The sequence below is a fragment of the Streptomyces sp. NPDC042364 genome (genome assembly GCF_056437585.1).
Genome location: NZ_JBWKAJ010000018.1, coordinates 115343 through 173013 on the forward strand (window position 1 = coordinate 115343; position 57671 = coordinate 173013).

Consider the following 57671-nt stretch of genomic DNA (forward strand, 5'->3'; position numbering starts at 1 on the left):
GGCCGTACTGACAGAGGCGGCCGCCCAGTTCACGCACACCGCCCCCGCGACGGCCGCCGGCCTCCTCGCGACCGTTCTCCGGCTCATGCCCCACACACCCGACCACGCCCGGCAGCGCGCCGAGTTGACGCTCGCGCGCGCCAGAGCACTCGCCGCGGGCGGCAGTCTCCGCGAGAGCCGAGACCTGCTCCACACCCTGATCGACAGCACCGGACCGCACGGCACGGCACTGCGCGGCGACGCGATAGCGCTGTGCGCCATGATGGAACGGTATCTCGGCCACTCCCCGGAAGCCCTCGCCCTGCTCCAGCGGGAACTGCTCCGCGGCCCCGACCACCGCCAGGCCGTCTCCCTGGGACTCGCGCTGGGCGCCGCCGCCCTCAACACCGTCTCCTACCCCGACGTACGGGACGACATCGAACGGACACTCGCGCTGGCCCGCGCCCACGGCGACCTCACAGGAGAGCTGGGCACCCTGGCACTGGGAGCGCTGGGCGAGGCCTACGAGGGGGAGACGGCGACGGCGCACCGGCTCGCCGACGCCGCCGCCGGACTCGCGGACTCTCTGACCGACCCCGACCTCACGGAACTGTGCGGGGCACTGGTGTGGCTGGCCTGGGCCGAAGCCGTCCTGGAACGCTACGCCGACGCGGAACGCCACGCCGACCGAGGCCTGGACATCGCCCGCCGCGGCGGTCAACTCCCCGTTCTGCCCCACCTGCTGGCCGGCAAGGCCTTCGTCCACCTCAACACCTGCCGACTGCCCTCCGCCCTGGAGTCGGCCGAGGAAGCGGAGTCCGTCGCACGGGCCATCGGCAGCACCGACCTGCTGGCCTTCACCCTGTGCTTCAAGTCGCTGATCCTCCTCCTGCACCGCCCCCTGGGCGACGACACAGCCCTGAGGACGGCCGAAGAGGCCGTGTCGACCGCCGGCCCGAGCCGCCACTGGTGGGCCTCGCTGGCCAAGTGCGTACTCGGACACACCGCCCTCGTGAACGGCGACCCGCACCGAGCCCAGGCCTCCATCCTGGGGGCGGGCGGCCCCGACCTGCTCGGACTGCAGCCCTCCATCCGCCCGGGCCAGTTGGACACCCTCGTCGCCACCGCCCTCGCCGTCGGCGACCTTGAGCAGGCCGCCCGCTGGGCGGACCGGGCCGCGACGGAAGCCGACCGGATCGGGCTGCCCGGCCAGCACGGCGCGGCGCTGCGCGCCGAGGCGGCACTGGCCCAGCACCGCGGCGACCCCCGCGCGGCCGCGGACCTCTTCGAGCAGGCCGCGAAGGCGTACGCCCCCTCCGGCGCGACACTCTGGGAGGCGTACTCCCTCCTGCTGGCATCGGCTCAGGCCACGGTCGCAGGCGACGTCCCACGAGCAGTCACCCTCTGGGAGCGGGGCCACCGCATCGCCGCCGCCGGCGGCGCGCGGCTCCTGACCGACCTCGCCGAACTCGTGCGCCCGCAGACCGAGGAAAGCCCCCGCACGCCCACGGAACTCGACGCACTGACCGCACGCGAGAGGGAGATCGCCGAACTCGTCGCCGAAGGACTGAGCAACCAGGCCATCGCGACGAAGCTGTTCCTCAGCCGCCGCACCGTCGAGACCCACCTGTCCGCCGTCTACCGCAAGACCGCCGTCACTTCCCGCTCGGCGCTGTCCGGCCTCGTGACCCGCGCGGCCCTCGACGGGGGTACGTGACCGGGGAGTTCACTCCGCGTCCCGGTATTCGCCGAGGAAGCGGAAGGCACCGCCGGTCGCCTCGAACAGGTACATCGCGTCCGCGTAGCGGTAGGTGGAAGCGTCGTAGCGGAGCCGTTTGGTGATCCCCCGGTAGTCGGTCTCGCGCAACTGGGCCGCGATCGCGCCCCGTTCGGCACGCGAGGCACCCAGCGTCGTCATGGCACGGGCCACGAACAGCGTCGCGTCGTAGGCCTCGGCCGCGTACCAGGGCGGGGCGGCTGCGAAGCGCGCACGGTAGGCGGTGACGAACGACTTCGCGGTCTTCTCCCGGGTCGCGTCGCAGAAGGTGGTGGCGAACAGCCAGCCCTCGGCGGCCTCGCCGGCCGAGCCGAGGAAGCGGGCGTGGAGGGCGCGCTCGGTGGCCAGCCGCGCACCGGAGTAGCCGGCGGAGCGCAGCGCCCGCGCCAGCCGTGCGGCCCGCGCGTATCCACCGCCGAAGACCACCGCGTCCGCCCTCGTGCCCACCACCGACTCGGCGAGCGAGCGGAACGCCCCGTCGGAGTCGGCCCCGGCGGCGAGGACGCGCCGGACGGTGCTGCCCTCCCCGGAACGCATGCCCTCCTCGACGACCTCGCACAGCCGCCAGCTGACCTCGCCCGCGGCCGCGTCGTCGATGAGGACCGTCCTGCGGGCACCGGCGTTCCGCACGAGGCGGGCGACCAACGGCGCCGCCAGGACCGCGTCACGGGGGCGGGTCGCCGCGTGCACCCGGTAGGAGAGGGGGGACACGTCGTCGAGCCCGACGGACACGGTGACCATGGCGAGGCGCGCCTCCTGGTAGGTCCCGAGGGTGGCCTTCGCACAGGCGTCGGTGCTCGGCCCGAGCACCGCGCGGACCCGCTCGTCGGCGGCCAGCCGCTGCGCGACCTGCCGCGCGCCGGTCGCGGTGCCCCGGTCGTCGTGCACCTGGAGCGCAAGGTCGAAAGCGCGTCCGGGACGGGAGTTGAAGCGGGCCACAGCGAGCCGTACACCGTTCTCCTGAGCCCGTCCGGTCGTACGACCGCTGCCGCTCAGGTCGGCGTGCAGGGCGACGACCAGCCGCGGGCGCTCCTGGACCGGGGCGCCGCCGCCGCGGTCATACCACCAGGAAGCCGTTCCGCCGGCCGCCAGCATCCCACTGACCGAGCCCAGGACCAGCAGACGACGGCGCGTGACACGCCGGCCGGTCTCGGGACTCCTGTCGACCGTCGTCGTGGCCCCGGACGCCTCGGTGGCCTCGACGGCCGGCAGGGCCAGTACGGCCGCCGAGCGGCGGGCGATGAGCCGGGTCACGGGTTCCGGCAGCCAGCCCTCGCCGCCACCGTCCAGGGCCCGCCGTAGCTCGGCCACGGCCGGCCTGGAGCCCGGCTCCTTCTTCAGGCACGCGCGCAACAGCGGCAGCAACGGCCCCGGTACGGTGCCCAGATCCGGCTCGTCGTGGACGGTACGCACCAGCACCTCGGCCGCGGAGCCCCGCCCGAAGGGGCGCTCGCCCGTCACGGCGTATGCCAGCAGGCAACCGAGGGAGAAGACGTCACTGGCCGGCCCGATGTCCCGGCCGCGGCCCTGCGCCTGCTCGGGGGAGAGGAAACCGGGGGAGCCGACCACCATCCCGCTGACGGTGAGAGCGGTGTCCTCCGCTGCCCGGGCGATACCGAAGTCGATCATCCGGGGCCCGTCGACGGCGAGCAGGACATTGCCCGGTTTGACGTCCCGGTGCACCAGCCCCGCCCCGTGCACCGCGTCCAGCGCCTCGGCGAGCCGTGCCCCCAGGACGCGGACGCTGTCGTACGGCAGCGGTCCGCACTCCTCGACCGCCTCCGCGAGGGACGGCCCCGGCACGAAGGGTGTGACGAGCCAGGGGGATTCCGCGTCCGGGTCCGCGTCGAGCAGTGGCACCACCCAGGGGCTCGCGACCCGGCCCGCCGTCTCCACCTCCCGGCGGAAGCGGGCCCGGAACCCCGCGTCGTCCGCGTGCGCCGCCCGGATCACCTTCACCGCGGCGAGCGCGCCACCGGGGGAGCGGGCCAGATACACCACGCCCATGCCGCCCGCGCCCAGCCGCCGCAGCAGCCGGTGGCCCGCGATCCAGGCCGGATCGGTGCCGCGCAACGGCTCCATCAGCCGGACACCTGATAGGGCGCCGGGCCCTGGTAGGCGAACCGGCCGCCGTCGACCTTCCACAGATGGACGCCGCTGCCGTCGACGACAAGGGCTCCGGTCTCCTTGAACGCGAGGTTCCGGGCGATTCCCTTGTACGTCCCCGAGCGCAGCGCCGTCGTCAGCTTCTGTCGGCTGCGGCGCCCCGCCCCCAGTCCGCCGAGCGTCTTCGCGGCGAACCGAGCCACGTCGTACGTCTCGACGGCGTACCGCTCCGGCTCCGCACCGTAACGCCTGCGGTACGCGGCCCTGAACGTCTTCGCCTCGGGCGCCACCGAGGCGTCCATCACCGGGGCGACGATCACCCACCCCTCGGCGGCGTCCCCGGCGGCGGACAGGAACCGGGCGTCCAGCACCCCCTGGGCGGCGATCCGCGCTCCGGGGAAGCCGCGGCCGGTCAGCTCACGGGCCAGCAGCGCGGCCCGGTCGTGATGGCCCGCGAAGACCACCGAGTCCGCGCCCCCGTCCAGCAGGGCGTCCAGCGTCGGCCCGAAGTCCGTGCGCAGGGCGCTGACCACCTTCGGCACGGCCGGCTGCCGGACGTCTCGCAGGATGTTGACGAGGGTGCTGCTGAGCTCCCAGGCGTACGCGTCCGCCGCCCGGTCGTCCACGATCCCGACCGTGCGCGACTTCGCGGTGCCCCGCAGATACGCGTCGAGGTAGAACGGCAGGATCGTGTCCGTCACCCGGGCGTGCAGGAGGGACCGGCTGCCCATCACCGTCAGCGTGGTCGCGCCGGGCGACACGGCGATCAGGGGCAGCGAGGCGGCGTCGTACGCCGCCAGCGAGGCGAGGGCGGTCGCGTCCGTGGTGGGCCCGATCACGGCCAGCACGGAACGGTCGGCGACCAGCTTCTTCGCCGCCTCCGGCGCACGGGCCGGATCGCCGCCGTCGTCCACCGTCTTCACGGCGAGCGTGAAGGGTTTGCCCGCACGGGAGTTGAACTCGCCGACCGCGAGCCGCAGCCCGCGTTCCTGAGCCCGCCCGACCGCTTTCTGATCGCCGGTGAGATCGGCGTGCAGACCGATGGTGTACACGGGGCCCGTGGCCGCACGGGACGAGCCGCCGTCCTCCCCGTCACGGCCCAGCGCCGCCCAGGAGCCCAGTGCGCCCGCGGCCGCGACAACCGCCGCACCCGCCGAGAGGAGAACGACACGACGCCTGCCCACGGCAGCGGAGGGAGACTGCGCGGCCGTGGTGTCCGCGGCCGAGGCGGGCACCTCCGTGTCCTCGGCGACGGGCAACGCGAGCCCGGCCGCCGACCGTTCCGCGATCAGACGGACCAACGGCTCGGGCAGCCATGCCTCGTCGTCACCGGCGGGCTCGGCGCCCTCGCGCGCCGGAGGTACGGCCATCAGGGCCTCCCGGGGATCGGGAGGCGCGGCGGGCGCGGAGGCCGTGAGGACCTCCGCCAGCGACGCGGCGGTGGGTCGCCGCTCCGGATCCTTTTCCAGACAGCCGCCGACCACCCCGGCCAACTCCGCCGGAACACCCTCCAGGTCCGGCGCGTCGTGCACCGTCCGGTAGAGCAGCGCGTCGAGCGACCCGGTACCGAACGGAGGGCGGCCGGTCGCCGCGAAGGCCAGCACACAGCCCAGCGAGAAGACGTCACCGGCCGGGCCGGGGGCCCCCGAGCCCCGGGCCTGCTCCGGGGGCAGGAAGCCGGGTGTGCCGACCACGACTCCGGTCGAGGTCAGCGCCGTGTCCTCGCGGTCGCGGGCGATACCGAAGTCGATCAGCCGGGGGCCGTCGAGCGACAGCAGCACATTGCCGGGCTTGACGTCCCGGTGCACGAGCCCGGCGGCATGGATCTCCCGCAGGGCCTCGGCGAGCCGTGAACCCAGTGCCCGCAGGCTCCGCACGGGCAGCGGCCCGTACTCGGCGACGGCCTCGCCGAGCGAGGGACCGGGAACGAACGCGGTGGTCAGCCACGGCTGCGCCGCCTCGGGATCCGCGTCGACCAGGGCCGCCACCCACGGGCTCGTCACCCGCCGAGCGGCCTCCGCCTCCCGCCGGAACCGCTCCCGGAAACCGGCGTCCTCGGCGTACTCGGCCTGGATCACCTTCAGCGCGACCAGGTGTCCGCCGGCCGACCGGGCCAGATACACCACACCCATGCCGCCCGCGCCGAGCCGTCCGAGCAGCCGGTGACCCGCAAGCCTGGCGGGATCGGCGATACGCAGCGGTTCCATCACTTCCCCTCCAGCCGCTGCTGGGTGCGCGTCAGCATCTGAGCCAGAGCCTCGCTGCCCAGCTGCCGGAGTTCCGCCGGGGTGTGTCCGGCGCCGCCCGTCACGGAGACGGCCACGACCACCGTGCCCAGCCGGGCGACCATCCAGAGGTACTGCTGTGCGGCACCCCTTCCTTGGACGAACTTTCCCACTTCGAGCACGGAGTCGTCGGCGTACACCTGCTCACGGGCGCCGAACGCGGTGCCCAGCGACGCCAGACCTGTGATCCGCTCGTTCGACCGGGGCCGCTGCTCCGGGCAGCGCAGCACCTCCTCGAGCGTCGTGCTCAACTGCTCGTCGGCGCCGAGGACCGAGGCGTGCACGGTGGCCACGGCGGTCACCTTGACCTCGCTCTTGCCGGAGCCGGCCGGCAGCCGGCTGTAGCGCGACGTGCTCGCCAGCACCCCGCGCGGCAGCTTCTCACGCTGCCAACGGCAGCTCTTTTCGAGCACTGCCCACGTTCCCGGGGTGCTCACGGCCGGAGACCGGGCGACGAAGCCCCGGCCCCAGTCGTCCGGCCCGAGCACGACGGACTCGGCCAGACGGGCCCCGTCCGTCGAGGACTCGGGGACGAGGGAGGGATCGGGCGTGAAAACGGACCAACCGGCCGACGAGCCGCTCGACTCCGTCGCCGCACCGCTCGCGCTCGGAGAGGCGCCGGCCGGGGGCGAACCGCTCTGCCGGGAAGTCCGGGTGTCCGCCCCTTGCGCCGAACACCCGGCCAGCAAGACCCCCGCAGCCAACAGCATCACCCAACTACCGCGTCTTCCGCGGGTGTTGTCTGTCACTCGGTCCCCTCGACACCGTTCGTTCCGTCCCACTCGTCGAACCTAGACGGGCGGGACGAACCGGACCTCGGTAGAACTACGTATCCGGACACGTATGCGCCGACAGGGAGCCCGACAGGTTCGGCTGCCCGTTTCCGGCCGGCGAGGTCCGACGCGGACGGTCGCCGGACAGTTCGTCGGATGGGGATCGCTTGACCTGAACCGAGGTCCGACGCCGAGGCTTGCGGAAGGTCCCGAAGACGAGTCGAGCGGCTACGGTGGATCCCGAACGGTTCGCCGCTTCAGCGCAGCCCACACCAACCACCGGAGAGGGCAGGACAGTTGATGGGCGTGTATCGAGCGATGCTCGCCGCGAGGGGCCGTCAGCTGATCTGCTCGGCCAGGGCGAGGACGATGCCCGAGGGGCCGCGGAGGTAACAGAGGCGGTAGAAGTCCTTGTACCGAGCTACCTCACCGATGAGTTCGGCGCCATGGGCGCGCAGGCGGGCGATGGTGTCGTCGATGTCGTCGACGGCGAACATGACCCGGTGCAGGCCCAGCGTGTTCGGCGGCGGGTTGTGCGATCCGTCGCTGATCGCCGCGGGGGTGTGGTAGCGCACAAGCTCCAGCTTGCCGTGGCCGTCCGGGGTCCGCATCATCACGATGTCGCTGCGGACCCCGTCGAGCCCGACGGCCTGATCCGCGAAGAGTCCCTCGATCTGCGCCCCGCCCTCAACCTCCATGCCCAGTTCGGTGAAGAAGGCGACGGCGGCGTCCAGATCGTCGACGACGATGCCGACGTTGTCCATTCGCTGAAGCGTCACCGCGGTGCTCCCTCTGCGTTGCGTGGTCCTGTGAAGCCACCGGTATACCGGGGACGGAGCCGTCGGCCCCTTCTCGACACCCATGCACGGGCTGAGCCCGGTGCTGTGGGTACCGGTGCATCGAAGTGATCGCCGGAGACGTGGAGGAGGGCCTCCTGCGGGATCGGCGCCGGGCCCGCGGTGTCCTGCCGAGTGGCGTCGGGGCTGTCATCGGCGCCGAAAGACCGCTGGAAGCAGCCGTGAGCCGCCGACCGCGGACGGGCTCGGCACGATGTGGGGCGGCGTCAGCTCAGGAAGTCCATCAGCAGGTCGTTCATCTGCTTCGGTGCCGTGAGCGGCAGGGAGTGGTGGGTGGCCCCTGCGAGTACGGCCACCTCGCCTTGCGGGAGACTGCGGCGGGCCCGGTCGGCGGCCTTGGCGGTGTGGTGGGCGCGGCTGCGTTCGGCGAGGAGGACCAGGACGGGCAGGCGGAGGCCGGCTGTTCGGGGCAGGCCGCCGGTGACAAATTTGCGGCCGGGGACGGTAGTGGCCAGCGCATACAGGCGCTGCCAGGTCTCGTCCGGCTGTGTGCCTGCCGTCTCCCAGGCCAGGAAGGCGCGGGCGCGGGCCTCGGTGGGGCGGATCAGGGTCGGCAGGGCGCGCAGCAGATACCCGGGGCGGAACCCGGCGAAGACCTGGGTGGGATCAACGAGGACGAGGCGGTCGACCCGCCGCGGGGCCCGCAGCGCGTATCTGGCGGCCAGCCAGGCGCCGTACGAGTGACCGCACAGGTGTGTGTGGGCGAGACCGAGACCGTCCAGCAGCATGTCCAGCCAGTTCGTCAGATCGTCGGCGTTCTTCAACGGTGTGCCCCGGCGTTCGGTACGGCCCGCGTCGCCCAGCAGATCCACCGCGTGGACTCGGAATCGGCGCCCGAGAACGGCCGCGTTGGCGAACCAGACCAGGCCGGTGGCCGAGCCACCGGGCAGCAGTACGAGGGGGTGGCCGTCCGCTGGGCCGTACACGTGCACCCGGGAGCGCCCGTACGGCGTGACGACGTCGCGTTCCTCGGTGGATTCGGGCCAGCGGGCCAGGAGTTCGTCATAGGCAAGGTCGAAAGCGGACGGGGACGCGGCCACGGGCATTCCTCTCGGTCAGCGATAATCTCGCTCGGCGAGATGTTATCCGGGTGGTCGAGGGAGTGTGCATGGACGATCAGGGTCCTGCGATGGGACTGGTGCACCTGCTGCGCGCGGTGACCGTGGAGTTCGACCTGCTCGGCGCGGAGTTCGCCGGGCGGCACGGGCTGCATCCCACCGATGTGCGCGCGTTGATCCACCTGCTGGACGCGGCACGAGCCGGTACCCGTGCCACACCAGGGTGGCTCGGTGGACAGCTGCGTCTGAACTCGGCAGGGACCACCGCGCTGGTGGACCGGCTCGAGCGGCTCGGTCTGGTCAGGCGCAGCAGGGACACGACCGATCGGCGACGGGTGCTGCTGGAAGTGGAGGAGAAGGCCATGGATCTCGGGTGGGCCTTCTTCGGGCCGGTCATCGGCCAGGTGGTCGCGGCCGCCGGGGATTTCGACGCGGGTGAGCTGGAGACGGTACGACGCTTCCTGACCTCGGTGTTGGAGGCCGCCGGACGGGTGCCTGGAGCCTGAGATCGTTTCCCGACCCGTGCCGGGCGGCGGCGCGGCACCGCTCGGCGCAGCCCCCAACGGTCACCCGCCCGCCCCGGCGCCGGTCACACGACCGGCGCCGGGTGTGATGACCCAATGGACAATTCAGAGTCCCGTTCGCTTTCCGTACCGTGCGCCTCATGAGATTACGACTCATCACAACGGCCACGGCAGCCACCGCCGCGGCGGCCGTCCTGTTCAGCGCCGCCCCTGCCAACGCCTCCATCCACAAGACCAAGCCCAAGTCGTGGAGTTGCGGCTTCGACGACGCGTGCACCAAGAACACCCGGAGCGGGCCGGGATCTGCGAAGGTCTACCGCTGGTACCTCGGGGACTTCGAGGACACCCTGATACGCGTGGGCAACCGCAAGTACGGCCTCGAGCACATCAAGCGAGGCGGCTCCACCGGCAACAAGGCCAACCATCCCTACGACGGCTATGCGATGCGCCTGTGGGACAAGGCCATCAACAACTTCGCCAAGGGCAGCAAGGGCAGCGTCAACCAGGTGTCCACCACCCACACCCACAAGTACGGGCGCGGGAAGAAGAAGCGCACGATGTGCGTGGTCACGATGACACGCAACCTCAAGCTCGACGGCACCGACTACGGCAGGACGGGAATCTGGACCGCCTACTGGGTCAAGGGACACGTAGGCTGGAAGGGCTGCAAGAAGGGGTGACCAGACAGGGGGCGCGGGGTGAATCCTTGGCGCGAAGGGGACCGGGTGGTTGCCACCGTCCCCACCGACAACCCGAGCGACCTCGTGGGCCAGGTCGTCATGATCACCGCTCATGACGACGTGCTGGTCGACTTCGAGGACAGCAGCGGCGGGTACTCGCCCGGTGAGCTCGCCCCCGCCCCCCGTACCGCAGAAGCCCTGGCCTGGCTGAGCACAGCCCTGATCCCCTACCGGCGCCTCGACGAGGGGCGCAAGCAGCCGGTCACCGCCACACCCGAGGAAATCCAGGCCGTCGCCTTCACCGCCCAGAGCGCCGACCAGGTGCACGCCGAAGGCCCTGAGGGGCGGCGCCTGCGTCTGCTCGACATCAGCGAACGGCGAGCCGACTTCGCCCCGCCCGCCCCGCCTGCCCCGCTCGCCGACGACTGGTATGACGCCGCGTGCCCGCCGCCCGCCGCCGCACCCGCGTACGCGCACCTCGCCTGGGCCCTGAGACAGACGTGCCGCTTCGCCGGCGCCCAGGGCGACCTGCCCGTACTCCTGGGCTGCGAGACCTCCCCCGCCTACGACACGGCCGACCTGCTCATGTCCTACCGGGCCCGCAGCTGGCGGGTGCGCCTGCCGCTGGTCTGGCCCGAGCCCGCCGACGGCACGAGCGGCCCCCTCCACGACCTGGCCTTCCACCTCGACGAACTGTTCGCCGACGGCCAGGCCCTCGAAGAACGCCCGCCCCGTCGCCGCCGCCCCGGCATCCCGTACGCGGACGGCAACGTCATCCATCCTTTCGGCGCCCCCATCTCCCACCGGTAGCGCGAGGCGGCACCGCGCACGGCCGACCGCCGAGGTGCCCCCCGGCGTTGTTGCACGCCTGGAGACGAGCGTTGGAGAGCCAAGGGCCGTCCGGTGTCCGCCTCCCGCAACGCCGTCGCCTGTCACCGAGGTTCGGCGGGAAGACCGCGCCTCGATCGAGACAGCTGCCAGGCGGATCACCAACGCTGCCAGGGCCCTGCGGCCCACCCTGAGTCCCGGCCAATCCGAGAGACGTGCCCACGCCGCACCACCGGCGGATCCACGCGGTGATGATCACCCCTGACCTGCTCCGCCAAGACGCATGCCGTCGCCGGCCGCCGTGTGCGGGGAGAGCCATCCCACACGACGCTCGATTCCATCGTCTTCACACTTGAATCGAGCGATCGAGTCGGGCATTGTGCTTGAAACAAGTGCTTGGGCTGCCATTTGTGTAGGGGAGAGGTGCCACATGGACGACATCGACCGGGCCATCCTGCGGGAACTGCAGGTCGACGGCCGGATCCCTTACGCCGAGCTGGGTCCGAAAGTGGGGTTGTCACCCTCGGCCGCGAGACTCCGCCTGCAGCGGTTGATCGACACCAAGGCGGTCCAGGTCGTCGGTGTCACCGACCCGATGACCATGGGCCAGCAGGCGATGGCGCTCCTGGGCCTGCGCGTCGACGGCGACCCCCGCGCGGTCGCCGACGCCCTGTCCCGGCACGACGAAGTCGTGTACACGGTCCTGACGGCAGGCGGCTTCGACCTGTTCGCCGAGGTGGTGTGCCCGCAGCCACGGGATCTTCTGGACTTCATCAACGACGTCGTACGGCCCGTGGAGGGTGTCGTAGCCGTCGAGAACTTCCCCTACTTCGCGATCCACACGCACCGCTTCCTGTGGCACGTCGACTGAGCCGCCCGAGCGTTCGAGCCCTGATCGCCCGCACCAGCCGAGGGACCCCGCATGCTGCCCGACGAGTACCGCACGATCGACTTCTTCACCGAGGACGCCCTTCCCGCACCCCGCCTGGCGTTGGACGAGGCTGAACTCATCGCCGCCGAGCACCTCGGCATCACCGCCCGCGCGCAGGCGCTGGGCAGCCAGCAGGACGCCAACTTCCTGCTGCACACCGAGGACGGGACGCCCACGGCGGTCCTGAAGATCGCCAACCCCGCCTTCGGCACCGTGGAGATCGAAGCACAGGACGCGGCAGCCGACCTGATCGCCTCGGCCCGCCCGGAACTGCGCGTCGCCACGGCTCTGCGCCACCCTGACGGCTCCCCACGACGCACGACGGTGGACACCGACAGCGGTCCGGCCGTCGCGCGCACGCTGCGCTACCTGCCCGGGGGCACGCTCTCGGGCTCCCGGCATCTTTCCCCGGGCACCGTGGCGGGCATGGGCACCGTCGCCGGAAAGGTCAGCACCGCCCTGCGCGACTTCCGGCACCCGGGCCTGGACCGCGTGCTCCAGTGGGACCCGAGGCACGCCGATCGCGTCGTCGCCAAGCTCGCCGGGCACATCGCCGAACCCGACCGGCGCACCGCCGTCCGGGCCGCGACCGCGGAGGCCTGGGCACATGTCCAGAAGCTCACCGACAGGCTGCCGGTACAGGCCGTGCACCTGGACCTCACCGACGACAATCTCATCCGCCGCCCCGCCAGCCGTCCGCCCATGCCGGACGGGATCATCGACTTCGGTGACGTGACCACCAGCTGGGCGGTCGGTGAACTCGCCGTGTCACTGTCCTCGATGCTCCACCACGACGGGATCGAACCCCACCACGTGCTGCCGGCCGTCCGTGCCTTCCACGCCGTTCGGCCGCTCTCCGCCGAGGAGGCCGAGGCGGTGTGGCCGCTCGTGGTCCTGCGCGCCGCCGTCCTGGTGGCCAGCGGGCGGCACCAGGCCGCCGTCGACGAGGACAACCTGTACGCCAAGGCCGCACTCGACCGCGAATGGCGCATATTCGAACAGGCCACGCGGCTGCCCCTGCCGGTGATGGTCCGCCTCGTCAGGGACGCGACCGGCATGGCCGACATGCCGGCCCGGACCGCGCCCGCCGACGCACCGGTGCGTCCTCTCCTGAGGGACCTCTCCGCCGGCGACATCACCCTCCTCGACCTGTCCACCGACGCCGATTCCATGGACCACGGAGCCTGGACGGACGCCGGTGCCGAGGCCCGACTGGTGACCTCCGCCCTCGCCGGCGGAGCGGCCGCCGTCGCCACCCGGTACGCCCGTGCGCGGCTCACTCGGACACCGGCGCTGTCGGCGGTGTCCGCCCCCACGGTGCCCACCGGGATCGACCTCTGGCTGGGCCGGGATGCCGTGGTGCAGGCGCCCGCCGCGGGGAAGGTCATCGCCGCGCTGCCGGGCCACGTGGAACTCACCTGCGGCACGCACGTGCTGTCGCTGTCCTGGCCCGGCGAGGTCCAGCCGGTCGCGTCCACCGGTACCACCGTGCAGGCGGGCGAGGACATCGCCCAGCTCGCCTCCGGTGCCTCGATCCACATCGCGCTGCGCGACGCCGACGGCCCCGCCGCACCACGCCTGGTCCGCCCCGAGTACGCCGCCGGCTGGCTCGCGCTCACCGCCGACCCCGCCCCGCTCCTCGGCCTCCCGACCGACTCCGACCCCACGCGCGAAAGGGATCTGCTCGACCGGCGTGACGCCGTGTTCGCCACCGTACAGGAGCACTACTACGCCAACCCTCCGCGTATCGAACGCGGTTGGCGCCACCACCTGATGTCCACCGACGGCCGGTCGTACCTCGACATCGTCAACAACGTCACCCCGTTGGGTCACGCCCACCCCCGCGTCGAGCAGGCGGTCTCCCGGCAGTTGCGGCGGCTCAACACCAACTCGCGCTTCCACTACGCCTCCGTCGTGGAGTTCACGGAGCGCCTCGCCGGCCTCCTGCCCGACCCTCTGGACACGGTGTTCCTCGTCAACTCCGGCTCGGAAGCGGTGGATCTGGGCCTCCGCCTGGCCATCGGGGCCTCCGGCCGACCCGACGTCGTCGCGCTGCGCGAGGCGTACCACGGCTGGACGTACGCCTCCGACGCGATCTCCACCTCGCTCCAGGACAACCCGAACGCCCTCGCCACCCGGCCGAGCTGGGTACACACCGTGGACTCGCCCAACTCCTACCGCGGCCGCCACCGCGGGGCGGATGCCGTGCGCTACGCGCCCGAGGCCGTCGCGGTGATCGACGAACTGGCCGCCGCAGGCCGCCCGGCGGGAGCGTTCATCGGCGAGACCTTCTACGGCAACGCCGGCGGAGTCGCCCTTCCCGAGGGCTATCTCTCCGAGGTGTACGCGGCGGTACGGCGTCACGGCGGCCTGGCCGTCGCCGACGAGGTCCAGGTCGGATACGGCCGCCTGGGGCACTGGTTCTGGGGCTTCGAGCAGCAGCAGGTCGTCCCCGACATCGTCTGTGTCGCCAAGGCCATGGGCAACGGACACCCCCTCGGCGCCGTCATCACGTCCAAGGCGGTCGCGGACCGGTACCGCGACCAGGGCTACTTCTTCTCCTCCACCGGCGGCAGCCCCGTCTCCAGCGTCGTCGGCCTCACCGTCCTGGACACCCTGCGCGACGAGGACCTCCAGGGCAACGCGGCGCGCGTCGGCGGCCATCTGAAGACCCGGCTGGAGGCACTGGCCGACCGCTACGGCATCATCGGCGCCGTCCACGGCTCGGGCCTCTACCTCGGCCTCGAACTCGTCCGCGACCGCGTCGGCCTGGAGCCCGCCACGGAAGAGACCGCCGAACTCTGCGACCGCATGCTCGACCTCGGCGTGATCGTCCAGCCCACCGGTGACCACCTCAACATCCTCAAGATCAAGCCACCGCTGTGCATCGACACCACCGCTGCCGACTTCTTCGCCGACATGCTCGACCGGGCCCTCGCCGAACTGGGCCACTCCGACTGAAATGTGCATTTCGTACTTTTCTGGAATCCGAAAGAGTTCTACGCTCATGTACAGGTGGCGGGCGGAGGGCCGGCCAGCCGACCCCCGCTGCCTGTAACGAGCGGAGGCGGAGATGAAAGCGTCGATACGGCGGTCCGCGACCTTCGCGAGCGCGGCTGCTCTTGTGATTGCCGTCTGCGGTACGACGGGCACTGCCCGGGCCGAGCCGGGCGATGGCGAGCTCCAGTTCGGCTACGTCCTGCCGGAGACGGGACAGCTGGCCTACCTCGGCCCGCCGCAGATCGAATCGTTGAAGTTCGCGATAGAGAAGATCAATGACGCCGGCGGGGTCCTGGGCGAGCCCGTGCCGACGGTGGTCTCCAGTGACGAGGCGGGCCAGGAGGCCGTCGCCGCGCAGTCGGCGGACCGGGTCCTCGCGGCAGGTGTGGACGCCGTCATCGGCGCCGCGGCTTCCGGCATGTCGCTGTCGTTCATCGACCGGGTGACCGGAGCGGGCGTCGTGCAGTGTTCGGGCTCGAACACCGCTCCCACGTTCACCGACTACGAGGACGACGGCTTCTACTTCCGTACCGTCCCGAGCGACGCGTTGCAGGGGCCCATCCTGGCGGATGTCGTCCGCGAGGACGGCCATGACCGGGTGGCCCTGGTCGCGCGGGCGGACGACTACGGGCGCGGCCTGATGGAGACGACCCGGAAAACGCTGGAGGAGCGCGGTGTGACGGTCACGCTCGCCGAGACCTATGACCCTAAGGCCACCAACTTCGACCAGGTCGTCCAGCAGATGGAGAACTCCCGGCCGGACGCCGCCGTGGTGATCGCCTTCGAGGAAGGCGCCCAGATCCTGCAGGGCATGATCGAGTCCGGCCTCGGACCCGACCGGATCGGCGTCTACGGCGCCGACGGACTGCGCAGCGAGGAACTGCCCTCGCTGGTGTCCCCGGGCCGGCCGGAGAGGCTCTCCGGGATGAAGGGGACCGCGCCGGCGTCGGCGTCGAACGAGCAGTACGTGAAGGAGCTCAAGGAATTCGCGCCGAAACTGAAGGAGCTCCAGTTCGCACCGCAGGTGTTCGACTGCGTGACCACGATCGCGCTCGCCGCAGAGAAGGCGGAGTCCGACGACCCCGGCGAATACGTCAAGGAGATGAACGGGATCACCAAGGACGGAGCGAAGTGCAACTCGTTCGCTGCCTGCAAGGAGCTGCTCGCCGACGGCAAGGACATCGACTACGACGGCGTAAGCGGTCCGCTCGACTTCACCGACAAGGGCGAACCCAGCCAGGCGACGATCGAGGTGTACGGCTACAACGACGACGGACGGCTGCAGACCCTGCGTACCGAGACCAGCAAGGCCCAGGACTGACCACGAGCGGCCGATGCCGAAGAGAGCAGGCGCGACCGAGAGCGGAGAGAACAGGAGCTACCGAGAGCGGCCGCACAGGAGTGTGTGGGCACCGTCGCCGGTGCCCGGACGGGAGTCAACGGACACGGGCGAGCGTGCCGAGGTAGAGCTCGATCACCTTCTCGTCGTGGAGCAGGGCCGTGCCCGTGCCGGTGTACGCGTTGCGGCCCTGGTCGAGGACGTAGCCGCGGTCGCAGAGCTGAAGGCACCTGCGGGCGTTCTGTTCCACCATGAGCACGGCGACGCCCGCACTGTTGATCATTCTGCATCTGTCGAACACGTGGTCCTGATGGAGCGGGGACAGGCCGGCCGACGGTTCGTCGAGCAGCAGCAGCTGCGGCTCCATCATCAGCGCGCGGGCCATCGCGAGCATCTGGCGTTCCCCGCCTGACATCGCACCGGCCTTCTGTCCGCGGCGGTCGGCCAGTACCGGGAAGAGTTCCTCGACCGCCGCGACCCGCCGCGCGTGGTTCTTGGGCCGCAGATAGACCCCCATCCGCAGGTTCTCCTCGACGGTCAGCGTGGGAAACACGTTCTGCAGCTGCGGTACGTAGCCCACGCCCCGCCGGACCAGCTCGTGCGCGGGCAGGCCGGTCACGTCCTCGCCACGCAGCCGCACGGTCCCACCGCGCACCCGCAGGAGCCCGAAAACGGCCTTGACCAGCGTCGACTTGCCGGCACCGTTGGGGCCGATCACACCGACCACCTCGCCCGGCCTGACCTTGACGCTGCATCCGCGCAGCACATCGACACCAGGGATGTATCCGGCGACGAGGTCGTCGGCCGCCAGCACCGGTGCCTGTTCCTCGGCGGACATCACTGCACCTCCTCGCCGTTCTCCTCGGTCGCCTCCGGCTCGTCGTGCCGCTTGCCCAGGTAGGCGTCCACGACGGCGGCGTTCCGGCCGATCGTGTGCGGTGGCCCCTCCGCCACCAGGCGGCCGTCGGCCATGACGGCCACCCAGTCGCTGATGCCCATCACCACGTCCATGTCGTGCTCGACGAAGCACACCGTCAGACCGTCGTCCCGCAGCCGCGTGATGTGTCCGAGCAGCGCCTGGGTCAGCGCGGGGTTCACCCCGGCCATCGGCTCGTCGAGCAGCAGCATGACCGGCCGGGCCATCAGCGCGCGGGCCAGTTCCAGCAGCTTGCGCTGACCGCCGGAGAGTGTGCCGGCGTGGTCGTCGCGCAGGGGCCCGAGCCGGAACCGGTCCAGCAGTTCGTCTGCCCGGCGCTCGAGCTCCCGCTCCTGCCCGCGCCACAGCGGTCGCAGCAGCGCGGGCAGCACTCGCTCGCCGCGTTGCCCGGGCGCGGCGAGCAGCAGGTTCTCCAGCACCGTGAGCCGTGCGAGCGCTCTGGAGAGCTGGAACGTACGGACCAGCCCCCGCCGTGCCACCCGGTGTGCCGGCGAGCCGGTGAGCGGCCGTCCGTCGAACGACCACCGGCCGCCGTCGGCCCGGTCGAACCCGCTCACCACGTTGAACAGCGTGGTCTTGCCGGCGCCGTTCGGGCCGATGAGCGCCGTGATGGCGCCGCGCTGCACCTCCAGGTGCTCGACCCGCACGGCGACCAGACCGCCGAAGGTACGGGTCACCTGGTCCAGTACCAGCAGGGGATCGGGCTTGCGCACCCCCGGCTCGGGATCGATCGCGGAGAGCCGCCCGGGATGGGGCACGACCGGGTCAGCGGCCACTGAGCAGCATCTCCTTCCGGCTGCCGAGGATGCCCTGGGGCCGGAACGCGACCAGCAGGATCAGGGCGACCCCGACCAGGGCGAAGCGCACCGCGCCGACCTCCGATGTGCTGATGAGCCCCGGCGAGATGTACTCGGCGTCGATGGCCTGGCGGAGCGCGCTGTCGAGGAAGCTGAGGACGAACCAGAAGAGGATCGAGCCGACGACCGGCCCGAGGATCCGTCCGGCGCCCCCGAGAACGAGCAGCGTGTAGAGGAAGAAGGTGACGCCCGGATCGTAGTTGTCGGGGTTCACCGACTGCACCTGGATCGCCTGCAGCATGCCCGCCACCGCCCCGATGACGCCACCGAGCACAAGGCTCTGCATCTTGTACCCGTAGACGTTCTTGCCGAGGCTGCGTGCGGCGACCTCGTCCTCACGGATGGACCGGATGACACGGCCCCACGGGCTGTGGATCAGCAGGGCGAGCAGGATTCCGACGACGACCACCAACGCCCATCCGACGATCATCACCCAGAGGTCGCGGGAGCTGAATCTCACGAGCCAAACGCCGTAGGTGCCGGGCTCGATGGGGCTGAGTTCGTAGTAGTCGTTCGCGAACCGCTGCAGCCCGAACACCCCACCGGTGACCGGCTCGGCCCAGCTGGAACGGTAGAACAGCCGTAGTGTCTCTCCCGCCGCGATGGTGGTGATCGCGAGGTAGTCGGCGCGCAGCCGCAGGGTGGGCAGGCCCAGGAGCAGCGCCAGCACGATCGCGCAGGCAATGCCGGCCAGGACCCCGAGCCACATCGGGCCGTCGTACGTCGACACCGTGACGGCGAGCCCGTAGCCGCCGACCAGCATGAAGCCGACCTGGCCGAAGTTCAGCAGCCCCGTGTAACCGAAGTGCAGGTTCAACCCCATCGCGGCGAGCGCGTAGACGGCGGCGATGGGTCCGATCCCCGAGCGCAGGGCGTCGGAGACGATGGCCGAGAAGTCCATGGCACACCCCTCATCCGACGCGTTCGGCCCGGCCGAGAATGCCCTGCGGCCGGACGAGGAGGACGAGGATCAGAACGAGGAGAGCCCAGGCGTACTGCAGGTCGACCGGGAACCACAGGGTGGACATCTGCGCCACGATGCCGATGACGAGGCTGCCGACCATCGCACCGTAGGCGGAGCCGAGCCCACCCAGGATGATCCCCGCGAACATGAGCAGCAGGAGCTTGAAGCCCATGTCCCAGGTGACGATCTCCACCAAACCGAAGAAGACCCCGCCGAGCGCGGCCAGTCCGCCGCCGAGCATCCACACGAACAGCACCACCCTCTGCACGTCGATACCCGACGCCTCCGCGAGGTCACGGTTGGCGGAGACGGCCCGCACGGCCGTGCCGATCCGCGTCTTCTGCAGCAGTGCGGCGACGCCGAGCAGCACCAGTACGGAGAGCAGGGTGACGGTGAGGTCCCGTGGGGTGATGCCGGCCGGCCCCAGGTTGATCACGCTCTGGATGTCGTACTGCGCGTAGGAGGCGGGCCGGGTTCCGTACAGCACGAGTACGACATGGCGCAGCAGCAGCGAGAGCCCGATGGTGACGATGAACATGTTGATCAGCCCGGTGCCCCGAGCCCGGAGCGGACGCCAGATGCCGCGCTCGACCGCCCCGCCCAGCAAAGCGCCGAAGACCACGGCGGCGAGGCCGGCGGGAATCAGGTGCCAGCCCGGACCGGCGGCGGAGGCGTTGAGGAAGAACGCGAAGGTGGCGCCGATCGTGACGAACTCACCGTGCGCGAAGTTGATCAAGTGGATGGTGCCGAAGATCAGTGACAGCCCGACCGACGTGATCGCGATGATCACCCCGAACTGGATACCGTCGATCAGCGCCTGCAGAGTGCGCGCGGCGAACGATGGGCCGCGCAGGACTTCCTCACCCTGTGCCCGTGCGGAGATCGCGGGCATCATCACGACGACCAAGGTGAGGGCCGGTACGAGTATCCGCTGATAACGCACGGCGGTTCCGGTACATCACGAACATCCCCGATGGACTCAGTGTAAGCACAGGCCGGGGCGGTGACACGGGGAGTGGGTCCCGTGCGGGTGCCCACGGCAGGCGGAGGTGCGGGATGTCCGACAGCGGTGACCTTGCGAGCGCGTACAGCGACGACAGCGTGCTTTTCCGGGTGCTTCGGCACCTGGGCTGGGGCGGCCTGGTCGACATCGGCTACTTCACGCTGCCCACCCTTCCCCTCGTGGTTCTGACCGGGCCGGTGCCCTTCCAGCGCCGACTCGCTCGCCGGTCGCCGGCGTTGCTGGACGCCCGGCCCGGGCAACTCGTCCTGGACGCGGGATGCGGTCGCGGTGAGACCACGGCGCGGTTGGGCGCCTCAGGATGCCGAGCACTGGGGGTGGACATCCAGCCCGAGCAGATCGACCGGGCCCGTAGCCGCTTCAGCGGCCGTCCAGACGCGCTTCGCCGTCGCGGACGCCACGGCTCTGCCGCAGCAGGCCGCGGGGATCCGGCTGACGGACGGATCCTTCGACCGAGTGCACTGCCTGGAGGCCGCCCTCCACTTCGGCCATGCGGGCCGAATGTCGTTCCTGAGCGAAAGCTTCCGGCTGCTACGCCCAGGCGGCAGGCTCGTCCTCGTCGACGTCACTTCCCGCACGGATCAGCCGATCGATGCCGTCGCCCCGAACGGCCTTGTACGCGGGACCTGGCGCTTCGACGACATCGAACCGTACGAGCGGTACCCGCTGACGGCTTCCGCCGCCGGCTTCAGCACGCGCCGGATCCTCGACTGGACCACCCCCGTACTCCACAGGGCGGCCCAGCTCTGCGCCCTGTTCGCCGGCGCCGCGTCGACCCGGGCCGGCCGACAGGCCCTGTGTGTGCGGTGGCCGGGCCTGAGAACACTCGACGCGCAGGACTGGGACGCTGTCCTCGCCGTCATCCGCGCTCACCGGGCAATAGGGCGCGTCACTCGCTACACGGCGTACGTGTTCGACAAACCCGCTGACGACACCAGCTCGACCGGGCACGGTCCGCAGCCCGCTTCACGCCCGTCCCGGAGGTCTGGTGGGACGCTGTCGTCATGGCCCATGGCGAGCGGGGCGGAGCCCGAACGCTGACCGAGGTCGGTCCTCTTCATCGATCGGGCATCTGCCGCACGAGCACCCGTTCGCCGGACTGGCCGCCGCTCTCAAGACCGGAGTGCTTGCCGCAGGACGCGGCGGCCGTCGGACTGCGCCGGTCGGTGGGCGGGCCCCATGCTCCGCGCCGACGCGATCGGCCCAGCCGCCACGCGCGGCCGCGCCGCGCCTGACGGATGAACTTGATCAGGGGTATTCGAATGGGAACGAGGGGAACTCGCACGCTATGACGAATTCCAATGACAAAGCCAAGACGCCCCACACACCAGGTTCCCAGCCGAGCGTCCACCCGGGTTCCGATGAACCACAGACGATCTCGGCGCCGACCCCGCCCGTCGCGTGGAGCAGTGACGCTCCCGAACAAGCTGACCTTGCCGACGAAGAGGACGAGTCCGAACGGCCCCGTTCACGCGATGAATCGAAGACGAAGCCCCAGAGCGACTGAGCCCCCGATAGGGGGTCTCGGGGGTGCCCAGGCGCTCAAGCCGCTAGCACCCCGTGCTACCGAACGCCATGAGGTCGCGACACGGGGCCGGTCTTCACCGTGGCCGCCTTCCCGGCGGCCCCCGCGCCCATGAGCCGCGCGGAGGAAGTCGCGCTCGTCAGCGCATCATGGATGCGGGCTGCGCCTCCGATGAAGTCGGTGTTGCGCTTCTTGTACCGCTCTTCGTCGAAGCCGGGTGGCCGTCCACCGCGCGAGCCTTTGCGCAGGCGGGCGGCCTGGCTGTCGGTCTTCTCCGGGATGCCCCGGCGCCGCAGGCACTCGAGGCACGGGCCGTTGCGACAGCCCTTGTCGGCCGCGATGCTGTCGGGCTTCGTGCGGGGCCGGACCGGACCGACCCACGGAACGCGGATCTTCACCAGTACCGCCTGGAACTGAGTCCGCCCGACTGTGTCACGAACTGAACCGGGTTGTGTCTCAAGGACGGCGAAGCCGAACCGGTCCCCCGCTGCCCAGCCCTGCTGCTGAACCTGCTCCCAGCGTGCCCCGTCGGCATCGTCGTCCACGACAGAGCTCGCCCACTGGCGCAGTGCGGGATCCGGGCTCACCTCGACCAATGCGGCAACGTCCGCCATGCGCCAGGGGCGAGGAACGAGAGCGCAGCGCATCCTCCACCACCTGGCCGAGATCGCCGAGGGCGCCAGGGCACGGAATGCGGAGCAGCAGGTGCTGCGTGCGGTGCACGAGGATCAGCGCGCCTCTGGGAGTGCACTCCATGAGCGTGAAGCGCTTAAGCGACTTGTACCGCTTGCCTTCCAGGTCGAGGCGCTGGGCGTGTACTCCCGTGGCTGTCCAGGCGAACAGCTCGTACCAGGTTGATGTGGTGGATCCGCTCGGCTCGCCTACGGGGTCGGCTGCGATCTCGAAGCAGAAGCCGGTGAAGGGGCTGTCGCGGTACGGGTGCGTGGCGCCGAGCCGGCCGACGAACTCGTCCTCGTCGCTGACGAGGACGAAGGCGAACCGCTGGCCCCGGCTGCCGGCCCGGTAGATGTGTCGGTAGACGGGGATGACGATCACCACGCCCCGTGTCGCTCACGAGGCCCCTGAGACAGCCGCTCGGACACGCTCCAACCGCAGCCGGTTCTCCTCCAGCCAGTCCGAGGCAACGTCGACCGGTACACACACCGCGATCTGCGTCGACGGCGAGTCGTGCACAGTCACCTCCACCGGATCATCGGGAGCAATGGCCACCCAGGCACTGCGGTCACCGGCCGGCCACTCGGCCCCTTCCTCAGTCTGGAGGGCATCGAGGCAACGCCCCCACTCGTCCAGATCCTCGTGGGACACCCGAAGGCCGACCCGCCCGCTGACGAAGTCACTCTGCAGAACGATCGCTGCTTGGAAGTACCGCTCTTCGCCCATCATCAGCGGCGCGTCGCATTTCATCTCGACGGTGACGCTCTGGAGTGAGTCTGCAAACCGAAACAGCTCGAGCGTTTGTGCGTCGTCAATCACATGTTCCTCTAGAACACTCGATGGGCCAGGTTGCCCTTGATCCTCCCTCACGCACCGACCAGGACGACAGCCTCGGCCTGGAACGGCGCGCCCTCGCCGGGGCGCGCCGTCTTCGTCTCGGAGTTTGACGGATGTGCTGTTCTGGTCCGAGGAGTGGAGTCCACCGAGCGACCCGCTGAAGGCGCCCTTGAGGGGCCGGACGGGGCTGTGGGAGCTGACCCGTACGGCGCAAGGGGAGGGGAGTGCGGGCGGGGGCCTGCAACGCGGATCCGGCGAATCCCGGCCGAGTGTGCACTGTGGGGCAAGAGCCGGGGCGCCGACAGTCAACTCGGGAGGTGCGCCCGGAAGCAGCGTCGAGGAGACCCGCCCCGTCAGGGGTTCGCCCTTTCGTGTCCGCCGGTGTCCGCCGACGAACACGGAGAACGTGAAGGAATCCCCCCATGTTCCAGATGAAGATCCTCATACGCGCGGGCCGGCGTGCTGTCGGCGCCCTCTTGGCGCTGGCCTTACCGGTCGGCTTGCTGGGCCTCGCGTCGCCTGCGGCATCCGCCGATCCCGACCGGTCTCTCACCGTGCACGACTGGGTCATCGACGACCTGCTCAACGGGGGCCAAGACCCCCACCAGGAATACTGGAACATGATCGCGGTGATGCATCGCGTCACCGGCCACGACTTCTTCCGCGACACGCTGGACGAAACCACCACCAACGGCAACGCGCTTTTCCAGGTCAGCATCCATCGATACGGCACCTACGTGGGTGCCCTGTACTTCTGGACCAACGACCTGTACCTGGCCGGCTTCTACCAAGCCGGTGCGGGCGGCGGCCACTACGCCTTCAACGAGTCCCGGCGCGCCAGGTTCGACCAGGTCCTGGGCGTCCACTCCACAGCGCTGCCGTGGAACGGCAGCTACACCAACTTCTCCGACTGGGCGGGGGACCAAGGCCGCCGCCGCCACATCAGGAACAACATCCGGGTCCACGGCAGCGGCGGCGCCCAGATGGGTGAGGAGAACGTCGACCTGCAGCAGAACTGGGGCTCCATTTCCAACTGGACCTACCGAGTGCTGCAGAACCCCGGAGTACGGCCGCTCCAGATCGGCACAGGCGCCTTCCTGCGCACCTTCGCCACACTGCAGCAGCTCATCGCTTACGTGCTCTACATGGAGCTGGCCAGCGGCTCACGCCCGCGCTGACCCGACGCCATGACGCGCCGACGCCGCCCCTGCACGACCGGACGCGGGCGGCGTCAGCGCGGTGCCTCTGCACCTACCGGATGTCGCGAGAACCCAAGCCACGGTGATCCGCACCAGCGGCATCCGTCGAGCCAGGGGTGTTGACCGCGGCCGTGAGGCAGGCGGCCGGCCGGGCCGACCCGTCGGTCTTCCCCCAAGGCAGCGCCGGCGACGCCCTCGATGCCCAGAGCGAGATCACGGGTCATCCGGGCGCCGCAGGCAGGCAGGGTGGCAGGCCGGCCCACGGCAACATCCGCACCACTCCCGACGGCGACAACCGCTGTGCCCATGCCCGCCTCGGTGGTTGCTGCAAGAACCGACGTGTCCTCAAAGGTGACGGCTACTACGTCCGTATCAAGCAAGGCGCGCACAACGCGCCAGCCGCGGCGCCCGTCTACCCTTCCGAGACGTAAACGGCGGGCACAGCCCGATGGGGGTTGACCATGCGACGTTCCAACTGGCCGCTCCTCAAAGGTCGTACGCGGCCGTTGAGGATGAAGGAGTGGGGCGACCTGGCCGTCATGGACCCCGACGCCGGCAAGCCGCCGCGCGGCCACGGGTTCCTGGCAGCCGAGAAGGACTGGCTGCACATCGACGCCGGAAGCACCCTGGAGAACCCCGTCGTCACCCTCTGTGCCGGAGCGGATCCTGGGACGGAGAGCGGCTGGGACGAGGTCGAGGAGATCACCGTGATCTCCACGACCGGCTTCCTCACCCTGTGCGACAGCGGATACGAGCCTGTGCGCAAGAAAAACCTCGCAACTGCAGGAGCCGGCCCGTATCTCATCCGTGTCCATGCCCGTGACCGGTCGACGGACGGCAGGCAACCCCGCTTCCTCATCCAGGTCATTCCCGGCGAGCGTACGGGAGCCGATCCGGCGCCTCCGTCCTCTTCCACGATCGAGGAAGCCGCCGGTCCGCTCCTGGTACGCACGTCATTCGAGCAGCCAGACGAGTGGACACGCCTGCTGCAGACACTGGAAGGAGGCCCAGCGCACTACGAGTCGATCACCGTCGTCGACAGCCGTGCCTATGCGGGCTTCACCGCAGACCAGATCCAGGCGCAGATCGTTCACGATGGCGAGGGCTGGCCCGACAGTACGCTCATCCTCATCGCCGACGAGACGGCGCTGACCTCAGCGGAGTTCCCGCTGCTGGCCGTGAACAACCTGCCCGGTGAAGAGGACGGTCCGTTCAGGATCACCCTCGCAGCGGCCGGTTCCCTCGTCGTCAACATGGAGCTGGCGAACACCGGCTTCGGTGAGTGGGGGAGTGGCGTCGACGCAGACGGTGTCTACCGTGAAAATCGCTACTGACGTTGTCCAGACGAGCAAGTCCCCAGGATGAGCTCTGGTGCCGCGCGATAGATTGCGGGCGACACGAGAGAAGAGCTCGCATGGACTGCCGTATCCCGCGGTTGCGACGCAAGCTGGCACGCATCCCCTACGCGCCCGACCGAAGTCATTCCTTCGGGGAGGAGCGGCACGAATTCCGTCTCGGCCCGCGCCTCACCACCGGTGAGGCAGATGCCTTTCAGGCCGAGCATGACGTGGAACTCCCGCAGCCCTATCGAGACTTCCTCACCCACATGGGCGGCAGTGGTGCGTCTCCGTACTACGGACTGATCCCGTTGGGGGACTGCACGCCCTTCACGATGAACCCCACAGACGCCAGCACGGGCTCAAGAGGATTCAGCCGGGCCTACCGCCCCACCCGCCGTGGTGACGTGTTCCTACACGTCATCGAACGCGGCTGCAGCGATCTCGTCCTCATAGGCATTACCGGGCCTCTCACCGGGCGCATGCTCATCGGCAACGCAGACGGCTTCTGGGGCCCGAATGTTTCCTCGGCCCCGGACTTCCTCGCCTGGTATGAACGATGGCTCGACCACATGGCTGCCGGACAGGACAACCGGGCTCTGGAGCTCACCTCACCCCGGCTCCGAGCGCGTCTGATTCGGCAGCGGCTCGCTCACTCGCCGTGACCACTCCACTGCACCTGAGCCAGAACCCGAGCTTGGACAGCCGATGTCGACCGCTTCGCGAGGGACGAGAATCTGACGGTGCTCGATTGCCGGGCAGCGAGTAGATTGTCGCGACTAAGTGTCTTTCTGGTTGGTGGAGTTGGGGCGGGCAGGCTTCGCTTGAGCCTGCGTTCGGCCGGGCAGGGGTGCCGTGTCCTCGCAGATGAAGTATCCGGTTGTCTTGAGTGCCGAAGACCGTCGTGCGTTGGAGCGTGTGACGACGACGGGGGTCCGCAGCGCGTCGATGATCAGGCGGGCGCGGGTGCTGCTCGCGTTGGACACCTCGGTCGGCGAGGTCGCTGCGCGGGCGGTGATCGCGGAGCGGGTCGGGGTCTCGTGCGATTCGGTCCGCCTGATCTCGAAGCGGTTCGCGGAGACCGGCGGCGATGTGTGGGCCACGGTCGGTCGGAAGGAACGCGCACTGCCGCCGGTGCCCTCGCCGGTGACCGGCGAGGTCGAGGCAAGGCTGATTGCGCTGGCCTGCTCGAAGCCGCCCCAAGGACACGCCCGCTGGTCGCTGCGCCTGCTGGAGAAGCACGTCGCGCTGGCCGAGGACATATCGGTTGCCAGCTGGATGTGCCGTCCGGCAGACCAAGATCGACATCAACTAGAGCTTCCCACCGGATGGATCTACAGTAATCGTCTACAAGGTACTTCGCCGTTGGGTGGGAATGTCCAACTCGGGGTCAGAGCACCGTCAGGTCGGAGAACCCTGGTATACCGGCGAGATCAGAGGTCGTCACAGATGCGGCGGGCCTTGGTCAATTCCGCCTTGACCTCGCCGCCGACATCAAGCGTTTCGGCGAAATAGTTGCGTGAATTGGCCAGGGCCGTCGAGAGCGGCTTGTACGTCGGGTCGCCCGCGGCAGCTGATTCGGCCAGCAACTGCGCGGCCGACCATTGACGGATCGATATGTCACCTGCCGCGCCTTCGGCCGCGCTGTTCGACTCGTCGAGCCGGTCGAGTGCCCCGCAGGCGGCGATCGCGTCGGCCGCAGCGTCAGACCCGGAGCCACCGTCGCTCCCGGAGAGTATCCATGCGGTACCCACGCCACCGCCCCCGAACACGACGCCGACGGCCAGCGCGGCGATCAAAGGGGCCCGACGCCGGGGCGACGGTGCAGCGCCCATCGGGGCGGGCGTGGCGTACGGCTGTGAAGGATGCATGGGCGCAGAGACTAGTGCTCTGACCGCGAAGGATTGCCGGTTGGGTTGCGAGTTACGTGTTTCCCGCCATGGCCGTACGGCGGTGACTACGTGTGCGAGTACGTAGTTCCTCGGTACCGCAGGGGAAGGCGCGCGGGTTCCTGGATGGTGTCCCTCGTCGGACATCGTTGTCGAATTCGGCGGTTGTCTATGCGGGGCGGAGCCGGGTGAAGCGGGAGGTTCTGGTGAGGGCGAGTGGTTGGCCGGTCTGCCAGGCGTCGGCGCGCACCAGGTCGAGTGCGGCGGCACCGTCAGGGCGCCACTGGCGAGCCAGGCCGACTGGGCCATGGCCGGGTCCAGCAGCGTGTCGGCGACGGTCACCACCTCGGGGAAGACGACCGCGTCCCGCCCCACGATCCGCCCCCCGGTGGCCCGGCCAAGAATCATCTGCTCCGCGCAGCCGACGCGATATGGGCGGCCAGGTGCTGCTGCCGGCCGGTGTCAGGTTCGGGCAGCACAGCGTGGCTGACGAGTGCCAGGGTGCCGTCCTGCGTCCAGAGCTGGTGGCGGCGGAGGCAGGCATGGAAGGGCCCAGGGCCCAGGGCCTGGGGGAGGTGGGTCCACGGCTGGCCGGTGCAGGCGATGTGGACGATGGCCTCCAGGATCTGGCGGTCGCTGCGGCGGCGGCCGCCGTGGTGGGGGAGCGGAGTCGGCAGCGCGGACAGGATCTGCAGGCCTCATCGGAGATCCGTGGCCGCCAGCCGGGCACGTAACCGGCCAGGTTGATGAGTTCGTCGACGAGGTCCCGTTGCGCGGGCTGGAGCAGGGCCGGCGGGCGGCCTGCTGGGTGAGCCAGGCGCCGGCCCGGTCGGCGCCCGGGCCACCACACCACGCCGTCAGGCAGGCCGGCCAGGTGGTGGCGGCAAACCCGGGCCTCGATGCGCCATGAAAAGAAGGGACCAATCAACCCTCAGTGTTTCTGGCGCATCACACTAGAAGAAGTCTGCCGATCTGCCCTGTGTGAGCGTATCGAGGATTGTGCGCAGCCACGGACTACGCACGGCTGGTAGCCGGACCAAGGTGTGCTGGAACGTTCCCCAGTCGACCCGGAACAGGCAATGGGGAAGCAGCGGGAGCGGGTAGTCGCGGAGGACGTCTCGGGGTATGCGGCCCGATGCGGGAACCGGCAAGTAGTGCTGGGGAGAGACCAGCCACAGCCATACACCCAGGGGCAGGGGCACCAGGTATGTCGACGCCGTCGGGCTGGCGGGGATCCAGGTCCGACCTGTCTGGGGATGGACCGGTACGAGGAGGATGTCGACGCCCGCGGCCGGGGAAGGCTGTCCCGGTCCAGCCAGGACGGCGCGCCGCTTCGGGGGGCCTGCGGGCAGCAGGGCGTCGAGCGTGCGTTGGAAGATGTCCGAGGTCAGACCGCCCGGGACCTTCACCGGCCGTCCTTGGGAGGCGACCAGCAGGTGGGCGAGCGCCTGGCCGGCTGCTGCCTCCCACTGCGGGCTCCACGACCAGTAGTGGCTCGATCCCAACCGGCCTCCCCACGTGGCAATCGGCTCGAACGGGGGAGTTTTCTCGCTCTTCCCCACCAGCTCGGCCCAGGAGACAGGCGCAGCGTGGATACCGTCAACAGGGACGCGGCGCACGGCCTCCGCGCTGAGCCGCACTGCCTGCCAGAGCGAGCAGTCGTCGACCCTGGTCGCCACGGGGAGGGCGCATGCCTCACAGGCCATGTTGGGCCCGTCGGCTCCGTCGAGGCCACAGCAGGCACCGCCGCGCTTCTCCGGAATCAGCCGGGTTCCACGGATGTCACCGGGCGCGATGACGATCGCTCCGGGCGTACTGTCGGAGAGGGCGTATACCGGTGCGTAGATGCCGCGTGCCTCGGCTTCGCCCGGATCGATCTCGTCCCACGTGCGCCACGGCCCTCCCCAGGGGTCCGGGTCCACGGCAAACGCCCCTGACTGCATGAGCACCGGAAGCTGAGTCCCGTTCCCGTACTTCTGACGGGCGTGGACCGGCAGTGAGACCTGGGACAGCGGGGTGGTCAACTCGGCGCCGCATCCCGCACACACGAAGACGAACAAATATCCTCCGGTCAGAAACAGAGGACGCATCTTCGCAGTTCACCGGCAGGCGGCCAACACGATTTCTCATCCGTTGCCGGAACGGCACCTGACACCGGCTCGGAGCATCAACGAGGTGTCGGACAAGCGCCGGCCGCCGCCATGCACAGCAGACCGGGTCGGTGGGCGAGCATCGTTCCACACGCGTGGCTGCCGCGACTGGAGTGCGGCGGAGCTCGGGCTCACCTTCCACAAGGATGCGCCGTACCTGTCGACGAGCGACGACCGCACGGGGACGACCGAGCGGTTCTACGCCTCGGATCTGCCGGAGCGTCTGGTCAAGCTCACCGGGCCGGCGGTTTCGGTGACGAAGGACGCGGTGTGCCTGCTGGAGTTCCCGTTCGGCATCGAGCGGGCCGTCCGCCGGAGGTTGTCTACCACCGCTGCCCGGCGCGGTGGCCATGGACAGGCTGCTGGGGGGACTGGCGGGGATGCCTCCGGACCTCGTTGCGCTCGCCGGGGATGGTGCTCCTGAGCGCTGAACGTCCTCACGGAGTCTGCGCCGGGCCTTGGCAGACAGGGCAGAGCTGGAACCGTCCATGGTTGACGACGCTTCCCCAGCCGCGACAGTTGTCGCAGTCGCGGGCGCGGGCGATGTTCACGTTGCGGGCAGTGGCAGGAGCGTTTGGGTGGGCTCCGTGGATCATGCGGCTGTGCTCCTCGGGTAGAGGTCTTGCGCGGCATAACTATTACATTTTTCGCAAGAATATTCAAATCCGGTGATAGTGGACCCTGGGCCTGTCGGGCCGATCGCGTGTCTGTACAGCGCCGAGGCTGTTGATGTGGACATGGGGTGGGGGTGAGAGGAACTACCACGTGGGGTACTGCTGCGATCGTCCCTACCGGGTGGGTAAGGGGCGTTTCGTGATGCGCGGGCCTCCGGAGGCACCCCCTTTAAGGAAATAGCCGAGGTATGGCGCGGTCGGCGAGGATGGCAACGCCCTGGCGTTCGCAGATCCGGATCCCGATGATCCGATGTGCCCAGGTGCCTGGTCCTCGCCGGCCGGGACGGCGCTGTGCTGTCACGGGCCTCGCGGTGGGACAAGGCCTTCAGCCGATGTCGAAGACATTCGGCAGTCGGAGGAGGTGTCGGGTACGGTCGTGCCGCTTGAGCGCCTCCAACTCGGGGGCCCGGTACAGGGGCGTCACGGTGCACCGCTCGGCGGTCGAGCCGATCCGTTCCAGTAGGGCGTTGACGGCTTGCCGGGCCGAGGAGTTGGCGCCCTCCATGGTGGCGAGATCGATGGGTACGGCGACATAGTCGCCGGCCAGGAAGAGGTTGGGGATCTTCGTGGCCGACCGCGGGCGGTGGTGATAGGTCCCCACCGGGTGGATGAGCAGTTGTTCCTCGTTGACAGGGTGCGGCGTGCCGAGTCCGTCCACCGCCGGATCGAGAAACCAGGAGTGCAGCACGGAATCCTTGAGGACCGTACGGCCGCTGTCGTTGAGAGCCGCCTTCAACTGCGCCCACACCTCGCGGGCGACTTCGGCGCGGGTGCACTGCTTGGCTGTCTTGCCGTACAGGATGCCCGGGCGGTCCCACTCGGAGACGTCCACGGACAGGCAGTCCTCGACCGCGCCGTCGCCGAAGTCGGCGGGGAAGTCGTGGCCCGGCCAGTGCTGGGCTTGGGCGATCGCGGTCAGCGACCAGGGGGAGTCGATGAGGTTGAGATGGCCGTGCAGGATCGGCGTACGTTCGGTCAGATAGAACTGTATGCCGGTCATCCAGTCCGTCTCGAGCCGGTCGCACTCGGCCAGTTGGGGGTCGGCGGCGCGTACGGCGGCGTTCCATGTGCGGCGGGCGTGCTCGACAGGCATCGCCGAGATGTAATGGTCGGCGATAACGGTCCGCCGAGAGCCTCCCGGGTCCTCCACGACAGCTCCGGTGATCACGCCCGCGCCCAGGGTCAGATCCCGTACGGTCCAGCCGAGGTGGAACTCGACCCCGAGGGTCCTCAGATACGTCACCCAGGGGTCGATCCAGGCCTCGTTGGTGGGCGCGTTGAGGACCCGGTCCAGTGGTCCGTCCGCGCCCCGCCCGAGGAGGTTGAAGACGAAGGCCTCCATCAGGGTGGCTACCGTACGGGTGCTGGCCTCCTCCGCCTTGGTGGCCACGATGTTGCGGGTGATGCCGACAGCGAGGATCCGCTGGTAGTCGTCGGACATCTGTCCGGCCCGTACGAACTCCCACCATGGCGTCCGCTCCCACACCTCGTCGCGGCGCTCGTCGCAGCTGGTGAGGAAGACCAGAAAGCGGTTGGCGAAGTAGAGGGCCTCGTGGAGGGGGAGGTTGAAGGCAGTGTCCAGCAGTGAGGTGAGGGCGCGGCGGAGTTCGTCGGGGGTGAGTTCGACCGGGGTGCTGCCGGGTGAGGGCAGCGGGATCCTGATGTCCTCGCGACCGCCCGACCGGGCGAACATCATCTCCTTCGGAGCGACGAGGTTGTCGTGCACACCGTTGGGGTTGCCGGGGAACGGGATGCGCCGCATGGTGTCGGGCAGATTGTGGTAAATGCCGGGGATGAAGCGGAAGCCGTGCTCCCCTGGCAGCGGGCGGCGACCGCCCGTTCCGCTGCCCGGTACGTCGATGCTTCTGGCCTTGCCGCCCAGAGCCTTGCGTTCGTAGACCGTGACCCGGAAGCCCCGCTCGGCGAGTTCGTGCGCGGCCGTGAGCCCGGCGACGCCCCCGCCCAGTACGGCCACGGACTGTGCTCTGGCGCCGTTCTCGGCCGAGGCCGACTGGGGCGTGCCGAGGGCGGCCCCGCCGCCGGCGGCTGCGGCCGTACCCAGGAACCTTCTGCGCGTCGTGCCGCTCACAGCCAACCCCTTACCGTCGGTAACGTCGGCGCATGAGGATATGGGCGAAGCCCCCGCACCGGAAGGCGGACGAGGGGACTTCGCCAACTTTGACTTGATGCGGCATCACTTGGCGTCGGACCAAGGGTGCTTGGGTCCCGATACTCTTCGCTCGGTGTCCTGCCCGGCGGGCTGCCGTCTTCCGTGGACGAAGCCAGACGCTCCATCTCGGCCGAAACATCTGCGGGAGAAGGGCCGGACCGGTCACGCCGGCCAGGAAGGCACCGGATTGTGGTGGACAAGGTAGGTCGTGACCACTCCCAGCACGATCTTTCGACCGCTATGTGGCCTGCTCACCTCAGGAGTCGTGGCCGCCACGGCATCCACCGCCATGGTTCGCGCCGCCCCGCCGGCATGTCCCTGAGTCGGTTCGGCGAGGACCGCCCGGCGTCCGCTGGGCGGGCGCTCTCTGTCCGGTGCGGCCCGATCAGGGAGCCGGGCCGACCTCCCTGGCACATCACTAGCCGACCCGCTGCATCGCCTTCCGGTGCCGTTCCGCCATCGCGGCCCCGGACTCGCGGCGGGCCATCCTGCGCAGGACGGACGGCGCGAGGAGGAGCCCCGCGACCGACCAGGCGCCCAGCACCCCGACCGTCTCCACATACCGCCAGGACTGGCCGATCTCGGCGGCGACCGCTTCGGCCGGCAGCAGCGCGGCCCGGAGGCCGAGGCCGAGCCAGTACACGGGGAAGATCTGCCCGACGGTCTGCAACCACCCGGGCAGCTCCGACAGGGGGAAGTAGATCCCCGAAATCACGACGAGTCCCATCACCGGAAGCATCAGCAACCCGACGGTGCGCGGACTGCCGACGAGTGAGCCGATGACGGCGCCCATCGGAAGGGTTGCCAGGAGACCCAGCGGCACCACCCACACGAGCGTCAGCAACGCGCTGCCCTGTCGGGCCACCTCGTCCACCAGGAACACCCCCACGGCAAAAGGGAGCGCCATGGAGACGAGAGCCGTCCCCGACACCATGACGATCTTGCCGACCAGGTGGCCGACCATGCCATGGGGCACGGCCTTGGCCCGCAGCAGGGTGCCGTCCTCGCGCTCGGTCGTCAGGAGCTGCGCCGTGGTCATCACCCCGGTGAACGCAAGTGTCATCCCCACCATGCTCGGCAGCATGAAAGCGCCGGCCGAGATGCCTGCGCCCTTCAGCGGATCGTCCCTGAGCAAGAACAGCGGAACGATGAGCAGGACCGTCCAGAGCACGTACCCGAACACGTCCTGGCCGGTGGTGAAGGTCTGCCGCAGTTCCGTCCAGCCTCGCCGCAGCCCTATTCCCGCCGCGTACCACACCGGACTCATCGCGACCCCTCCCCGAAAGTCTGCGCCGCCCGCCCACCGGGAACGCTCCCCGCCTCCAGCTCCCGCACCATCGTCAGGTAGGTGTCCTCCAGGCTCGCCCGGCGCACCTCCAGCCCGCCGATCGCCTCGCCGTGCTCCTCGAACAGCCGACGGACGAACCGGGTGGGCTCGGTCGTCGCCTGCTCGAAGGGCCGCCCGTCCCGCGTCCAGCGGACGGTGGCCTCGGCCGATGCCTGCCGGGACAGCTCCAGGGCCGAGCCGTCGGCCACGATCCGGCCGCCGGCCAGAATGAGGATCCGGTCGGCGAGCTTCTCCGCCTCGGCCAGGTCGTGCGTGGTCAGCAGAACGGTGGTGTTCTCGTCCGCGAGCCCGCGTACCAGGCCGTGGAACTCGTTCCTGGCCTCCGGGTCCAGCCCGGCCGTCGGCTCGTCCAGGAACAGCACCTCGGGTCTGCCCACGATGCCGACGGCCACGTCGAAACGCCTGCGCTGCCCACCGGACAGGGTCCCGACCCGCTTGTCCGCCTGCTCGGTCAGCCCCACTGCGGCGAGGAGCTCGTCAACGTCCCAAGGGCGTCGTACGAGGGTGGTGGAGTACGGCGCGTAGTACGAGCCCAGATGGGACAGCAACTCCCGTACCCGCCACTTGCCGTGGTCGCGCCAGGACTGCAACACGATGCCGAGGCGTGCACGCCACCGCTCGTCCCCGCGAGCCGGATCGGTGCCGAGGACGGTCACGTCACCCGCCGAGCGCAGCCGGAAGCCTTCCAGGACCTCGATCGTGGTCGTCTTGTCCGCGCCGTTCGGGCCGAGCAGCACGACGACTTCACCTCGCCGGGCCGTGAAGCCTACGCCCTTCAGTACGTCCTGGCTGCGGTAGCGCATCCGCAGCTCACGTACGGCGATGACCCTGTCGCTCTCCGGCGGTGGGCCGCTCCCACCCCCGGACAAGGCATGTGCGGTCGTCATCGGTGTTCCCCCTCGCCAGACGGCATCGGCCTTCATGCCCTTGGTGCGGGGATCCCGCCGATCCGCTCCCGCCACGGACCGCGCCGTCGGCGGCCCACCAAGCTGCACGCGGGCAAGTAGTCGGTGGGTGAGCAGGAGGACATCGCCTTCGTTCTCGGGTTCGGGCACGTCTTCATCGTGGACGGATGCAGTGCCGGCGACCGTGCAGGCGGGGTCGGCGGGTGCGAGGCAGACGGTGATCGCGGCGGTCGTTCGCTGCTCCTTGATATCGAGGACGACCACGTCGGCTCGGGTGTTCTGCGACGGGAACGGGCCCACGCGGTACCAGCTGATCCTCGCCTGCACCCAGGGGCAGGGCGGCACCAGGCCGGCGAGCCGGGCTCCGTCGCCCGCCAGGCGCGGAACCGCTTTCACACCGTCCGCAGCGATGCCCCTGATTCGCACGACCGTCTCCGGTCCGCACCTCCGACATCAGGGCCGCCGCCGCTGCTCTGGCGGCCGGGCCTGGCCCGGCCGGCCCCGGGGTTCGGTCGGGCTGTCCGGAGCGGGCGGGGCCAGCCGGACCGCTGCTCCGGACGCCTGGCTCCGGGTTCGGCAACCGGGCGGGCCCCGTCGGCGTTGCCGGGGCGACCGTGTGGACTGCTCCCGCGGAGTTCACCGCCGCTGATTGCCGCCGAGCGCCACCGTGCGGACCCACGGGACCGGCACCGCGGTCGTGCTCCGCCCGAGCGCCATCGCGGGCGACCCCAAGGGACGGAGTGGATCGCGAGGACCGGCCGTGGGCGAACGCCCGGGACGAGCCCGGGCGCGTGCCGGGCGTCGGCCTCCCCCGACGGCCGTCCGGAGGCCGTCAGCCGTGCGCCGCGGCCTTCTTGATCGCCTCGCGGATCCTGGAGTACGTACCGCAGCGGCAGACGTTCTCGATGCGGTCGATGTCCGCGTCGGTCGGATGGGGCGTCTTCTTCAGCAGCGCCACCGCCGCCATGATCTGCCCCGGCTGGCAGAAGCCGCACTGCGCGACGTCGCACTCGAGCCACGCCTGTTGCACGGGGTGCAGCCGCTCACCGTCGGCCAGTCCCTCGATCGTGGTGACCTCACGGTCCGCGCAGTCCGCGACCGGAACGACACACGGCTGTATGTCCGCGCCGTCGAGGTGGCTAGTGCAGGAGCGGCAGACGCCCACGCCACAGCCGTACTTGGGGCCGGTGACGTCCAGCAGGTCCCGCAGGACCCACAGCAGCGGCATGTCGGCAGGTGCCTCGACGGTGACCTGCTTCCCGTTGAGGACGAAGGAGTAGGAGGGCATGGACACCTTCTCGGAGTCGGGTCAGAAGTCGAGGGGAAAGCGGCGGGGCTTGGTGCCGGTCGCCCGGGCGTAGGCGTTGGCGACGGCGCCCGCCGCGGCGGGGACGCCGAGTTCGCCCGCCCCGCCCGGCTCCCGCCGCGAGGGCATGATGTACGCCTCGAAGCGCAGCGGGGCGTGCCGCTGGCGGGCGTATCGGAAGTCGGCGTAACTGCTCTCGCGGACGGCGCCCCGGTCGATGTGCAGGCCGGCGCGGAGAATGGTGGAGATGCCGTCGATCGCTGTGCCCATGAGCTGCGCCTCAAGTCCGCGCGGGTTGACGGCCGTTCCGACGTCGGCCGCCATCACCACCCTGGTCACCCGGGGTTCGTTCGGGTCGGTGGCGTCGATCTCCACCAGGCACGCCACACAGGAGCCGTACTCCTCGTGCACGGCGACGCCCTGTGCCTGGCCGGCCGGCAGAGCCCGGCCCCAGTGGCCGGCGTCCGCGACCTTGTCGAGCACGGCTTTGACGGCCTTGTTCCTGAGTGTGCTGCGCCGGAAGGCGACCGGGTCCCTGCCCAGGCTCCTCGCGACCTCGTCGACCACGATCTCCTCCGCGGTCCGCATCGTCCCCGAGTCCACCGACCGCCAGGCGCCGAGAGGCATCGCCAGCTCGACCGAACCCGAGTCCCCGGACACGCGGCCGAAGTTGTACAGACCGCTGTCACTGGGCAACGGCCCGGCGGCGTGCGCGGCGGCCGGTGTCACCCGGCCCTGGGCGGGCCCCCACGCGGCCCCCTGGACGGACAGCCCCTGCCCCTCGTACGCCTCGCTCACCGAGGCCACGGCGTGAGTGAACGCCACCACCCGGCCCCGTGCGTGGCTGGCCCGGATCCGGTGGTGGCTGGCCGGGCGCATCCGGCCGTGCCGGATGTCGTCGGCGCGGCTCCACATCAGCTTGACCGGCCGGCGCGCAGCCTTCGAGATGAGGGCCGCCTCGATCGCGGCGTCGTGGTTCAGCCGTCGGCCGAAGGAACCGCCGCCCCGTATGACGTGGACCTTCACCTTCGACGCGGGCAGCCCGACCACGGAGGCGATGTCCTCCCTCGCACCCATCGGCGTCTGGGAGGAGAACCAGATCTCCGCCCGGTTCGCACGAACGTCCGCCACCGCGGTCAGCACCTCCATCGGGGCGTGGCTGACGAAGGCGAACTCGAACTCGGCCTCCGTCTGCGCCGAACCGCGCGGAGGCTTGCCGAGCCGGGGGACGGCGGCCCGCAGCCGCGAACGGATCGCGGTGTCGGAGAGCGATGCGAGCGGCCCGGGCGCCCAGGTGATCCGCAGCGCGTCCCTCGCCTCGAAGGCGTGGTGGAACGTCTCCGCCACCACGGCGACCCCACCGGCGATCGTGACCACGGCATGGACGCCCGGCATGGCCTTCGCGGCCCGGGAGTCGACCGAGACGAGCTTCCCGCCGAGCGTCGGCGGCCGGGCCACCACGGTCGGCTTCGCTCCGGCCACCGTCAGGTCCCCGGCGAACTCGGCCTTCCCGGTGACGATGTCCCGGGCGTCGATCCGGGTCGTCGCCTTCCCGATCACCCGGTGCCGGGACGCCGGCTTGGGCTTGCTCGACACGGCAGGCCGCCGAATCCGGGCGGCGCTCGCGGTCAGCGATCCGAAGGTGGCCGAACGCCCGTCCGGTGCGATCACCTTCGTGTCCCGGGTGCGCAGGGAGCGCGCGGGCAGATCCCACCGCTTGGCCGCCGCGGTCACCAGCTTGGCACGCGCCAGGGCGGCCAGCTCGCGGGCCGGACCGTACAGCGAACTCACCGAACTCGAACCGCCGGTGAACTGGTTGCCCCTCGTGCGGGCGCCGGCGAGCGGGATGTCGACATCGACGAGCCGGGCGTCCAGTTCCTCGGCGATCATCATGGCCACGGCGGTCGTGACTCCCTGGCCCACCTCGACACGCGGCAGTCGTACGACGACCTTGTTGGCTTCGGTGACCTGGAGGACCAGCATCTCCTCGTCGGTGCCGGTCACCAGGACATCGGACGGCCGACGGGTCGTGGCCGCGGTGGGCTCGCTGCCTTCCGCGGTGGCCTCGTCGCAGCCCAGCGACGCGGCGACGGTGAGCGTCGATGCCGCGAGCGAGTAGACCACGAACTTTCGGCGGGACAACTGACCGGCCAACGGATGCTCCTCTCCGAGTATCCCGGTGGTTCGACTGGTATGAGGGGGCAGCGCTCCGCGGGGTTGCCTGGGGGAGCCGAACCGTCAGGAGGCTTGCCGCGGCGCACCGCTGGTGCGTCGGTGAGGGGGCCGTGGCCCGGCGGCAGATGTTCGGGTGCGGAACAGGCGACCTGCGCCGCGATCCGTGCGGCCCGATCGAGCCGAGGGTCCGCAGGAAGCGGCAGAGGAGGCTGTCCGGCGGGGCACAGGCACCGCGGCGCCGCACGCACCAGACCGGCAAGGGGCGGTCGACGGGCGGGAAGCCGCAGCGCGTCAGGGCGGTTCCACGTCACAAGGGGGTGATCGAGGCCGTACTGAGCCCGTTTGCCGCGCCCGGCGGGGCCCCCGGCGGCAGGACCCTGTCGGGAATGAACTGACGCACCCCGAACCGGAGGCACTCGCCGGTCACGTCCGTTCTTCGCCCCCATGCTCACCCCGTCGCAAGGCGCCACCGACTGCCGGCGTGGAGCGCAGCGGCGATCACACTGCCCCACTCGCTGCCACTGATGAACCGCAGGACAGCGACCGAAGCCTCGGCCAAGCCACGAGGCACGCACGGATACGAGGAGTGCACCAGAGACCGAGAACGGACACCGCTCCGGTGTTGACCGTTCCACGACGCTGTGAGCGTGGAGTTCTCTTCAGGTGTGGGAGGTTGCTGATCGCACGACGGTCAGTCCGCACCGGTATGGCTCGTCGAGCTCGCCGTCGGGGAAGACGCGTGCCAGCGCGGTGCGGTTCATGCCGAGGAGTTCGGCCCGCTCGACGGGGTCCATGACCGCGAAGTACGAGTGGGTCCCGAGGTTGCGGATGTGCTCCTCGACGGTGATCCGGCGCGACCACGGGATCTCGCGGGTAGCGACGTGGACCGGGAACGGGGCGAACAACTCTGCCACGGTTGCCGGGTAGTTGCGGGTGAAGGGCGCGAGTCGGGCATCCTCCTCCGCGACCCATGGGATGCGGATGTCGGCTTGGTTCCACCACAGGGCCAGCACGCCGTGCGGGCGTAACACGCGTAGCGCCTCGGGGACGGAATGGACCGGGTCGGTCCAGTGCCAGGCTTGGGCGTAGGTGATCACGTCGAAGCTGCGGGCGGCGAAGGGCAGACGGTTCCCTTCGCCCCGGACCAACGGGATCTCCGGCTCGGCCGTGTGCAGCTCGGCTGCCATACCGGCGCCCGGCTCCAGGGCGACGACGCGGGCGCCGCGGTCGCGCATCAGCCGGGTGGCGATGCCGGTGCCCGCTCCGCAGTCCAGCACGTCCGAGCCGGCCAGCGGCCGGCCGGCAAGCTCCTCAACGGCGTCGAAGAGGGCCGGCGGATAGTCCGGGCGGGCCGCAGCGTACTGCGTGGCAACGGAGTCGAAGGAAAGTGCGCGGGCTTGGTTCGCGTGAAGTGCCATGCCCGAGATCTTTCCGTCCGTCGGCATCAAGAGACGGCGCCACCCATGACTGCTGCCAACTCGTCAGCCGACTCGGAGGTCAGACGGTAGAACCCCTGAAGGCTGACCGAGCGCTCGAGACGGCCATCGACCACGTACTTCAAACCACGGGTCTGACCACGGCGGTTACGCCAGGTGAGCCGCGCAAGCAGTTCGCCGGGCAGGGGCACGTCGAAGCGTACGGGCGTCGCGTCCACGTGCACCGCCATGGCACCGCAGCCGTCGGCACCGAGCATCGACCAGCCGCCGTGCCCGGGATACGCACGGTCCTCCCAGGTTGCGGGAGCCGTGCCGCAGCAGTCGCGCCGCTCCATGTCGATCACCCGCATACGGCTCACCACGAACACCTCGCAGCGGTTGACGTGAAGCGCGTACACCTCGTCTCCAGCACGAGCACCCGCCCACGCCGGCAGGGAGGAATGAACGCCGCTGAAGGCGACGGGCGGCCGCTCGCCCACGCGGCCCGCTTTGCGCAGGGCACGGCACGTGTCATGGGTCCACAAGACGGTGAAGGCGTCAGACATGCCGCGATCCTATGAGCGGGGACTGACAGAGCACCGCCGCCGTGACCGCAGCACCCACCCGTGGCACGTACAGGCGCGCGCCCGCACGAAGCGGCAGCCGGCCCTGCCTGAGGCCGAGTGCGCCGCCGTACCGACGCGCTCAGCTGCCCCCGCCGTCGCGCCGGTGGCCAAGCACACCGACATCGGGATCAGCAGTGGTGTCAGGTTCGGCTTCGGCGGGGCGGAAGCACGCCGTCACCGTCTTGCCCCGCCGCTGGCACCTGATTCCCCACTCGTCGGCAAGCTTCCGCACGATGGCCACTCCGCGGCCGGAGACCTCACCCGGCTGTGGTTCGCGATGGCGCGGCAGCGTCGGATCCTCGTCGTGGACACTCACATGGAGGCAGTCGCCGTCCCACGTGAGGACCAAGTATGCGTCGCTGTGCGCGTGGATGTGCGCATTGGTGATCAGCTCGGACACCGCCAGCACGATGGAATCCACCGTGTCCGGCTCGGCGGCGGCCCAGGGCAGGGACTCGAGTCGCCTTCGTGTCCACTGCCGCCCCGCACGCACTCCCTTCGACATGGGGAAAGAGTGCGCCCATCCCATTGCCTTCACCGCCACTGCCCCGACTCCCTCTCCCTTGTCCTCCCCAGCGCGTGCATGCACCGGGTACCCGGCACCGGACTCGACAGGCATGCAGGCGTCCTGGTGGCACGACGACACGCGCTCGTGTCCGTTCCACCTCGTGATCGTTAGGCCATTCGGGCAAGGTCGGGTCAGATCTACGGGCGGGAGACGCTGTGGAGGTCAGGGATGTGCATCACGCCTATCATCGGCGCTCAGTCCTGCGGGGTGTTGACCTGCGGCTTCGGGCCGGGACGGTGTGCGGGATCGTGGGGGAGAACGGCGCGGGCAAGTCCACGCTGTTGAAGGTCCTTTCCGGCGAGCTGCGGCCCATGCGCGGCACGGTCCGCCACAGCGGCCGGTTGGGCTATTGCCCTCAACACGTGGTGCTCAACGACGCGCTCACCGTGCGGCAGCACCTGACCTTCTTCCAGACGGCCTACCGCCTGGCCGATGTGTGCCATGCCGAGGAGATCATGGAAGTGCTGGGCTTCACCGGCTACGCCGACGAGCGGGCCGGGGTGCTCAGTGGCGGCACCCGGCAGAAGCTGAACGTGACGCTGGCGCTCATGCACGACCCGCAGGTGCTGTTGCTCGACGAGCCCTATCAGGGTTTCGACTGGGACACCTACCAGCGGTTCTGGGACCTGGTCGTGCGGCTGCGGGATGCAGGACGTTCGGTCCTGGTCGTCTCTCACCTGGCGTACGACACCGAACGCCTGGACGAGCTGTGGCGGCTGGACGGCGGGACGCTCCGCCCGGACGAGGCGGAGACCGCCGCATGAGGTTCCACCTGGCCGGCTTCGCCGTCGCCACCCGGTTCACGCTGGTCGAGCATGGCCGCAACCGGTTCGCCATGGTCCTGGTGGGCCTGTTCGTCCCGGTGTGGACGACCCTGGCGTACCTGGCGATGCCCGACACCCCGGCCCGGATGCGGCTTCGCGCCACCGGAGAGACGCTCGCGCCGCACGGCAATGAACTGACCGAGATCAGCGGCGCGCTCAACGCCGTCACGCTGATCACCGGCTTCATGATGTTCGCCGCCACGTTCTCCGGCAGCGGCTTCGACCGCAGGCTGGCCATGGCCGGCTACCCCCGCACGCACCTCGTCCTGGCCAAGGTCACCGCCTTGGCTCTGGTCTCGGCGGCGGTCGCCGTCTATGCCACCGCCGTCACCTGCCTTGCCTGGACACCCCGTCAGCCCTGCCTGCTCGCCGCCGCGCTGTTCTGCGCCGGTCTCACCTACGGTGCGCTCGGCGTCGGCTTCGGCTCCCTGCTGCGCCGGGAAGTCGAGGGCATGTTCGCCATCGTGATGACCAGCATCATCGACCTCGCGCTGCAAAACCCCATCACCAGTTCCGGCGCCGACAACCCGGTCATGCGCTACCTGCCCTCCTACGGGGCCATGCAGGTCAGCACAGCGGCCGGATTCTCCACCAGCCCGGTACCCGGCCACCTTGCCATCCAGCTCGCCTGGTTCGCGGCAGCCTCCCTGATCGCGCTGGTGGGCTTCCGCCGTAGCACCCGCAACCGTCTGCCGCTGACCGCCCGGACTCCGTTGCCCGGGCCAGGACGCGACAAGGTCGGCCTTCCCGCGCCCCGCCAGGCCCCCTCACCAGCCGCATCCGACACAGAAGCACACTGAGGCCCCACTCCCGCACATGCGCGCCACACCACAGTCCACGACGGCAGACCACGATGCGGCCCCGCGAGCACGGCGGGGGCGACCCACCGCCCGGTCGCTCACCGGTGACGACCCGGCCCTGCGGGCGGCGTACCGGCTGTGCCGACGCACCACACGAGTGCACGATCCCGCGATCCACACCCTTATCCAGCTGATGCCGGCCGTGCTGCGCCCGGCCGGGTGGGCCCTGTGGGCGGCAGCGAGCGTCCTGGACGACCTGGCCGACCAGCAGGATGCCGCCCCGGCCGAGCGCGCGGCCCGGGTCGAAGCGTGGACAGCAGCACTACAACGCGACCTGGCGGCCGGCACCGGCTCGGATCCGGTCCGGCACGCCCTGGTGGACACCGCCCTGCGATGGCGTCTTGACCTGTCCGGCCTGCAAGGTGCCATGACCAGCGCACGGGACGACACCCGCAGCCGGCACCTACCCGACTGGGCCGCGTGGCGGGCCTGGTGCGACGAGCAAATCGCACCCTGGGTCGACCAGGTACGGCACCTGCTCGAACAGGCCGGAGCACCGATGACGCTGAGGCTGGACCGGCAGGGGGACTACGAGCAGTTCATCGACGGTGCCCAGCTCACCGACATCCTCACCGACCTGGGATCCGACCTTGTCCAGGGCCACCTGCTCCTGCCGCAGGAGACCCTGGACGCCCACCCCGGCGCGGAAGACGATCTGCGGCAGCGGCGCTGGAGCCCCGCAACAGCGGCTCTGATCGGAGAACTGACCGCTCTGGCTCGCCGATGGGTGACCAGGCCCGCCATGACAAGAGGCATGCACCCGGGCGCCGCTACGTTGCTCGACACGGCGGCGCGCCTGCTGCGAGCCCAACTCGATGCCGTCGACGCAGCCGGCGCCGACCTGCTCAGAGGCGCTCCGCGCCCTTCTCTCATGTCCCGCGCCCGCATCCTCGCCCCCGCCCGCATCCGCTCGCATCTGGCCTGGAGCCTGACGCCCCTGACCATGCCGGGACCCCGACGGCCCGCGGCGGTCGCCCGGGATCCGATCCCGGCGGCCGAAGACACCGCCCTGAGGCTCCCGCCACCGCATCCCGACGGCGCCCGGCCACCGCAGATCGCCACCGACCAGATGCCCTCGCACGTGGCGATCATCATGGATGGCAACGGCCGCTGGGCCCAGCAGCGGGGCATGCCCCGCCCGGAAGGCCACCGCGCCGGCACCGCCGCCGCCCACGAGATGGTCTACGGCGCCCTGGAGATCGGCCTGCGCCACCTGACCCTCTACGCGTTCTCCACCGAGAACTGGAAACGCGACACCGAGGAAATCGCCACCATTCTGGAAACGATCCGACACGACCTCGATGAAGGCCCCATCCGTGACCTCGACGTACGACAGCGCTGGTCGGGCCGCCCCGACAAACTGCCCGAAGAGCTCGTCCAAGCCCTCCTGCGCGAGGAGCGCCGCACCCGCGCCCGCACCGGACTGACCCTCACCGTGTGCATCAACTACGGGGGCCGCGACGAGATCACCAGGACCGCCGCAGCCCTCGCCCAGGCCGCCAGAGCAGGCGAGGTCGACCCTCACCTCATCAACGAAGTCGACTTCGCCCGCCATCTGCCTCACCCCGACATGCCGGATGTCGACCTGCTTTGGCGCACCGGCAACGAACAGCGGACCTCCAACTTCCTCCCCTGGCAAGCGACCTACGCCGAGCTGCACTTCACCCCCGACTACTGGCCCGACGTAGACCGGCGTGACCTGTGGCGGGCCATCACCGAATACAGCCAACGCCAACGCCGCCGCGGCGCTGCCCCTCTCGTCTCTCCTCGCACACCCCCGGCCGTGCCACCACGTCCGCTCTGAGGTCGAGGCTAAAGAGCCCGGCCCGGCCGAGTCCACACCAGCGGGGACCCCAAAGATCCGGCAATGCCGTGTCGGCGCCGCCGCGCCAATGCCGAGGGCCTGGGATCCTTAAAGCGCATCCCTGTCCGCTGCTGACCGTCCGGAGGGACGGACCGCCTTCGTCCCCTCTCTCCGCCCCCACGGCTCTGTCGATCGGACGGCGGTGAACTTATCCCCTTCGGCCACGGCGTCTGCCTTGCCGCAGGTGTCCCACCGGGCCCGACAGCGGCTCGCCGGGCAGGGGAGGCGGGGGCGGCGCGGAGGTCACGACGCCCACCGGATCGGCTCCAGGTCCCGGACCATCGCCGAGGACTTCGCAGACCGACACGAGTTCCACCTGGTGTCGCCCGGCGAGCGTGTCGGCAAGCGTCATGGTCGTCCGTACGGTGCCGCCCATCGCGTAGGCATTGTGCAGCAGGAAGGCGATGCGCATGTGCGGTGCGTCCCCCGGTTCTTCTGTGTGATCAGGCGCCTGGACCGCGGTTGCTGTTCGAGCCGGCTTGTGGGAAGTCGATGTGCTTCGTGCCGGCGGCGGTCTCGGTGCCGGCCGTCGTATGGTCCGCCGCCGTGGAGTCCGGCCCGTGGCTGTCCACCCAGTGCAAGATGATCACCAGGAATCCGAGGAGGACGGACAGGGCGACCACGGCCAGGACGCTGGTGGGCAAGGTGTGCTCCGGAACTGTTCGACGTGCGGCGATGTCACGACCGACGCTCACAGCCGGGAAGTTGTTTGGCACCCCCCTCCTGCCGTCGCAGACAATCCCGCAGGGTCGCGTTCCGCATTCCGTGTCCGTATATGGGGTTGTTGTGCTTCCCGCGCCCACCTCGTCGGCGTTCACCCCCCGAGGCCACGGCGGTGGACGCGGGCGGTGCGCGCAAGCGACGGGTCGCGGAACTCGCCGCGCAGCCCGGCATCAACGCCTGTCAGGAACACTCGCCGGCTGACGCTCGGAAGGAGCCTGTTGGTGTACGGAGTGGCGGCAGGCCTGGTGTGTTTCCGCTGACTGCCCTGGAATGTGGGCGGCCCCGCGTCGTCATCACGACGGCGCCGTCCGGACTTTCCTGCCCGCACCGACGCGAGGCCCTCGCCTCCTGGACGCCGGAACCCGAGAACTGGCAGCGCATGCTCGCCCAGCTCCCGGTTCTCACAAGCCATCGAAAACCCATCAGCGACGACGGCAGGCGCCTGGCCGTCAGCTCCCGCATCTGCACCCGGTCACCGAAGGCGAGCCTGACTTCGCCTCCTGCCCACCGCACCTCGCATCCGAACCGGCACTACGCGCTGTCTGGACCCGGGAGCGACCCAACGTGCTCCACCGGCTCCGCAAAGCCGACAACCAGCCCCGCTACGGAGCCCTCGAGCCACTGTTCGCAGACCACGCCAGGCACCTGCCCAAGCCAATCGACAACGGCTCCCGGCGAGTAGCTGAGCGCTGACCACCCGAGGGTGGACGCTGCCTTCGTCACCCCCGCGCCCCGCCCCCACCCGGATGCCCGGGTGCTCCGGCACCACCTTGCCGGTCGCGGGGCTGATGATGTGGTGGCAGCGGACGATCACCCGTGCAGCCTCACGGCATCGCACCCTGTGACTGAGCACTGAACCTGTCGGGCCGTGCGGCGAAATCGGGAACTGCGAGTTCGGCCCGGGACCTACGCTGGCGTTACCTTCCCCCCTGCCTAGGAGTAGCGTGCCGCCTGCCTTCGTTCACCGGATCACGAAGTACGACCCCGCCGACCGTGACGAACACGGCAGCTACCAGGGCGCCGAGGAGGCGATCAGCGACCACGGGCCGGTCGAGGCCGCCTATCTGGAGGCGGTCTCCGCGTTCGCGGAAGCCGCGGGCATCGACCGGCTGGAGATCCGTGAGCCCTCTGTCGCCGGCCTCGTCCACCTCGGTGCCCGGCCGGCGATCGAGGGGCACGGTCTCAGCGGGCTCTTCCCGGCTGACCTCACCGGCTACCACGACGGGGCCGAGTCTCCCTGGCGGTGGCCCTGGAGCTGATCCGCGTCATGCTCCGTGAGCAGGGCGCCTGGTGCCGGCTGGAGGCGGGAGACGTTTTCGCCGTGCACGTCGGATGGGACCAGTACGTGTACGTGGGCAGCGACCAGCCCTGCACGGACGCCGTGGCCCGTACGCGGGAACTCGGCCTCTTCGCGGAACCGGTAGGGACTTCCCCCTACGCCGCGGAACCAGAGGTGACAGAGGCCGCGGACGAAGGCTTCTGGGCGCGGGTGCGCACCGAGCTGGCAGCGCGACAAGGCCTGCTCCTGGAGGAGACCGCCGTTGTCAACGCCACACGCTGGCACCGTCTCACCACGGAAAACCTCAACGCGGTGCGCGCCGGTCTCGGCCCGCGCGCCCTGCTGACCGTCTGGCCAGACCTGCAACCCGACGTCGGTGCGGTCCTGACCGCGCTGCCGTCCGAATGGCACATTGAGTTCGTCTGGGAGACGAAGGACGGAACGATCAGGGACGTGGTCGTCGATGAGACCGAGTACCAGGAGCTCGCCGCTCTGGCGGCCGACGCGCGAGCGGCCCATGCCCTGCCCCTCTACACCGACGAACGCAGTCCACTGCTCCAAGCCGTTCTACCTGACAGCGACGGCGTGCTGCGCGCACGATGGTGACCCGATTCATGAAAGCCGGCCCGGCGAAACCCGCACGTCAGCATGCTGACCGCCAACTCGGCCGCCCAGTGTCGGTGGTGCTGACGGGTGCGGTGTGCCCGATCCGGGCCCCAGTCTCCACCGTGATGTCCGTGCTGGTGGCGGCTTGCGGCGGCGTCTGCGGACCTGAGGCTGCCAACGTGTTGTCTTGCGCTGAAGCGTCCATGATCTTTCGCATCCGGATGCCACTCGGAAGGGGCTGTTGCGTTGGTGTGTTGGCCGGGCCGGCCGGCGCGCCGCCGGCTGCGACACGGGTGCCGGCTTGCTGGTCGGCGGGGTGAAGACGCCGGTGTCGATCATGCTGTGTGTGCATCGTGAGTTTGATGACAATGCCGCCGCCACCTACAGATGCTGGTAGCGTCGAAAGGTGGGAAATGTCTTCATTTGAAGAGTTGGAGGATTTGCTCGGGGCTCCTCCGGGGCGGGCTGGTGCTTCCTTCAATGCTGTGGAGAGGGATTTGGGTGTACCCCTCCCGGATGAACTCAAGCAGGTGTGCTCCCGATATGGCGACGCGTTGATCTCGGATTACATATTCCTTTTCGGGAAGCAGTCCCTGGTGGACAAGAATGTCTGGATGAGTGATTTCGTCCGAGATGGGCATCCCGTAATTCCTCGAAAGGTCCTGCCTGATCCGGGAGGAATGCTTCACTGGGGGCACTCCGTCGAAGGCGATAAGTTCTTCCTTGAAGATCGCGGAGACGGGGAGTGGGTAGTCTCCGCATTTCGGCGGTCCTGGGGGGACTGGTACGAGTTCGAGGAGTCTGTTATCGACTGGTTGGTCGGGGTGTTCTCGGGGAATTTCGCTACGGATTGGATGCCGGAGTGGCCGAAGCCCCACTGGTTTGAAACCTCGTGACGTGCGGAAGCCCGTGGTGCGGGAGCGCTGGTGGCTCTGGCGAGATAGTCGAGTGCGGTGGCCGGACAGAGCGAGCCCTCCTCCAACTCCTGACTGACCGTCGGCGCAGGTCGATCCCGCGCTCGGCGGCCAGGGCCAGCAGGGGGTGACCGTCGTGCCCTCGCGCAGCCGACGGCGAACCGGCCGACCGTCCAGGATGACGTCGAGGGCGGCGGGGCCGATGCCGTAGGCCCGGCATGCCCCTGCGGCTGCGGCGCCGTCCATGCCCAGGGCCCTCATCCAGGTCGCCGGCTCGGGGGCTGCCAGTTCGAGCGCGTCCCAGGCGGTTGTGCGTTCGCGGACCTGGTGGTGGCGAAGCCTGGGCGCGAGCTGGGCGATGAGCCGCATCACGCGGGAGCGTTCCATGGCGCGGGAGGCGGCGGGGCCTCGCTGCTGCGTGGTGGTGCCGGGCGCCGCGCCCGTCGGCGAGGCGGGTCGCGACTTCGTAGTCGCCGACTGGGGGCGTCGGCGCACCCTGCTCAGGGGCGTCTCCACACCTGCTCGCGATTCCCCGGTTGTGGAATGACCTCCTGGGGCAGGGGCCCGTTTGTCCTCGGCCGATGATCAGGTCTGGTTCGCGATCTGCGGCCGAACTACCCGAGGAACCTCTGCAAGTCGGACGCGGTGACCTCGAAGCCGTCAAACCAGGAGGCCGTGGTGGACTTCCAGACCTGTCCGCTGGCTCCGATGGCGAACAGATGGCCCCGCCGTCGCTGGCGAAGACCAGCGCGATCGGTTCGCCGTCGATCGGAGAGGGGCCGTACTCACGGAAGTGCTTCGCTGCCGTCGCAGGTGAGTGGATGAGGTACCCGCTGTCGACGTCGGGCAGCGGCGGGGGCTGAGCCGGGGCTTTGACAGTACGCAAACCGCCGTTCTCAATCGCGTGGAGATCATCACCCGACTGCGTGCATAGTGCAACCATGTGGGCCTCCGGCGCTCCGAAGCAGTGCCGCTCCGCCGACCTGATCGGCTGCAGAGTCATGGGTTTTCTCGTCACTTCACGGCGCGGCCGATGAGTTTGTGGCTCCCGGCCGGTCCAAGCTCGTGACACCCCAGGAAAGGACACCGTCATGTCGGAGCTTCTCGTCGACTTCATCACTTCCCTCGACGGCTACGCATCGGGAGAGGGGTGGCCCGGGTTCTGGGGCCTCGAGGGCCCGGAGTACCTCGCGTGGCTCGGTGAGCAGCCTGAGGTTACCTACCTGATGGGAGCGAACACCTACCGCCTGATGTCGGGCTTCGCCGCAGGCGAGGTCCCGAGTGGCCAAGCCGAGTTCAGGCCCGAGGAAGAGGCGTCCGTCGACGAGCTCACGCAAGCGTCCAAGGTGGTGTTCTCCTCCTCACTGGAGGAGCCACTGACGTGGGCCAACTGCACGCTCGTCCGCGACGACGCCGTCGAGGTGGTCCGCGCCATGAAGTCGAGCGGCACGGGGCTCCTCAGCACGATCGGCAGCCTCAGCCTGTGCCGGTCCCTGCTACGAGCCGGACTCGTCGACCGCTTCCGGGTCGTGATGTTCCCGGTGATCACCGGGGCCACGGGCGAGGAGCGCATCTACGACGGCTACCCGGACGTTGCCCTCGAGATGCTCGAGCACCGCACCTTCGACGGCCGCATCCAGCTGGTCGAGTACAAACCCCGCGTACTCGAGCACCCGCCGCTCGGCGTCCCCGCGTGACGTCGCCCCGTCCGCCGGCTGGACGGCCGCCAGGCCGGCGCCGGCGGGCGCGGAGCCGTCCGCAACTGCCCGCACTGCGAACGGCCGGTCACCATCGTCGCCCTGCTGACCACCCCGGAAGCGGCCCGTCCCACCATCGCCGGCAGAGTTCGCGAGATACCTTCCTGGTGGCGGACTTCGTGAGCACCGCGGGTAACGATTCGCCTGACCGTCACCGATCAACAGGGCCCGGCGACCCTGGGTCGCTGATCCCTCACACGCGCTCTTCACGCCCCACATTCCCCACACGCTTCAAGACGCAACGAGGTGGAGGGAGAGCGTCCCTGGCCGATTTCACAGATCCTCAGGGGCCGCCGTCTCGTCGACGGCGCCCGGCGGGCGCGCCGCCGTGATCCGAAGTCGCGTCTGTTCTCGAATGGCCCTGCGAAACCGCAAACAGGCACTCATGGGCGTCGGCCCAGGAATCGGCACGATCGCTCAGGACCGGGCTGTCTTCACCGGTCTCGATGTCGTGGTGAATGCAGGGAAGCCGGGGCGGGGTGGGCACCGGATTCCTTCTGCAGTTCCACCGTGCCCTGCAGCACCTGGCGCAGGCTCCTGACCGCGTGCTCCAGGCGGGCGGCCGTGGTCCTTACCGTCGCGCGCGATGCCTGTGTCTGAAGCTGTTCCGTCAGGTCGTGCGCCTGCCTCTCGGCGTCGGACACGAGGGCGGATAGCTGCGCCAGCAGATCGGTCGCGGGCCCGGTGCCCAACCAGGCCGCCTGTTTACGCAGTTGCATGTTCGTAAGGTGCAGCTGGACGTAGACGGCCACCTTGGCACGCAGCACCCAGGGATCGAATGGCCGCTCCAAGTGGTCCACGGCACCAGCCGCATAGCCTTGAAAGGTCTGGTGGGGGCCCATTGCGTGGCTGCTGACGAAGATGATCGGGATGTCGCGAGTCCGCAGGCGGGCCTTGATATGTGCGGCGGTCTCGTAGCCGTCCATTCCTGACATCCGGGTGGCCAGTAGAACGAGGGCGAATTCGTCGTCGTTCAGCGCCTTGAGTGCTTGCTCCCCCGACGAGGCGCGGACGAGTGTCTGGTCGAGCCCGGACAGGACGGCCTCCAGGGCCAGCAGGTTCTCCGGCTGGCCGTCGACCAGAAGGATCCTGGCCTTCGTGTCCGGCGCGGAGGACGGTGTGGGGGGCCTGGTGTCCGTCCGCTGAGCCGCAGAAGGCCGTGGCCGGACCCGTTCTGTGGGTTCGGGGGGTTGCGGAGCCGGAGGAGGCTGGTCGGCGGGTGGGGCGCCGATGTGCGTTGCGACGCCGAGGCGTTTCAGCAGCCGCTCTTCCAGTTGGGCGAAGGACCGTTCGGGTGCGCCGACGGCGGCGGCGCCTCCGGGGTGTGCCACCCAGGCGGTGAAGCTCGGTGAGTGCCGGACACACGCTGCCAGGCGGTCGGCGATCAGTCGTGTGGTGCGCAGCAACTCGCGGGCGGGGAGCGTGCCGAGGAGGATGCGCCGTGCGTCGTCGGAGAAGTCGAAGAATTCCGGCTGCGGCGACCGGCCGGTGGTGTCTGCGGCGTTGTGCATGAGGCCGCCGAGAAAGACCTCCACGAGGTGCCCGGTGTCCGTCGGAGGGCCGAGGGCCTCCTGAACCATGCGCATGACGGGCGGAGTGACGGGCGCCACGGCCGCGAGATGGGCGGCGAGCCGATACGCTTCCGGGCTGGCCGCGCTGCGGAAGCGCAGGACGGCTTCGGCGTCCGGACCCTGCCGGGTCTCGGTGCTCCGGGGCTGGCTGAGGGACTGTTCGACGTCCCACAGCGGCAGCACCGCGGTGGCGCTCGGCGAGGCGACCAGCCGGGCCCAGTCGCCGACGGCGGCCAGCGTGGGTTCGAGCACCGGGACGGGGACGGAGTCGAAGCCGACCAGATCCGCCGGCAGTTTCGGGTCGGTGACCTGCCAGCGGGTGGTGGGACCGCCCCTGCAGACACTGGTGACATGCCATGGCCGAGTCGTGATGCCCGAGTTCGCCCATAGCCGGGCGGGCAGCGCGTGCAGGATGGCGGTGGGCTGCCGTCGGGCCCACAGGGCCGCTGCCTCGCTCATCCGGCCGTCCCGCCAGGCTTCGCCGACGCCGTCGCTGACCACCAGGACAAGGGTGCCGCCGGTGGGATCGCACAGCGCGGTCGTCGGAAGACAGGGACCTTGCTGCACGTAGGGACGATTGCTCAGCAACGGGGCGTGGGAACCACGGGTGTTCAGTCCGAGGACACGGACGTCACGGAAAGCCCCGGCCCGTTCCATCAGTGTGCGGATCTCGGAGGCCAGTCGCTTCCACAAGACCATGGACACGCCGTCGTCGATCAGCAGGGCGAGGGAGAGCCACCGGTTGCGGGCGGGACTCGTCACGGTCTCGGGCAGCCCCGTCTCGGCCATGGCGTCCACTGTCCGTGCCACGTCCAGTTCTTGCCGGCGCCGATCGGGGAGCCGCTGCCGCAGCGGCCGTAATGCCTTGCCGAGCGTGAGATGGCCGCTGGGCAAGCCATGAGGGCCCGGGGTGCGTACGGCGTGCGCCCGGTATGGGGTCAGCTCCGGCCTGCCGGTTGCCTTCCCCCGCGGGGCCGCGTGCAGAGGGAACGTGCGGCGCGGGGCGAGCTCCGGCGACGGGTGCGGGCCCCGCCGCGCGGGATCGTCCGCGCCGGGGGCCCGGGGCTCATCCTGCTCGGCGGCCTGCCGTGAGGGTGCGGTCGGGATCGGACGTCGCGCCAGCGGAGCGACGTCGCCCGGCAGATTCCTGGCCAGCCACAGGACGTCGAGGAGTTCCTCGTCCGCGAGGTCGACACCGCTCCCGGCCAGGATCTCTCTCAGACGTCCGAACACGACCTCATACCGCCCCGCCGAGTTGGTGCAGCACGGCGTCGAGTAGTCGGCCGGCGTCCAGATCGATGCCGCCCTTGCGCAGGAAGACCGCGTTGAGGAGCTGATCGGTCGCGAGTTCTCCGGGCGCGCGGCGGCCGAGGAACTCCTCCAGCAGATCGTCGATGTCGTCGAGCGCCTCGCGGCCGAGGTGCGCGGCGACGATGTCCCGCAGCCGCTCCTCGTCGGGCTCGGGCAGGTCGAGACGGACGCACCGTCGGAGGAAGGCAGGTGGGAACTCGCGTTCACCGTTGCTGGTGATGACCACGACGGGGAACTCACGGCAGCGGACGCGGCCGCGGATCACCGGGGCCGGCGCGTCCGGGTCGTCGGTCCGGACGTGGACCGTGGAGTGTTCCTCGGGGAGGCGGCTGAGCTCCGGAATCTCGAACTCGCCCTCCTCGAACACGGTGAGCAGGTCGTTGGGCAGGTCGACATCCCCCTTGTCCAGCTCGTCGATGAGCAGGACCCTGGGCCGCTCCCGGGCCAGCAGCGCGTTGCCCAGGGGGCCGAGCCGGACGTACTGGCCGATGCCGGGTTCCAGGCCGTCCGTGTCCTGGCGGAGGTTCGCTTCCCGCAGCCGGCCGATCGCGTCGTAGTGGTAGAGGGCGTCCTGCAGGGTCGAGCGGCTGTTGACCGGCCAGTGCAGGACGCGGCCGAGGGCCAGTTCGTGGGCGATCGCGTGGGCCAGGGAGGACTTTCCGGTGCCGGGGTGTCCCGTGACCAGCAGAGGCCGGCGCAGGTGGAGGGCGGCGTTGACGATGTCCGCGTCGTCGGGGTCGATCAGGTACGGGCGGGGGCGTGCGGTCCGCGAGCCGTCGGGCTCATCCGGGTGGAGCCGGCGCCACGGCGGGGCGGGCGGGAAGGCGACCGCACGGGGCGCTCCATCGCCGCGGAAGAGCCGCCAGTCCCCGTCGCCGGACGGAGTGAGGTGGTCGGTGGCAGCGGATTCGGCGGCGGTCATGACGCGTGCGCTCCTTCTGAGGGGTCCTGCAGGGTCAGCGATTCAGGCCGCGGCCACCGGCCGTGCTCCTCCCATACGAGTGCGGGGCGCGCCGGGAGCGTCTCCGGCTCGTCGAACGCGGATCCGCGGAAGACGCGGACCCGCTCGGGCAGATCGCCGAGGGGGCCTGTGGGGTCCAGCTCCTGCAACTCGGCCGCGTCCGCGGGGCAGTCGGCCCGCCGGTCCCAGAGGACGACCGGGACGCCGAGTGCCAGGCACAGTTCGAGCAGCGCCTCCCGCTGTTCCGGGGAACCGTAGAGCACGACCTGGGTGGCGTCACGGTGAGTGGTCTGTAACAGCCGCCTGAGCCTTGGCCGAGTGACACGTTCGTCGTCGACCACCAGGGGGGCCGCGTGTCCGCTCTCCCAGCGTCGCCGGTGCTCACGTTCTCTGCCTCGCACCAGGTCGCTCATCTCCGGGCAGCTCAGGGTGATGCAGAACTCGGCGCCGATCGGCTGGTCGGGCACGAACTCGTTGGGTGCCCCGGGGTTCCATTCGTCGATGGGCAGATGCAGGCTGTCGCGGGCCACCAGAACCGTCGCGTGGGGCGCGGCCGTCGGGCCGAGTTCGTCCGCGACGACCTCGACGGCGTCGCGTACCCGCCGGGCCACTTCCTCGGGTGTCCTCGGCGCGCTCTCCGCCTCGTGTAGTGGGGTGTGCGTGCCGTCGGCGCGAGCGAGCAGGATGCGGCAGTAGTAGCTCTCGCGCGGTTCGGTCCGCGCGCGGGAGACTTCGACGACGACACGGGAGAAGGGAGGCGACTGCCGGGCGGCCCAGCGGCCGGCGTCCGTGCGGCGCTCGGCAAGCGCCGCTGGGTGGATGCCGGTCCGGGCGGCCACCTGATCGGACCAGCTGCGCAGCTCCGCGCCGGCTTCCCTTCCCAGAGCGGCGGCCACGCATTCGACCAGGCGGAGCAGGGCCGGTACGGGCGGTGTGCCGTCCGGTACGCGTTCGCTGTCGGAGACGGACTCCAGGTGCTCGACGACGTGTTCGAGGTCGTCGGGGTGAAGATGCGTGCGGTTCAGCGGGTCGGGCAGCCAAACGTAGCGCAGGGCCTCGCGGGCGGCGCGAGGTATCAGCGTGGGCTGCTCCTTGCAGATGCCGCGGAACAGTTCCAGTAAGTGCTCGCACTCATCCAAGGACAGGAGCAGGCACAGTCCGCCGGCACGGGCGCGAGTGAGGACGTCCGTCAGGCGGGTGCGCCCGTCCTCGCCGGTGAGCGCCGGGGCCAGGGTGCCGCTCAGGGAGGGCAGGGCGCGGGGGTGGGCCGCCACGAGTGCCGCGAGGTCGGGCATGGTCGGTTCGTAACTGTCGGGGATGGTGTATCCGAGCCGCCGTGTGAGGGCGCGGGCGTGTGCCTGGTAGGTGATCGGGCCGCCGAGCAGCGACCACAGGAGCCGCTCGGTCTCCTGCTCGGCCGGGCTGCGTTGCGCCGCGGGCAGGGCCGTAGGGAAGGCGGCACCGATCTCGGCAGGGCGTGCCGGACCGTCGGCGTACCGCCGCAGGAGTGCATCGAAGCCGTCGTCCTGGACGAAGCGATGTGCCGGGAGAGCCCGCAGGCGGCGGTTGCCGTAGGACCGGTCGTCGTGAATCACCACGCCCACCAGGTGGTCGTCGCAGAACACCGCGGTTCCCGAAGCGCCTCCCCAGGCCTTGCGGCCGTCGTCACGGAGGTCGGGTGCGGGCTCCTGGTCCAGCACGTAGAGCCCGCGAGCCCCGGAGGACAGCGGAGGCAGGACGCCCCGGAGGTGTTCGGCGTCACGACCTTCTTCCGCGGATGCAAGCGGAAAGCCCAGCCCCTCGTAGCGCAGCGGGGCCGTGCCCACGGGGTGGCCCCACCGAACCGAACCCGGTACGTCGATCTCGGCGTGTGTGAGCAGCAGGGCGACGTCCAGGTCCTGCGGATGGCTCCAGATCAGCTTTGCCCCGGTGCGTAGCGTCTCACCGCGGCCCGGGTGTCCCACTCTGACCTGGATCTCCTCCCAGCAGGTGCCGCTGTCGCCGTCCCTGAGGACGTGTGCGGCCGTGAGCACCAGGCGAGGGGCGACGAGATAGCCGGAGCCGACGCGGTGGCGCATTCGCGTGGTCCCGCTGTGGATCAGCACCAGTCTGTGCGGGTCCATCACTCCTCGTCCCAGGACCCGGTTTCGGTGTCGCTGATCTCGGGACTGGAACCACCGCGGGCCCGGTCCCGGACGGAGAGTTTCAGCGTCAGTCTGTGGGTGCGAACGGTGGAGTGCTCACCGCCTGCGCCGACGGTCGCCACACCGAAGCTGACCTTGCCGTCCCCCTTGCCGCTGTTGTGTAGCTGCAGATGCAGCTCAAGTTCGGCATCCTCGATTCCGAACGCGAATTGCTGGTCCGCCCCCAGGTCCTGCGCCCTATAGAGCTCCTGCCGTAATTCCTCGATCGCCGCAGCAAGACCGATCCCCGCCATCCGCACCCCCAACGTGCACTGTGCCTGCGAAGTAGTCTGCAAGGTTTTGGGGTCGGGTGCCCGGGCTTCGGGGGAACGGGCGCGTCGGAAATGCGTGTCCGGCTTGTTCTCGACAAGACCATCGGCTCCGAAGGCGCCGCCAACGTCTTCAGCAGCATCTGGATCGAACCCGCCGAGTGCCCCGGCGAGTTCGAACCACGCCTCGTCGTCATCATCCGCGTCCGAGGAGGACGTGGGAACCCCCACCAGCTGTGGCCTGCGCCCGTCTCGAACCTCCCCTCGTAGCGTGGAGACCTTGATCGGAGGGATAGTTGAGGGTCGTGGGAGCCAGGAAGCGCAGGTAGAACGCGGAGTTCCGCGAGGGGGTCGTGACGGAGACCGGGAAGCCGATCCCGGAGGTGGCCGAGGAGCTCGCGGTGCGTACGGGGACGCCGCACAGCCGGGTGTCGCGGGCCAAGCACAATGGCTCGCCATCGTCGGACACGCCCGTCCAGGCGTCGGCGGGGGCAGAGTCGGGAGGCCGGTTGCGGGAGGGTGAGCGGGCCGAGTTGGAGCGGCTGCGGGCCGAGGCCCGGGGGAAGGACAAACGCATCGGCGAGCTGGTTCCACACGTGGCGCGATCGTGAGCCGACCGCGCGCCAGGTGCGCCGGCAGCACCGGGCGGAGGGGATCGAGGAGATCTTCCAGCGGTCCGGGGGCTCCTACGGCTCGCCGAAGGTGTTCATCGAGCTGGTCCGGCGCGGCCGGCAGGTGGCAGTGAACACGTTCGCCAAGGTCATGGCCGGGGTCGGGCTGGCCGGACGGAAGGTCCGGCGGCGCCGGTCGCCGACCAGGCGGGCGAGCGGCCGGTGGCCCCGGACTTCGTGCGCCGGGACTTCACGCCCGAGGAGCCCGATTCCTCTGGCGCGGCGATCTCACGGAGATCGACACGAGCGAGGGCAAGCCGTACTTGGCGACGGCCATCGATCTTTTCTCCCGCCGTCTGCTGGGCTACGCGATGGGCGAGCGGCATGATGCAGAGCTGTGGTGGCGTCGCTCAACATGGCCACGGCCACTCGCGGCGGCGACGTACGCGGCGTGATCATGCACACGGACAGGGGCAGCGAGTACACGAGAGCTCCGCCTTGCTTGGTTGCCGTAGGTCGCTTCTGGCGGTGTGGTGCTGGCTGCGGGATGTGGGCGGTGTGGGGGTCGGGTTCGGCGGGAGTCTTCCGGGCGGCGGTTTTCTTCGTTGCTTTCCGGCCGTCTTTCGTGCTGTTTCGCGGGCCGGGGCCGCCGAGCCGTTGGGGCGCCGGGTCCTGTCCAGGACAAGGGGGGCCTCCTGGTCCTCCTGTTCAACCACTTCATCGATCAGCTTGGGCGCCGGGACCTGGCGAGTGATCCGCGGGAGCGCATCGTCACGGCCGTCACGGCGATGCACGAAGCCCTCGAGGGCTGGGCGCGGGGGTCGGGATCGTTCCATTTGGCGGTTTTGTCGGCTTCCTCGACGAATCCGCGCTGTGGACGGTCGTAGCCGTCCTGTCCGGAGCCGGCGGCCGCGGAGCACGCCCGAGCAGGCCGTGGTGGTCTTTCGCGGCGTCTGGTACTACTCCGTCGCAGTGATCGTCGTCCGCGTCCACTCCGACCGTCGGCAGGCCGGCGACGGGCGGGTTCTCACTCGCGAGACCTCCGTCGGCAGCCTCGACGCGTCCCAGGTGCCGTGCCTGTCCGCCATCGGTAGCCGATGGGCCGCACGGGCCGCGCGGGACACTTGCCGCCGAGGACTCCGCGGTGTCGTCGGCGGTCTGCGCGCTGAGGCGTGGATGTCAGGCCCACATCAGCTTGTCGCCGATGACATGAGGTGGCCTGA

At 70.1% G+C, this 57671-nt stretch carries 48 protein-coding genes and 6 pseudogenes (1 of these 54 cut by a window edge); 24 read left to right on the forward strand and 30 right to left on the reverse strand.

Annotated features, from left to right (window positions below; genetic code table 11):
• A protein-coding gene (locus AC067N_RS29450; protein ID WP_478681923.1) for an ATP-binding protein crosses the window boundary here: on the forward strand, positions 1-1696 show its 3' portion. The gene continues 1169 nt to the left of window position 1, outside the view; 1696 of the gene's 2865 nt are visible here — the last part of the coding sequence; the start codon falls outside the window, past its left edge; the stop codon is at positions 1694-1696.
• Between the two features lie 9 nt (positions 1697-1705).
• Here AC067N_RS29450 and AC067N_RS29455 read toward each other — a convergent pair whose 3' ends face one another.
• The 5 genes from AC067N_RS29455 to AC067N_RS29475 form a co-directional block, all read right to left on the reverse strand.
• A complete protein-coding gene (locus AC067N_RS29455) occupies positions 1706-3838 on the reverse strand; it encodes a bifunctional serine/threonine-protein kinase/ABC transporter substrate-binding protein (protein WP_478681924.1) in 2133 nt (710 codons plus the stop codon).
• A complete protein-coding gene (locus tag AC067N_RS29460) occupies positions 3838-6069 on the reverse strand; it encodes a bifunctional serine/threonine-protein kinase/ABC transporter substrate-binding protein (RefSeq protein WP_478681925.1) in 2232 nt (743 codons plus the stop codon). The genes AC067N_RS29455 and AC067N_RS29460 overlap by 1 nt, the downstream gene beginning before the upstream one ends.
• Positions 6069-6560, reverse strand: coding sequence for a hypothetical protein (locus AC067N_RS29465; protein ID WP_478681926.1), 492 nt, complete (start codon positions 6558-6560; stop codon positions 6069-6071). Before AC067N_RS29465 ends, AC067N_RS29460 begins: the two co-directional genes overlap by 1 nt.
• Positions 6561-7258: 698 nt before the next feature.
• Positions 7259-7699 (reverse strand): VOC family protein, encoded by a 441-nt coding sequence (locus tag AC067N_RS29470; RefSeq protein WP_478681927.1) that lies wholly within the window; start codon positions 7697-7699, stop codon positions 7259-7261.
• Between the two features lie 284 nt (positions 7700-7983).
• A complete protein-coding gene (locus tag AC067N_RS29475; protein ID WP_478681928.1) occupies positions 7984-8823 on the reverse strand; it encodes an alpha/beta fold hydrolase in 840 nt (279 codons plus the stop codon).
• A gap of 62 nt (positions 8824-8885) precedes the next feature.
• On the opposite strand from AC067N_RS29475, the gene AC067N_RS29480 reads away from it, so the two are divergent.
• The 6 genes from AC067N_RS29480 (at position 8886) to AC067N_RS29505 (ending at position 16119) form a co-directional block, all read left to right on the forward strand.
• Entirely contained in the window at positions 8886-9341 is a 456-nt protein-coding gene (locus AC067N_RS29480) for a MarR family transcriptional regulator (RefSeq protein ID WP_478681929.1), read from the forward strand.
• A 158-nt stretch (positions 9342-9499) separates the two neighbouring features.
• Positions 9500-10039, forward strand: coding sequence for a hypothetical protein (locus AC067N_RS29485; protein WP_478681930.1), 540 nt, complete (start codon positions 9500-9502; stop codon positions 10037-10039).
• A 45-nt stretch (positions 10040-10084) separates the two neighbouring features.
• Positions 10085-10849, forward strand: a complete 765-nt coding sequence (locus AC067N_RS29490) for a hypothetical protein (protein ID WP_478681931.1) — start codon at positions 10085-10087, stop codon at positions 10847-10849.
• Positions 10850-11297: 448 nt separating this feature from the next.
• Positions 11298-11738 (forward strand): Lrp/AsnC family transcriptional regulator, encoded by a 441-nt coding sequence (locus AC067N_RS29495; protein ID WP_478681932.1) that lies wholly within the window; start codon positions 11298-11300, stop codon positions 11736-11738.
• A gap of 51 nt (positions 11739-11789) precedes the next feature.
• The gene (locus tag AC067N_RS29500) at positions 11790-14759 is read left to right on the forward strand and encodes an aminotransferase (RefSeq protein WP_478681933.1); all 2970 of its coding nucleotides are present in this window, start codon (positions 11790-11792) and stop codon (positions 14757-14759) included.
• Positions 14760-14871: 112 nt separating this feature from the next.
• The gene (locus tag AC067N_RS29505) at positions 14872-16119 is read left to right on the forward strand and encodes an ABC transporter substrate-binding protein (protein ID WP_478681934.1); all 1248 of its coding nucleotides are present in this window, start codon (positions 14872-14874) and stop codon (positions 16117-16119) included.
• Between the two features lie 115 nt (positions 16120-16234).
• Here AC067N_RS29505 and AC067N_RS29510 read toward each other — a convergent pair whose 3' ends face one another.
• The 4 genes from AC067N_RS29510 to AC067N_RS29525 are packed head-to-tail and all read right to left on the reverse strand — an operon-like array spanning position 16235 to position 19838.
• Positions 16235-16975, reverse strand: coding sequence for an ABC transporter ATP-binding protein (locus AC067N_RS29510; RefSeq protein ID WP_478681935.1), 741 nt, complete (start codon positions 16973-16975; stop codon positions 16235-16237).
• The gene (locus AC067N_RS29515) at positions 16975-17850 is read right to left on the reverse strand and encodes an ABC transporter ATP-binding protein (protein WP_478681936.1); all 876 of its coding nucleotides are present in this window, start codon (positions 17848-17850) and stop codon (positions 16975-16977) included. Before AC067N_RS29515 ends, AC067N_RS29510 begins: the two co-directional genes overlap by 1 nt.
• A complete protein-coding gene (locus tag AC067N_RS29520; RefSeq protein ID WP_478681937.1) occupies positions 17840-18832 on the reverse strand; it encodes a branched-chain amino acid ABC transporter permease in 993 nt (330 codons plus the stop codon). The genes AC067N_RS29515 and AC067N_RS29520 overlap by 11 nt, the downstream gene beginning before the upstream one ends.
• A gap of 10 nt (positions 18833-18842) precedes the next feature.
• On the reverse strand, positions 18843-19838 hold the full coding sequence (locus AC067N_RS29525) for a branched-chain amino acid ABC transporter permease (protein ID WP_478681938.1): 996 nt from the start codon (positions 19836-19838) through the stop codon (positions 18843-18845).
• Positions 19839-19951: 113 nt separating this feature from the next.
• Between AC067N_RS29525 and AC067N_RS29530 the strand changes: the two are divergent.
• The 3 genes and pseudogenes from AC067N_RS29530 to AC067N_RS29540 form a co-directional block, all read left to right on the forward strand.
• A pseudogene (locus AC067N_RS29530) lies at positions 19952-20230 on the forward strand (hypothetical protein); the annotation flags it as partial.
• Positions 20187-20414: pseudogene (locus AC067N_RS29535) on the forward strand (hypothetical protein); the annotation flags it as partial. The pseudogenes AC067N_RS29530 and AC067N_RS29535, both read left to right, overlap by 44 nt.
• A gap of 3 nt (positions 20415-20417) precedes the next feature.
• A complete protein-coding gene (locus tag AC067N_RS29540) occupies positions 20418-20957 on the forward strand; it encodes a hypothetical protein (protein ID WP_478681978.1) in 540 nt (179 codons plus the stop codon).
• A 522-nt stretch (positions 20958-21479) separates the two neighbouring features.
• Here the strand turns inward: AC067N_RS29540 and AC067N_RS29545 are convergent.
• From AC067N_RS29545 to AC067N_RS29555, 3 genes are read right to left on the reverse strand one after another with little or no spacing between them, the layout of a single operon-like run.
• Entirely contained in the window at positions 21480-21839 is a 360-nt protein-coding gene (locus tag AC067N_RS29545) for a hypothetical protein (RefSeq protein WP_478681939.1), read from the reverse strand.
• 58 nt (positions 21840-21897) lie between these two features.
• Positions 21898-22500, reverse strand: a complete 603-nt coding sequence (locus tag AC067N_RS29550) for a hypothetical protein (RefSeq protein WP_478681940.1) — start codon at positions 22498-22500, stop codon at positions 21898-21900.
• Between the two features lie 12 nt (positions 22501-22512).
• Complete coding sequence (locus AC067N_RS29555; protein WP_478681941.1) at positions 22513-22935, reverse strand: DUF5959 family protein; 423 nt, start codon at positions 22933-22935, stop codon at positions 22513-22515.
• A 440-nt stretch (positions 22936-23375) separates the two neighbouring features.
• Between AC067N_RS29555 and AC067N_RS29560 the strand changes: the two genes are divergently transcribed.
• The 4 genes and pseudogenes from AC067N_RS29560 to AC067N_RS29575 all read left to right on the forward strand — a co-directional run.
• Complete coding sequence (locus AC067N_RS29560) at positions 23376-24131, forward strand: hypothetical protein (protein WP_478681942.1); 756 nt, start codon at positions 23376-23378, stop codon at positions 24129-24131.
• A 560-nt stretch (positions 24132-24691) separates the two neighbouring features.
• The gene (locus AC067N_RS29565; protein WP_478681943.1) at positions 24692-25486 is read left to right on the forward strand and encodes a DUF6924 domain-containing protein; all 795 of its coding nucleotides are present in this window, start codon (positions 24692-24694) and stop codon (positions 25484-25486) included.
• 80 nt (positions 25487-25566) lie between these two features.
• Complete coding sequence (locus AC067N_RS29570; protein ID WP_478681944.1) at positions 25567-26154, forward strand: SMI1/KNR4 family protein; 588 nt, start codon at positions 25567-25569, stop codon at positions 26152-26154.
• A gap of 481 nt (positions 26155-26635) precedes the next feature.
• Positions 26636-26734 (forward strand): annotated as a pseudogene (locus AC067N_RS29575) (helix-turn-helix domain-containing protein); the annotation flags it as partial.
• A 188-nt stretch (positions 26735-26922) separates the two neighbouring features.
• On the opposite strand, the gene AC067N_RS29580 reads toward AC067N_RS29575, so the two are convergent.
• The 11 genes from AC067N_RS29580 to AC067N_RS29630 form a co-directional block, all read right to left on the reverse strand.
• Positions 26923-27360 carry a hypothetical protein gene (locus tag AC067N_RS29580; protein ID WP_478681945.1) on the reverse strand — a complete coding sequence of 146 codons (438 nt, stop codon included), beginning with the start codon at positions 27358-27360 and terminating at the stop codon, positions 26923-26925.
• Positions 27361-27782: 422 nt separating this feature from the next.
• The gene (locus AC067N_RS29585) at positions 27783-28073 is read right to left on the reverse strand and encodes a transposase (RefSeq protein ID WP_478681972.1); all 291 of its coding nucleotides are present in this window, start codon (positions 28071-28073) and stop codon (positions 27783-27785) included.
• Positions 28074-28331: 258 nt separating this feature from the next.
• Positions 28332-29438, reverse strand: coding sequence for a hypothetical protein (locus AC067N_RS29590; RefSeq protein ID WP_478681973.1), 1107 nt, complete (start codon positions 29436-29438; stop codon positions 28332-28334).
• Between the two features lie 1089 nt (positions 29439-30527).
• Positions 30528-32291 carry a hydroxysqualene dehydroxylase gene (locus AC067N_RS29595; protein WP_478681946.1) on the reverse strand — a complete coding sequence of 588 codons (1764 nt, stop codon included), beginning with the start codon at positions 32289-32291 and terminating at the stop codon, positions 30528-30530.
• Positions 32292-32790: 499 nt separating this feature from the next.
• Positions 32791-33639: an ABC transporter permease gene (locus AC067N_RS29600; protein WP_478681947.1), complete on the reverse strand. Its 849-nt coding sequence runs from the start codon at positions 33637-33639 to the stop codon at positions 32791-32793.
• Positions 33636-34607, reverse strand: coding sequence for an ABC transporter ATP-binding protein (locus AC067N_RS29605; RefSeq protein ID WP_478681974.1), 972 nt, complete (start codon positions 34605-34607; stop codon positions 33636-33638). The genes AC067N_RS29600 and AC067N_RS29605 overlap by 4 nt, the downstream gene beginning before the upstream one ends.
• An 850-nt stretch (positions 34608-35457) precedes the next feature.
• The gene (locus AC067N_RS29610; protein ID WP_478681948.1) at positions 35458-35913 is read right to left on the reverse strand and encodes a (2Fe-2S)-binding protein; all 456 of its coding nucleotides are present in this window, start codon (positions 35911-35913) and stop codon (positions 35458-35460) included.
• 21 nt (positions 35914-35934) lie between these two features.
• The gene (locus AC067N_RS29615) at positions 35935-38055 is read right to left on the reverse strand and encodes a xanthine dehydrogenase family protein molybdopterin-binding subunit (protein ID WP_478681975.1); all 2121 of its coding nucleotides are present in this window, start codon (positions 38053-38055) and stop codon (positions 35935-35937) included.
• 710 nt (positions 38056-38765) lie between these two features.
• Positions 38766-39524, reverse strand: a complete 759-nt coding sequence (locus AC067N_RS29620) for a class I SAM-dependent methyltransferase (RefSeq protein ID WP_478681949.1) — start codon at positions 39522-39524, stop codon at positions 38766-38768.
• Between the two features lie 26 nt (positions 39525-39550).
• A complete protein-coding gene (locus tag AC067N_RS29625; RefSeq protein WP_478681950.1) occupies positions 39551-40087 on the reverse strand; it encodes a hypothetical protein in 537 nt (178 codons plus the stop codon).
• A 139-nt stretch (positions 40088-40226) separates the two neighbouring features.
• Positions 40227-40691 carry an ATP-binding protein gene (locus tag AC067N_RS29630; RefSeq protein ID WP_478681951.1) on the reverse strand — a complete coding sequence of 155 codons (465 nt, stop codon included), beginning with the start codon at positions 40689-40691 and terminating at the stop codon, positions 40227-40229.
• A 179-nt stretch (positions 40692-40870) separates the two neighbouring features.
• Here AC067N_RS29630 and AC067N_RS29635 point away from each other — a divergent pair, with 179 nt between their 5' ends.
• The 3 genes from AC067N_RS29635 to uppS are packed head-to-tail and all read left to right on the forward strand — an operon-like array spanning position 40871 to position 44203.
• A complete protein-coding gene (locus AC067N_RS29635; protein WP_478681952.1) occupies positions 40871-41479 on the forward strand; it encodes an ATP-binding cassette domain-containing protein in 609 nt (202 codons plus the stop codon).
• On the forward strand, positions 41476-42339 hold the full coding sequence (locus tag AC067N_RS29640) for an ABC transporter permease (protein ID WP_478681953.1): 864 nt from the start codon (positions 41476-41478) through the stop codon (positions 42337-42339). The genes AC067N_RS29635 and AC067N_RS29640 overlap by 4 nt, the downstream gene beginning before the upstream one ends.
• 16 nt (positions 42340-42355) lie before the next feature.
• Positions 42356-44203 carry a polyprenyl diphosphate synthase gene (gene uppS, locus AC067N_RS29645; protein WP_478681954.1) on the forward strand — a complete coding sequence of 616 codons (1848 nt, stop codon included), beginning with the start codon at positions 42356-42358 and terminating at the stop codon, positions 44201-44203.
• Positions 44204-44411: 208 nt separating this feature from the next.
• Here the strand turns inward: uppS and AC067N_RS29650 are convergent, their stop codons facing one another.
• Both AC067N_RS29650 and AC067N_RS29655 read right to left on the reverse strand, forming a co-directional pair.
• Positions 44412-44675 carry a hypothetical protein gene (locus tag AC067N_RS29650; RefSeq protein ID WP_478681979.1) on the reverse strand — a complete coding sequence of 88 codons (264 nt, stop codon included), beginning with the start codon at positions 44673-44675 and terminating at the stop codon, positions 44412-44414.
• Positions 44676-44706: 31 nt separating this feature from the next.
• Positions 44707-44907, reverse strand: a complete 201-nt coding sequence (locus tag AC067N_RS29655; protein WP_478681955.1) for a hypothetical protein — start codon at positions 44905-44907, stop codon at positions 44707-44709.
• A gap of 1023 nt (positions 44908-45930) precedes the next feature.
• Between AC067N_RS29655 and AC067N_RS29660 the strand changes: the two genes are divergently transcribed.
• The 4 genes from AC067N_RS29660 to AC067N_RS29675 all read left to right on the forward strand — a co-directional run bounded on the left by AC067N_RS29660 (position 45931) and on the right by AC067N_RS29675 (position 49482).
• A complete protein-coding gene (locus tag AC067N_RS29660; protein ID WP_478681956.1) occupies positions 45931-46245 on the forward strand; it encodes a hypothetical protein in 315 nt (104 codons plus the stop codon).
• Positions 46230-46871 carry a hypothetical protein gene (locus AC067N_RS29665; RefSeq protein WP_478681957.1) on the forward strand — a complete coding sequence of 214 codons (642 nt, stop codon included), beginning with the start codon at positions 46230-46232 and terminating at the stop codon, positions 46869-46871. The genes AC067N_RS29660 and AC067N_RS29665 overlap by 16 nt, the downstream gene beginning before the upstream one ends.
• Positions 46872-47284: 413 nt before the next feature.
• Positions 47285-47767, forward strand: coding sequence for an SMI1/KNR4 family protein (locus AC067N_RS29670; RefSeq protein WP_478681958.1), 483 nt, complete (start codon positions 47285-47287; stop codon positions 47765-47767).
• 1109 nt (positions 47768-48876) lie between these two features.
• Entirely contained in the window at positions 48877-49482 is a 606-nt protein-coding gene (locus tag AC067N_RS29675) for a dihydrofolate reductase family protein (protein ID WP_478681959.1), read from the forward strand.
• A gap of 494 nt (positions 49483-49976) precedes the next feature.
• Here the strand turns inward: AC067N_RS29675 and AC067N_RS29680 are convergent, their stop codons facing one another.
• From AC067N_RS29680 to AC067N_RS29700, 5 genes and pseudogenes are all read right to left on the reverse strand, one after another.
• The gene (locus tag AC067N_RS29680; protein WP_478681976.1) at positions 49977-50630 is read right to left on the reverse strand and encodes a response regulator; all 654 of its coding nucleotides are present in this window, start codon (positions 50628-50630) and stop codon (positions 49977-49979) included.
• Positions 50631-50918: 288 nt separating this feature from the next.
• Positions 50919-52346, reverse strand: a pseudogene (locus tag AC067N_RS29685) (SAV_2336 N-terminal domain-related protein); the annotation flags it as partial.
• 4 nt (positions 52347-52350) lie between these two features.
• Positions 52351-53346, reverse strand: a complete 996-nt coding sequence (locus AC067N_RS29690) for an AAA family ATPase (RefSeq protein WP_478681960.1) — start codon at positions 53344-53346, stop codon at positions 52351-52353.
• Entirely contained in the window at positions 53343-55508 is a 2166-nt protein-coding gene (locus AC067N_RS29695; protein ID WP_478681961.1) for a VMAP-C domain-containing protein, read from the reverse strand. Before AC067N_RS29695 ends, AC067N_RS29690 begins: the two co-directional genes overlap by 4 nt.
• Entirely contained in the window at positions 55508-56068 is a 561-nt protein-coding gene (locus AC067N_RS29700; RefSeq protein WP_478681962.1) for a trypco2 family protein, read from the reverse strand. Before AC067N_RS29700 ends, AC067N_RS29695 begins: the two co-directional genes overlap by 1 nt.
• 122 nt (positions 56069-56190) lie before the next feature.
• Between AC067N_RS29700 and AC067N_RS29705 the strand changes: the two genes are divergently transcribed.
• The 3 genes and pseudogenes from AC067N_RS29705 to AC067N_RS29715 form a co-directional block, all read left to right on the forward strand.
• Positions 56191-56448 (forward strand): transposase, encoded by a 258-nt coding sequence (locus tag AC067N_RS29705; protein WP_478681963.1) that lies wholly within the window; start codon positions 56191-56193, stop codon positions 56446-56448.
• A gap of 16 nt (positions 56449-56464) precedes the next feature.
• Positions 56465-56629: pseudogene (locus AC067N_RS29710) on the forward strand (IS3 family transposase); the annotation flags it as partial.
• 103 nt (positions 56630-56732) lie between these two features.
• Positions 56733-56903, forward strand: a pseudogene (locus AC067N_RS29715) (hypothetical protein); the annotation flags it as partial.
• Positions 56904-57671 lie beyond the last annotated feature (768 nt).

Excerpts from the sequence above, each read along its gene's own strand:
- AC067N_RS29650 (WP_478681979.1), bottom strand. The coding sequence starts at position 44,675 with ATGCGCATCGCCTTCCTGCTGCACAATGCCTACGCGATGGGCGGCACC.
- AC067N_RS29605 (WP_478681974.1), bottom strand. The coding sequence starts at position 34,607 with ATGACGACCGCACATGCCTTGTCCGGGGGTGGGAGCGGCCCACCGCCG.
- AC067N_RS29475 (WP_478681928.1), bottom strand. The coding sequence starts at position 8,823 with ATGCCCGTGGCCGCGTCCCCGTCCGCTTTCGACCTTGCCTATGACGAA.
- AC067N_RS29505 (WP_478681934.1), top strand. The coding sequence starts at position 14,872 with ATGAAAGCGTCGATACGGCGGTCCGCGACCTTCGCGAGCGCGGCTGCT.
- AC067N_RS29460 (WP_478681925.1), bottom strand. The coding sequence starts at position 6,069 with ATGGAACCGCTGCGTATCGCCGATCCCGCCAGGCTTGCGGGTCACCGG.
- AC067N_RS29580 (WP_478681945.1), bottom strand. The coding sequence starts at position 27,360 with ATGCATCCTTCACAGCCGTACGCCACGCCCGCCCCGATGGGCGCTGCA.
- AC067N_RS29695 (WP_478681961.1), bottom strand. The coding sequence starts at position 55,508 with ATGGACCCGCACAGACTGGTGCTGATCCACAGCGGGACCACGCGAATG.
- AC067N_RS29610 (WP_478681948.1), bottom strand. The coding sequence starts at position 35,913 with ATGCCCTCCTACTCCTTCGTCCTCAACGGGAAGCAGGTCACCGTCGAG.
- AC067N_RS29520 (WP_478681937.1), bottom strand. The coding sequence starts at position 18,832 with ATGGACTTCTCGGCCATCGTCTCCGACGCCCTGCGCTCGGGGATCGGA.
- AC067N_RS29560 (WP_478681942.1), top strand. The coding sequence starts at position 23,376 with ATGTTCCAGATGAAGATCCTCATACGCGCGGGCCGGCGTGCTGTCGGC.
- AC067N_RS29565 (WP_478681943.1), top strand. The coding sequence starts at position 24,692 with ATGGACCCCGACGCCGGCAAGCCGCCGCGCGGCCACGGGTTCCTGGCA.
- AC067N_RS29670 (WP_478681958.1), top strand. The coding sequence starts at position 47,285 with ATGTCTTCATTTGAAGAGTTGGAGGATTTGCTCGGGGCTCCTCCGGGG.
- AC067N_RS29510 (WP_478681935.1), bottom strand. The coding sequence starts at position 16,975 with ATGTCCGCCGAGGAACAGGCACCGGTGCTGGCGGCCGACGACCTCGTC.
- AC067N_RS29500 (WP_478681933.1), top strand. The coding sequence starts at position 11,790 with ATGCTGCCCGACGAGTACCGCACGATCGACTTCTTCACCGAGGACGCC.
- AC067N_RS29690 (WP_478681960.1), bottom strand. The coding sequence starts at position 53,346 with ATGACCGCCGCCGAATCCGCTGCCACCGACCACCTCACTCCGTCCGGC.
- AC067N_RS29540 (WP_478681978.1), top strand. The coding sequence starts at position 20,418 with ATGTCGTTCCTGAGCGAAAGCTTCCGGCTGCTACGCCCAGGCGGCAGG.
- uppS (WP_478681954.1), top strand. The coding sequence starts at position 42,356 with ATGCGCGCCACACCACAGTCCACGACGGCAGACCACGATGCGGCCCCG.
- AC067N_RS29640 (WP_478681953.1), top strand. The coding sequence starts at position 41,476 with ATGAGGTTCCACCTGGCCGGCTTCGCCGTCGCCACCCGGTTCACGCTG.
- AC067N_RS29455 (WP_478681924.1), bottom strand. The coding sequence starts at position 3,838 with ATGGAGCCGTTGCGCGGCACCGATCCGGCCTGGATCGCGGGCCACCGG.
- AC067N_RS29480 (WP_478681929.1), top strand. The coding sequence starts at position 8,886 with ATGGACGATCAGGGTCCTGCGATGGGACTGGTGCACCTGCTGCGCGCG.
- AC067N_RS29625 (WP_478681950.1), bottom strand. The coding sequence starts at position 40,087 with ATGTCTGACGCCTTCACCGTCTTGTGGACCCATGACACGTGCCGTGCC.
- AC067N_RS29600 (WP_478681947.1), bottom strand. The coding sequence starts at position 33,639 with ATGAGTCCGGTGTGGTACGCGGCGGGAATAGGGCTGCGGCGAGGCTGG.
- AC067N_RS29675 (WP_478681959.1), top strand. The coding sequence starts at position 48,877 with ATGTCGGAGCTTCTCGTCGACTTCATCACTTCCCTCGACGGCTACGCA.
- AC067N_RS29495 (WP_478681932.1), top strand. The coding sequence starts at position 11,298 with ATGGACGACATCGACCGGGCCATCCTGCGGGAACTGCAGGTCGACGGC.
- AC067N_RS29620 (WP_478681949.1), bottom strand. The coding sequence starts at position 39,524 with ATGGCACTTCACGCGAACCAAGCCCGCGCACTTTCCTTCGACTCCGTT.
- AC067N_RS29485 (WP_478681930.1), top strand. The coding sequence starts at position 9,500 with ATGAGATTACGACTCATCACAACGGCCACGGCAGCCACCGCCGCGGCG.
- AC067N_RS29570 (WP_478681944.1), top strand. The coding sequence starts at position 25,567 with ATGGACTGCCGTATCCCGCGGTTGCGACGCAAGCTGGCACGCATCCCC.